This window comes from Aquimonas sp. (assembly GCF_044377145.1).
GTDB lineage: Bacteria > Pseudomonadota > Gammaproteobacteria > Xanthomonadales > Xanthomonadaceae > Aquimonas.
In genome coordinates, this window is record NZ_JBILJQ010000026.1 from 1 (window position 1) to 56,120 (window position 56,120).

General features: G+C 65.5%; 52 protein-coding genes and 1 pseudogene (1 of these 53 running past the window's edge). 32 read left to right on the plus strand and 21 right to left on the minus strand.

Annotated elements, in window-relative coordinates; all coding sequences use genetic code 11:
* Window positions 1–143 precede the first annotated feature (143 nt).
* The 3 genes from folC (at window position 144) to metK (ending at window position 3,672) form a co-directional block, all read left to right on the plus strand.
* Entirely contained in the window at window positions 144–1,400 is a 1,257-nt protein-coding gene (gene folC, locus ACIQ7H_RS09830; RefSeq protein ID WP_395790888.1) for a bifunctional tetrahydrofolate synthase/dihydrofolate synthase, read from the plus strand.
* On the plus strand, window positions 1,397–2,362 hold the full coding sequence (locus ACIQ7H_RS09835) for a magnesium and cobalt transport protein CorA (protein ID WP_395790890.1): 966 nt from the start codon (window positions 1,397–1,399) through the stop codon (window positions 2,360–2,362). Before folC ends, ACIQ7H_RS09835 begins: the two co-directional genes overlap by 4 nt.
* 116 nt (window positions 2,363–2,478) lie before the next feature.
* Window positions 2,479–3,672 carry a methionine adenosyltransferase gene (metK, locus tag ACIQ7H_RS09840; protein ID WP_395790892.1) on the plus strand — a complete coding sequence of 398 codons (1,194 nt, stop codon included), beginning with the start codon at window positions 2,479–2,481 and terminating at the stop codon, window positions 3,670–3,672.
* Window positions 3,673–3,889: 217 nt separating this feature from the next.
* On the opposite strand, the gene dnaG is transcribed toward metK, so the two are convergent.
* Window positions 3,890–5,629 (minus strand): DNA primase, encoded by a 1,740-nt coding sequence (gene dnaG, locus ACIQ7H_RS09845; RefSeq protein WP_395790894.1) that lies wholly within the window; start codon window positions 5,627–5,629, stop codon window positions 3,890–3,892.
* Window positions 5,630–5,698: 69 nt separating this feature from the next.
* Between dnaG and ACIQ7H_RS09850 the strand changes: the two genes are divergently transcribed.
* The 7 genes from ACIQ7H_RS09850 to ACIQ7H_RS09880 all read left to right on the plus strand — a co-directional run bounded on the left by ACIQ7H_RS09850 (window position 5,699) and on the right by ACIQ7H_RS09880 (window position 12,526).
* Window positions 5,699–6,766, plus strand: a complete 1,068-nt coding sequence (locus ACIQ7H_RS09850) for an SPOR domain-containing protein (protein WP_395790896.1) — start codon at window positions 5,699–5,701, stop codon at window positions 6,764–6,766.
* 17 nt (window positions 6,767–6,783) lie between these two features.
* Window positions 6,784–7,335 carry a CvpA family protein gene (locus ACIQ7H_RS09855; RefSeq protein ID WP_395790898.1) on the plus strand — a complete coding sequence of 184 codons (552 nt, stop codon included), beginning with the start codon at window positions 6,784–6,786 and terminating at the stop codon, window positions 7,333–7,335.
* Between the two features lie 53 nt (window positions 7,336–7,388).
* Window positions 7,389–8,858, plus strand: a complete 1,470-nt coding sequence (gene purF / locus ACIQ7H_RS09860) for an amidophosphoribosyltransferase (protein WP_395790900.1) — start codon at window positions 7,389–7,391, stop codon at window positions 8,856–8,858.
* 4 nt (window positions 8,859–8,862) lie between these two features.
* Entirely contained in the window at window positions 8,863–9,687 is an 825-nt protein-coding gene (locus ACIQ7H_RS09865; protein WP_395790902.1) for a ferritin-like domain-containing protein, read from the plus strand.
* Window positions 9,688–9,939: 252 nt separating this feature from the next.
* Window positions 9,940–10,785, plus strand: a complete 846-nt coding sequence (locus tag ACIQ7H_RS09870) for a hypothetical protein (RefSeq protein ID WP_395790904.1) — start codon at window positions 9,940–9,942, stop codon at window positions 10,783–10,785.
* A 16-nt stretch (window positions 10,786–10,801) separates the two neighbouring features.
* Window positions 10,802–11,221, plus strand: a complete 420-nt coding sequence (locus ACIQ7H_RS09875; RefSeq protein ID WP_395790906.1) for a hypothetical protein — start codon at window positions 10,802–10,804, stop codon at window positions 11,219–11,221.
* 36 nt (window positions 11,222–11,257) lie between these two features.
* A complete protein-coding gene (locus ACIQ7H_RS09880; RefSeq protein ID WP_395790908.1) occupies window positions 11,258–12,526 on the plus strand; it encodes a hypothetical protein in 1,269 nt (422 codons plus the stop codon).
* 578 nt (window positions 12,527–13,104) lie between these two features.
* Here ACIQ7H_RS09880 and ACIQ7H_RS09885 read toward each other — a convergent pair.
* From ACIQ7H_RS09885 to flgA, 5 genes are all read right to left on the minus strand, one after another.
* The gene (locus ACIQ7H_RS09885; protein WP_395790910.1) at window positions 13,105–13,680 is read right to left on the minus strand and encodes a response regulator; all 576 of its coding nucleotides are present in this window, start codon (window positions 13,678–13,680) and stop codon (window positions 13,105–13,107) included.
* Entirely contained in the window at window positions 13,677–14,948 is a 1,272-nt protein-coding gene (locus ACIQ7H_RS09890; RefSeq protein WP_395790991.1) for an ATP-binding protein, read from the minus strand. The genes ACIQ7H_RS09885 and ACIQ7H_RS09890 overlap by 4 nt, the downstream gene beginning before the upstream one ends.
* Before the next feature lie 138 nt (window positions 14,949–15,086).
* A complete protein-coding gene (locus tag ACIQ7H_RS09895) occupies window positions 15,087–15,434 on the minus strand; it encodes a hypothetical protein (protein WP_395790912.1) in 348 nt (115 codons plus the stop codon).
* Window positions 15,431–15,730: a flagellar biosynthesis anti-sigma factor FlgM gene (gene flgM / locus ACIQ7H_RS09900; RefSeq protein WP_395790914.1), complete on the minus strand. Its 300-nt coding sequence runs from the start codon at window positions 15,728–15,730 to the stop codon at window positions 15,431–15,433. The genes ACIQ7H_RS09895 and flgM overlap by 4 nt, the downstream gene beginning before the upstream one ends.
* A 97-nt stretch (window positions 15,731–15,827) precedes the next feature.
* Entirely contained in the window at window positions 15,828–16,571 is a 744-nt protein-coding gene (flgA, locus tag ACIQ7H_RS09905; protein ID WP_395790916.1) for a flagellar basal body P-ring formation chaperone FlgA, read from the minus strand.
* A gap of 114 nt (window positions 16,572–16,685) precedes the next feature.
* On the opposite strand from flgA, the gene ACIQ7H_RS09910 reads away from it, so the two are divergent.
* From ACIQ7H_RS09910 to flgL, 12 genes are all read left to right on the plus strand, one after another.
* Entirely contained in the window at window positions 16,686–17,624 is a 939-nt protein-coding gene (locus ACIQ7H_RS09910; RefSeq protein ID WP_395790918.1) for a chemotaxis protein, read from the plus strand.
* Between the two features lie 106 nt (window positions 17,625–17,730).
* Window positions 17,731–18,129 (plus strand): flagellar basal body rod protein FlgB, encoded by a 399-nt coding sequence (gene flgB / locus ACIQ7H_RS09915; RefSeq protein WP_395790920.1) that lies wholly within the window; start codon window positions 17,731–17,733, stop codon window positions 18,127–18,129.
* Window positions 18,130–18,131: 2 nt separating this feature from the next.
* Window positions 18,132–18,542, plus strand: coding sequence for a flagellar basal body rod protein FlgC (flgC, locus tag ACIQ7H_RS09920; RefSeq protein ID WP_395790922.1), 411 nt, complete (start codon window positions 18,132–18,134; stop codon window positions 18,540–18,542).
* Window positions 18,543–18,573: 31 nt separating this feature from the next.
* Window positions 18,574–19,233, plus strand: a complete 660-nt coding sequence (locus ACIQ7H_RS09925) for a flagellar hook assembly protein FlgD (protein WP_395790924.1) — start codon at window positions 18,574–18,576, stop codon at window positions 19,231–19,233.
* 21 nt (window positions 19,234–19,254) lie between these two features.
* Complete coding sequence (gene flgE, locus ACIQ7H_RS09930) at window positions 19,255–20,487, plus strand: flagellar hook protein FlgE (protein ID WP_395790926.1); 1,233 nt, start codon at window positions 19,255–19,257, stop codon at window positions 20,485–20,487.
* Between the two features lie 25 nt (window positions 20,488–20,512).
* Window positions 20,513–21,256, plus strand: a complete 744-nt coding sequence (locus ACIQ7H_RS09935) for a flagellar basal body rod protein FlgF (protein WP_395790928.1) — start codon at window positions 20,513–20,515, stop codon at window positions 21,254–21,256.
* Between the two features lie 56 nt (window positions 21,257–21,312).
* On the plus strand, window positions 21,313–22,098 hold the full coding sequence (gene flgG, locus ACIQ7H_RS09940) for a flagellar basal-body rod protein FlgG (protein ID WP_395790930.1): 786 nt from the start codon (window positions 21,313–21,315) through the stop codon (window positions 22,096–22,098).
* Window positions 22,099–22,106: 8 nt separating this feature from the next.
* Window positions 22,107–22,784, plus strand: a complete 678-nt coding sequence (gene flgH, locus ACIQ7H_RS09945) for a flagellar basal body L-ring protein FlgH (RefSeq protein ID WP_395790932.1) — start codon at window positions 22,107–22,109, stop codon at window positions 22,782–22,784.
* Window positions 22,785–22,792: 8 nt separating this feature from the next.
* Window positions 22,793–23,899: a flagellar basal body P-ring protein FlgI gene (locus tag ACIQ7H_RS09950; protein WP_395790934.1), complete on the plus strand. Its 1,107-nt coding sequence runs from the start codon at window positions 22,793–22,795 to the stop codon at window positions 23,897–23,899.
* Between the two features lie 11 nt (window positions 23,900–23,910).
* Complete coding sequence (gene flgJ, locus ACIQ7H_RS09955) at window positions 23,911–25,083, plus strand: flagellar assembly peptidoglycan hydrolase FlgJ (protein ID WP_395790936.1); 1,173 nt, start codon at window positions 23,911–23,913, stop codon at window positions 25,081–25,083.
* 72 nt (window positions 25,084–25,155) lie between these two features.
* Window positions 25,156–27,045: a flagellar hook-associated protein FlgK gene (gene flgK, locus ACIQ7H_RS09960; RefSeq protein WP_395790937.1), complete on the plus strand. Its 1,890-nt coding sequence runs from the start codon at window positions 25,156–25,158 to the stop codon at window positions 27,043–27,045.
* A 2-nt stretch (window positions 27,046–27,047) separates the two neighbouring features.
* The gene (flgL, locus tag ACIQ7H_RS09965; RefSeq protein WP_395790939.1) at window positions 27,048–28,244 is read left to right on the plus strand and encodes a flagellar hook-associated protein FlgL; all 1,197 of its coding nucleotides are present in this window, start codon (window positions 27,048–27,050) and stop codon (window positions 28,242–28,244) included.
* Between the two features lie 52 nt (window positions 28,245–28,296).
* On the opposite strand, the gene ACIQ7H_RS09970 is transcribed toward flgL, so the two are convergent.
* From ACIQ7H_RS09970 to ACIQ7H_RS09980, 3 genes are read right to left on the minus strand one after another with little or no spacing between them, the layout of a single operon-like run.
* On the minus strand, window positions 28,297–31,173 hold the full coding sequence (locus ACIQ7H_RS09970; RefSeq protein WP_395790941.1) for an EAL domain-containing protein: 2,877 nt from the start codon (window positions 31,171–31,173) through the stop codon (window positions 28,297–28,299).
* Window positions 31,170–31,613, minus strand: coding sequence for a response regulator (locus ACIQ7H_RS09975; protein ID WP_395790943.1), 444 nt, complete (start codon window positions 31,611–31,613; stop codon window positions 31,170–31,172). The genes ACIQ7H_RS09970 and ACIQ7H_RS09975 overlap by 4 nt, the downstream gene beginning before the upstream one ends.
* On the minus strand, window positions 31,613–36,928 hold the full coding sequence (locus ACIQ7H_RS09980; protein ID WP_395790945.1) for a PAS domain-containing protein: 5,316 nt from the start codon (window positions 36,926–36,928) through the stop codon (window positions 31,613–31,615). Before ACIQ7H_RS09980 ends, ACIQ7H_RS09975 begins: the two co-directional genes overlap by 1 nt.
* A gap of 276 nt (window positions 36,929–37,204) precedes the next feature.
* On the opposite strand from ACIQ7H_RS09980, the gene ACIQ7H_RS09985 reads away from it, so the two are divergent.
* Genes ACIQ7H_RS09985 through ACIQ7H_RS10000 form a run of 4 tightly spaced genes read left to right on the plus strand, consistent with a single transcriptional unit; the run spans window position 37,205 to window position 41,037 of the window.
* Entirely contained in the window at window positions 37,205–38,335 is a 1,131-nt protein-coding gene (locus ACIQ7H_RS09985) for an FIST N-terminal domain-containing protein (protein WP_395790947.1), read from the plus strand.
* A 5-nt stretch (window positions 38,336–38,340) separates the two neighbouring features.
* On the plus strand, window positions 38,341–39,534 hold the full coding sequence (locus ACIQ7H_RS09990) for a sensor histidine kinase (protein ID WP_395790949.1): 1,194 nt from the start codon (window positions 38,341–38,343) through the stop codon (window positions 39,532–39,534).
* Window positions 39,531–40,619, plus strand: a complete 1,089-nt coding sequence (locus ACIQ7H_RS09995; RefSeq protein ID WP_395790951.1) for an HDOD domain-containing protein — start codon at window positions 39,531–39,533, stop codon at window positions 40,617–40,619. The genes ACIQ7H_RS09990 and ACIQ7H_RS09995 overlap by 4 nt, the downstream gene beginning before the upstream one ends.
* Window positions 40,612–41,037 (plus strand): response regulator, encoded by a 426-nt coding sequence (locus tag ACIQ7H_RS10000; RefSeq protein WP_395790953.1) that lies wholly within the window; start codon window positions 40,612–40,614, stop codon window positions 41,035–41,037. The genes ACIQ7H_RS09995 and ACIQ7H_RS10000 overlap by 8 nt, the downstream gene beginning before the upstream one ends.
* A 24-nt stretch (window positions 41,038–41,061) precedes the next feature.
* Here ACIQ7H_RS10000 and ACIQ7H_RS10005 read toward each other — a convergent pair.
* The 11 genes and pseudogenes from ACIQ7H_RS10005 to ACIQ7H_RS10055 all read right to left on the minus strand — a co-directional run.
* A pseudogene (locus ACIQ7H_RS10005) lies at window positions 41,062–41,388 on the minus strand (DUF6869 domain-containing protein); the annotation flags it as partial.
* A gap of 404 nt (window positions 41,389–41,792) precedes the next feature.
* The gene (locus ACIQ7H_RS10010) at window positions 41,793–42,809 is read right to left on the minus strand and encodes an IS110 family transposase (protein ID WP_395790955.1); all 1,017 of its coding nucleotides are present in this window, start codon (window positions 42,807–42,809) and stop codon (window positions 41,793–41,795) included.
* A 348-nt stretch (window positions 42,810–43,157) separates the two neighbouring features.
* The gene (locus tag ACIQ7H_RS10015; RefSeq protein WP_395790957.1) at window positions 43,158–43,586 is read right to left on the minus strand and encodes a DUF4279 domain-containing protein; all 429 of its coding nucleotides are present in this window, start codon (window positions 43,584–43,586) and stop codon (window positions 43,158–43,160) included.
* Window positions 43,587–43,771: 185 nt separating this feature from the next.
* A complete protein-coding gene (locus tag ACIQ7H_RS10020; protein ID WP_395790959.1) occupies window positions 43,772–44,155 on the minus strand; it encodes a DUF6869 domain-containing protein in 384 nt (127 codons plus the stop codon).
* Window positions 44,156–44,433: 278 nt separating this feature from the next.
* Window positions 44,434–44,679: a hypothetical protein gene (locus tag ACIQ7H_RS10025; protein WP_395790961.1), complete on the minus strand. Its 246-nt coding sequence runs from the start codon at window positions 44,677–44,679 to the stop codon at window positions 44,434–44,436.
* A 579-nt stretch (window positions 44,680–45,258) separates the two neighbouring features.
* Window positions 45,259–45,597 (minus strand): hypothetical protein, encoded by a 339-nt coding sequence (locus ACIQ7H_RS10030; protein WP_395790963.1) that lies wholly within the window; start codon window positions 45,595–45,597, stop codon window positions 45,259–45,261.
* A gap of 259 nt (window positions 45,598–45,856) precedes the next feature.
* Window positions 45,857–46,240: a nuclear transport factor 2 family protein gene (locus tag ACIQ7H_RS10035; RefSeq protein WP_395790965.1), complete on the minus strand. Its 384-nt coding sequence runs from the start codon at window positions 46,238–46,240 to the stop codon at window positions 45,857–45,859.
* A 110-nt stretch (window positions 46,241–46,350) separates the two neighbouring features.
* A complete protein-coding gene (locus ACIQ7H_RS10040) occupies window positions 46,351–46,689 on the minus strand; it encodes an HIRAN domain-containing protein (protein WP_395790967.1) in 339 nt (112 codons plus the stop codon).
* Window positions 46,690–46,873: 184 nt separating this feature from the next.
* The gene (locus tag ACIQ7H_RS10045) at window positions 46,874–48,169 is read right to left on the minus strand and encodes a hypothetical protein (protein ID WP_395790969.1); all 1,296 of its coding nucleotides are present in this window, start codon (window positions 48,167–48,169) and stop codon (window positions 46,874–46,876) included.
* 115 nt (window positions 48,170–48,284) lie between these two features.
* The gene (locus ACIQ7H_RS10050) at window positions 48,285–48,599 is read right to left on the minus strand and encodes a hypothetical protein (protein WP_395790971.1); all 315 of its coding nucleotides are present in this window, start codon (window positions 48,597–48,599) and stop codon (window positions 48,285–48,287) included.
* Window positions 48,600–49,224: 625 nt separating this feature from the next.
* Complete coding sequence (locus ACIQ7H_RS10055; RefSeq protein ID WP_395790993.1) at window positions 49,225–49,431, minus strand: YdcH family protein; 207 nt, start codon at window positions 49,429–49,431, stop codon at window positions 49,225–49,227.
* Between the two features lie 161 nt (window positions 49,432–49,592).
* Here ACIQ7H_RS10055 and ttcA point away from each other — a divergent pair, with 161 nt between their 5' ends.
* From ttcA to ACIQ7H_RS10085, 6 genes are all read left to right on the plus strand, one after another.
* Entirely contained in the window at window positions 49,593–50,516 is a 924-nt protein-coding gene (gene ttcA / locus ACIQ7H_RS10060) for a tRNA 2-thiocytidine(32) synthetase TtcA (protein WP_395790973.1), read from the plus strand.
* Window positions 50,517–50,632: 116 nt separating this feature from the next.
* Window positions 50,633–51,544, plus strand: a complete 912-nt coding sequence (locus tag ACIQ7H_RS10065) for a recombination-associated protein RdgC (protein ID WP_395790975.1) — start codon at window positions 50,633–50,635, stop codon at window positions 51,542–51,544.
* A 209-nt stretch (window positions 51,545–51,753) separates the two neighbouring features.
* A complete protein-coding gene (locus tag ACIQ7H_RS10070; RefSeq protein WP_395790977.1) occupies window positions 51,754–52,575 on the plus strand; it encodes a M48 family metallopeptidase in 822 nt (273 codons plus the stop codon).
* A gap of 403 nt (window positions 52,576–52,978) precedes the next feature.
* Window positions 52,979–53,449, plus strand: a complete 471-nt coding sequence (locus tag ACIQ7H_RS10075; RefSeq protein WP_395790979.1) for a hypothetical protein — start codon at window positions 52,979–52,981, stop codon at window positions 53,447–53,449.
* A gap of 20 nt (window positions 53,450–53,469) precedes the next feature.
* Complete coding sequence (locus ACIQ7H_RS10080) at window positions 53,470–53,835, plus strand: cupin domain-containing protein (protein ID WP_395790981.1); 366 nt, start codon at window positions 53,470–53,472, stop codon at window positions 53,833–53,835.
* Between the two features lie 138 nt (window positions 53,836–53,973).
* Window positions 53,974–54,660, plus strand: a complete 687-nt coding sequence (locus ACIQ7H_RS10085; protein WP_395790983.1) for an alpha/beta fold hydrolase — start codon at window positions 53,974–53,976, stop codon at window positions 54,658–54,660.
* A gap of 283 nt (window positions 54,661–54,943) precedes the next feature.
* Here the strand turns inward: ACIQ7H_RS10085 and hutH are convergent, their stop codons facing one another.
* Window positions 54,944–56,120, minus strand: the 3' portion of a protein-coding gene (gene hutH / locus ACIQ7H_RS10090) for a histidine ammonia-lyase (RefSeq protein WP_395790985.1). 368 nt of this gene lie beyond the right edge of the window; the window shows 1,177 of its 1,545 coding nt (coding positions 369–1,545); its start codon lies off the right edge, out of view; it ends in the stop codon at window positions 54,944–54,946.

The window sequence follows — 56,120 nt, forward strand, 5'->3', positions numbered from 1 at the left end:
TCAACCACGAGACTCCGGTTCTGGCGCTCAAACGCTGGCAATCCACCCACCCGGAACTCTTCGTCAAGCAGGTACGCGATCGTCCGGGATCTGACAGCTATGCTCCGCGTTCATTTTCTGCCCGGTGCCCCTGCAGACCCCGCATGAACCTCGACGCCTGGCTTGAACATCAGCTGCAGCTGCATCCGAAATCGATCGAGCTTGGCCTGGACCGGGTGCGCCCAGTGGCCGAGCAGCTGGGCGTGCTGCGGCCGGCGACGCGGGTGGTCACGGTGGCCGGCACCAACGGCAAAGGCTCGACGGTTGCACTGCTGGAAGCGGCCGCGCTGGCGGTGGGCTGGAAGGTGGGCGCCTACACCTCACCGCACATCGAGCGCTACAACGAGCGCGTGCGTCTGCACGGCCTTGATGCCACGGATGCGCAACTCATCGCCGCATTCGAGGCGATCGAAGCGGCACGCGGCGACATCGCCCTGACCTATTTCGAGTTCGGCACGCTCGCCGCGCTGTGGCTGTTCACGCGCGCAAAGCTCGATCTGGCCATCCTCGAAGTCGGCCTCGGCGGCCGGCTGGATGCGGTCAATCTGGTCGATGCCGACATCGCCATCGTCACCACGATCGATCTGGACCACATGGAGTGGCTGGGCCCGACCCGCGAACACATCGGTCGCGAGAAGGCGGGTATCTTCCGCGCCGGTCGAGCGGCGATCCTCGGTGAGCTTGATCCGCCGGCCAGCGTGATCGAGACCGCCAACACCGTCGGCGCACGGCTGTATCGGCGCGGCCACGAGTTCGACATAGAAGTCGGCCGCGATGCGCTGAGATACCGCGACAGCGCCGGTGAACTCGCGCTGCCACGGCCGCAGCTGCAGGCGCCCGCGCAGCTCGACAACGCTGCTACAGCTGCCTGCGCGCTGCGGCTGCTCAGCGTGCCGGCTGCAGCGATTGCGACCGGCATTGCCAGCGCTGCCGCGCGCGCGCGCCTGCAGACGGTCGCAACCGCGCCGGAGATCGTGCTGGATGTCGGCCACAACCCGCAGGCAGCGCGTCAGCTGGCCGAGTTTCTCGCCACGCATCCCAAGCTGACCGTGGCGGTGTTTGCGGCGCTGGCCGACAAGGACGTCGAAAGCGTTGCGCAGCTGCTCGCTCCGCACATCAGCCGGTGGTGGCTGGCCGGACTGGACGCAGGCGCCCGCAGCCAGTCTGCGCAGAGGCTTGCGGCTCGGATGCAGGCGGCAGTACCGCAAGCCGAACTCGAAATCAGGGCCGATGTCGCCACCGCGTTGCACTCCGCGCTTGGCGCAGTGAGCGCTGATCAGCGCGTACTGGTTTTCGGCTCCTTCCACACCATTGCGGAAGCGCTGGCGGCGCTGCGCGCAGACGGTATCCTCCGCGCATGATCGTCAACTGCATCCACTACCACGCCGATGGCCGCCGCGAGGCGCTGGACTTTGAACACGTCTCCGACGTGCTGGCCTCGGGTGAGGGGTTTATCTGGGTCGGGTTGACCGCGCCCGATCCCGACCTGATGCTGAAACTGCAGGAGGAGTTCAGCCTGCACGAACTGGCGATCGAGGACTCGCACAAGGCCCACCAGCGGCCCAAGGTCGAGCTCTACGACAACGTCCTGTTCATCGCGGTGCATACCGTGCAGATGCTCGACGAGCAGGTGCGGTTCGGCGAAACCCATCTGTTTCTGGGCGAGCGCTTCCTGCTCACCGTCCGCCACGGCAGCTCGGTGTCCTATGCGCCGGCGCGGGCTCGCTGCGAGCGCGATCCGGAATACCTGGCGGCTGGTCCGAGCTTTGGCCTGTATGCGGTGCTCGACCAGATCGTCGACAACTATTTTCCGATCGTCGATGGTTTCCGCGAGGCCCTGGATGTTCTTGAACGCGACATTTTCGACCAGGCCTTCCGCCGCGGCACCATCGAGCGTCTGTATCAGCTGAAGCGCGAGCTGACCCGACTGCGGCTGGCGGTGGCGCCGCTGCAGGACGTACTGGCGCCGCTGGAGCGGCTGTATCCCAATCTGATCCATCCCGACACCCGGCTGTATTTCCGCGACGTGCTCGACCATGCGGTGCGCATCAACGAATCCACCGACACCCTGCGCGAGATGCTGACCGCCGCGATGTCGGTCAACCTCGCGCTGGTGACGGTCGCCCAAGGCGAGGTGGTCAAGCGACTCGCCGGCTGGGCCGCGCTGCTGGCGGTGCCGACGCTCGTCACCGGCTGGTACGGCATGAACTTCGAGCTGATGCCCGAGCTGAGCACGCGATTCGGCTATCCCGGCGTGCTGGTGCTGACGCTTGGCATCGTGCTGCTGCTGTACCGGAAACTGAAAAAAGTGCAGTGGCTGTAGCCCGCCGATCGCGCCTGAAGGCTTGACAACGGCCGCCATGCAATCTCCCGGAGCGGCGTGTATCATGCGCGGCCGCTTCAAGTATCCATCCATCCGTATACAAGGATAGAGCGCCGATGAGCAGCTACCTCTTCACCTCCGAGTCGGTCTCCGAAGGCCACCCGGACAAGCTGGCCGACCAGATTTCCGACGCCGTCCTCGACGCCATCCTGGCCCAGGACAAGCGCGCCCGCGTGGCCTGCGAAACCATGGTCAAGACCGGCGTGGCAATCGTCGCCGGCGAGATCACCACCGAGGCCTGGATCGACCTGGAGGCGCTGACCCGCAAGGTGATCGCCGACATCGGCTACGACAGCAGCGACGTCGGCTTCGATGGCGCCACCTGCGGCGTGCTCAACCTGATCGGCAAGCAGTCGCCCGACATCAACCAGGGCGTCGACCGCAAGAACCCCGAAGAACAGGGCGCGGGCGACCAGGGCCTGATGTTCGGCTACGCCACCAACGAAACCCGCGAGTACATGCCGGCGGCGATCCACTACTCGCACCGTCTGGTCGAGCAGCAGGCCAAGGTGCGCAAGAAGGGCAAGCTGTCGTGGCTGCGCCCGGATGCGAAGTCGCAGGTGACCCTGCGCTACGAGGGCGGCAAGGCCGTGGCGATTGACGCCGTGGTGCTGTCGACCCAGCACGATCCGGGCATCAAGCAGAAGGATCTGGTCGAGGCCGTGCGCGAGCTGATCATCAAGCCGGTGCTGCCCGAGAAGCTGCTGCACAAGGACACCAAGTTCCACATCAACCCGACCGGCAAGTTCGTGATCGGCGGCCCCGTGGGCGACTGCGGTCTGACCGGCCGCAAGATCATCGTCGACACCTATGGCGGCTGGGCCCGTCATGGCGGCGGCGCGTTCTCGGGCAAGGATCCGTCCAAGGTCGATCGTTCGGCCGCGTACGCAGCCCGCTACGTCGCCAAGAACGTCGTCGCGGCCGGTCTGGCTGACCGCTGCGAGGTGCAGGTGAGCTACGCCATCGGCGTAGCCGAACCGACCTCGATTTCGGTCACCACCTTCGGCACCGGCAAGATCGCCGACGACAAGATCGAGAAGCTGATCCGCAAGCACTTCGACCTGCGCCCCTACGGCATCATCCAGATGCTCGATCTGGTGCACCCGATGTATCAGGCCACTGCTGCCTATGGCCACTTCGGCCGCAAGCCGCAGCAGGTCACCTTGGCCAACGGCGAGAGCTACACCACGTTCTCGTGGGAGCTGACCGACCGCGCCGACGCGCTGCGGGCGGATTCAGGTTTGAAGTAGGCAAGTTCCGGGATGCAACGAGAAAGGCCGCCTTCGGGCGGCCTTTCTCGTTCGGGATTCGGGATTCGGGATTGAGCAGCGCTCCGCAGGCCGGCTGCTCGCGCTCCTCTCCATCGCTCACACCAACCTTGAGCAAAGAGCCCCGCTCGTAGCGTGGCGTTCAATCGCCGCCGCCAGCTGGCCGCGAAATCCCGAATCTCAGCTCCGGAATCCCCGCTCAGAACGGCAGCCGCCGCTCCGCCTTCAACTGCGGCAGCAGGCGCAGTTCGTCTTTCTCTTCGGGCGCCAGATTCTGCAGGCCGATCTCGCGAGCTCGCGCATGCAGTTCGCGTTCGCGTTGCTCAAGTGCCTGCAGTTCCAGGCCGCGCAGCGCGCCGTCGAAGTCCTCAGCCCAGCCTTCCGGCGGGGAAATGATCTCGGCCATCGCGAGCTTGGTCAGAGCCGCCACTTCGGGGCTGTCGGTGTAGCTTTCGAGCAGGGCGCCAGTGCTGATGTCCGGACGCGAGCGGCAGCGTCCCAGCAGATCCAGCAGCAGCGGTACACCGGGCTGGTCGAGATAGGCGAACACGAAGGGTGGTTCGATCCGCTGCGCCAGCGTTGGCTGCTGCAGCAGCAGTTCGATCGCGATCCGCACCATCGAGCGCCGCTGCGAGCGTGGGCGCGGCATCGCCGGTTCCGGGGCTCGCGTGATCTGTGTGCGTGCCGCCAGGCCGGTCAGTTCCGCCAGCTTCTGCCGCATCAGATCGCGGAACGCGCCGTCGGGCATTTGTTCGATCAGTGGCCGTGCGCGCTCGGCCAAGCGGGCGCGACCGTCCAGGCTGTCCATGCGGATATCGCGGCCCATTTCGTTGAAGAAGAACTCCGACAGCGGCATCGCCGCCTGCAGCCGGCGATCGAAGCCCTCGGCGCCTTCGCTGCGAACGATGGTGTCGGGGTCTTCGCCTTCCGGCAGAAACAAAAAGAACGCCTGACGACCGTCTCGCAGCCGAGGCAGGGTCGATTCCAGCGCCTTCCATGCGGCGCCACGGCCGGCGCGGTCGCCATCGAAGCAGAAATAGACGTCGCCGGAATTGCGGAACAGCAGCTCAGCGTGGTCGGGCGTGGTGGCGGTGCCCAAGGTCGCAACTGCTTGGGTCACGCCGAACTGGAACAGGCTGACCACATCCATATAGCCCTCGACCACGATCAGGCGCTGGATGCGTGAATGCGCCTGGCGCACCTGCCACAGGCCGTACAGCTCGCGGCCTTTGCGGAACAGCGGGGTCTCCGGTGAGTTCAGGTATTTCGGGCTGTCGTCGGCCGACAGCACGCGGCCGCCGAAACCGATCACGCGGCCGCGGCGGTCGTGGATCGGGAAGATCAGCCGGTCGCGGAACTTGTCATAGGTGCGGCCGGCATCGTTCTTCGACAGCAGGCCGACCTTGTCCAGCAGCACGCGCTGGGTCTCATCGCGACCCAGGGCCGACAGCAAGCCGTCCCAGCCAGCCGGCGCATAGCCGATCTCGAAGCGCGCCTGGGTGGCGGCATCGACGCCGCGCTTCTGCAGGTAGCTGCGCGCGCCGGCGGCGTCCTTCAGTTGGGCGCGGAAGAACGCGCTGGCCGCGCCGGTGGTGGCATACAGCGGACCGAAGTCGTCGCTATTGGCGCGGTCAGGCTTGTTATCACGCGGAACATCCATGCCGGCGCGCTTGGCCAGCTCGTCGACCGCGTCGAGAAACTCCAGCCGGTCGTACTCCATCAGGAACTTGATGGCGGTGCCGTGCGCCCCGCAGCCGAAGCAGTGATAGAACTGCTTGGTCGGGCTGACCGTGAACGATGGGCTGCGCTCGTCGTGGAAAGGGCAGCAGGCGGTGTACTCGCGACCGGCACGCTTGAGCTTCACACGTGCATCGATCAGCTCGACGATGTCCGTGCGCGCCAGCAGGCTGTCGATGAAGCTGTCGGGAATGCGGGACATGCGCGCAAGTGTAGCCGCCGGCCCGGCCGCTATACTGCCGCGTCTCCGCTCAAGCCCGTGAAGCCCGCCATGGATGCAGCCCTGAAGCAGCGCCTGATCGGTGCCACCGTGCTGGTGGCGCTGGCCGTGATCTTCCTGCCGATGCTGGTGGATGGCCCGGACTCGGAGCGCGAATCCGGCTCCGAGCAGTTGAGCCTGGACCTCCCGAACCGGCCGGACCGGCCGCTGGAAACCCGCGACATTCCCGTGTTGCCTGCGCCCGGGCTGCCAACACCGGCCGCGGTTGCGCCTGCGGATGGCGTGGAAGTGCTGCCGGTGGTCGAGACCGGCGCTGCCGAGCGCGTCGACGCGCTGAGCGGTCAGCCGACCGGGTCGGCAGGATCGTCTGCGTCTGCGACCAGCGCATCGGCGCAGAGCAGCGTGGCTTCCGCGGTAGTGACGTCCACGTCGGCTTCGACACCGCCAACCGCGGCACCCGCGCAGACTCAGTCGCCGACGACTTCGAGCGCTCCCGCAGCGGCATCGCCACCCGTGCCTGCACCTGCGCCCACGTCCCCGCCGACGCCTGCACAACGTCCGACACCCGCCCCAGCCGCCGCCCTGCCCACCGCGACCGCCGGCGGCAATTTCGCGGTCAATGTCGGCAGTTATGCCAACGTCACCAATGCCGAGAGCCTGCTGGCGCGGCTGAAAGGTGCCGGCATCGCTGCGTATGCCGAAAGCGTCAGCCTGGAGGGCCGCGCCGTGCGCCGTATCCGCCTGGGGCCGTTCGCCCAGCGCGGCGAGGCAGAACGCGCCCGCGCTGCGGCGCTGGCGATGCAGCGCGATCTGCCGACCAGCATCATCAGCCTGGATGCCAACTCAACCGCACCGGCGCCGGCCCCGGCGCGAACGCCAGCAGCGGCGGGCTTCGCCGTGCAGCTCGGCGCATTGCGCAGCGAGGCCGACGCCAACCTGCTGCGCGAGCGCGCCCGCGGTGCGGGCTTCCCCGCGTTCGTCGAACGCGTCAACACCGATGCCGGCACCCTGTGGCGGGTGCGGGTCGGTCCGGAGCTCGACCGTGCCAGCGCCGAGCGCCGCCGCGATGCCATCAAGGCGCGGCTGAGCATCGATGGCCTTGTGGTCGGCCATCCCTGAACACGGTGGACGCATCCATGTTGAGTTGGGCCGATATCGTCTTGCTGGCCATTGTCGGGCTGTCCGTCTTGGTCGGCTTCTGGCGCGGCTTCGTGGTCGAAGTGATGTCCCTGGCGGTGTGGGTGGCCTCGTTCTGGCTGGCCTTCACCTACGGCGATGCGGCGGCCCTGCTGTTTGAAGGCGTCGTCGAGGCACCCTCGGCGCGCCTGTTGCTCGGCTACGCGCTGCTGTTCGCGCTGGCGCTGGCCGTCGGCGGTCTGGCCACCTGGCTGATGGGCAAACTGGTCAAGTCGACCGGCCTGTCCGGTACGGATCGCCTGTTCGGGCTGGTGTTCGGCGCGGTGCGCGGTTACGCATTGGCCGCCGTGGTGGTGCTGCTGGCTGGATTCACAGCTCTGCCTGCCGATCCGTGGTGGGAGCAGTCGCGGGTATTGCCGGCGTTCCAGCGCGGCGCCGAGTGGTTGCGCACCCGCCTGCCGGAAGCGGTGGCTGACGAAGTGAACTTCGTTCCGGTCATCGAGCTGAAGCTGCCGGCCGATTCAGCCCAGCGAGCGCCCGACGCGCGATAATGCGCGCCCTCCGCGGCGGCGCCCGCGGGTTCAAGCCCCCAAGGATCTTTCCCATGTGCGGAATCATCGGCATCGTCGGCACCGGCCCGGTGTCCCCGGCCCTGTATGACGGGCTCACCGTGCTCCAGCATCGCGGCCAGGACGCGGCCGGTATCGCCACCGCTGACGGTATGCGCCTGCGGATTCACAAGGGCAATGGGCTGGTCAAGGATGTGTTCGACGAGCCGCAGATCCGCCTGCTCGGCGGGCGCATGGGCATCGGCCACTGTCGCTATCCAACAGCGGGTTCGGAAGGCTCGGATGAAGCCCAGCCCTTCTACGTCAACTCGCCCTATGGCATCGCCCTGGCGCACAACGGCAATCTGATCAATACCGAGGCCCTGCGTGGCCAGGTGTTCGCGGCGGATCGTCGACACGTCAATACCGAATCCGATTCCGAAGTGTTGCTCAATGTGTTCGCGCATGAGCTGGCCGAACAGGGCACCCTGTCGCCGGAAACCGTGATCAAAGCTGTCGCTGGCGTACACGCGCGCTGCCGCGGTGGCTATGCGGTGGTCAGCCTGGTGCTGGGCCTGGGCTTGGTCGCGTTCCGTGATCCGCATGGCATCCGGCCGCTGGTGCTGGGCCGCCGCGATACGCCGGAAGGCATCGAATACGCCGTGGCCTCGGAAAGCGTGGCCTTGGACATCCTCGGCTTCATCCGGGTGCGCGATATCAAACCCGGCGAGTGCGTGGTGGTGACGCCGCGCGGCGAGCTGTTTGCACAGGTGTGCGCACCGGCGGCTCAGCACGCGCCCTGCATTTTCGAGTTCGTCTATTTCGCCCGGCCCGACTCGATGATGGACGACGTCTCGGTGCACAAGGCGCGCATGCGCATGGGCGTGAAGCTCGGCGAGAAGATCCTGCGCCTGCGGCCCGATCACGACATCGACACCGTGATTCCGATTCCCGACACCTCGCGTACCTCGGCCCTGGAACTGGCCAATGTGCTGGGGGTGAAGTACCGCGAAGGCTTCATCAAGAACCGCTACATCGGCCGCACCTTCATCATGCCGGGGCAGGGTGAGCGGGTGAAATCGGTGCGCCGCAAGCTCAACCCGATTCCGCTGGAGTTCCGCGACCGGGTAGTGCTGCTGGTCGACGACTCGATCGTCCGCGGCACCACCAGCCGGCAGATCATCCAGATGGCGCGCGAGGCCGGCGCCCGCAAGGTGTATCTGGCCTCCGCCGCACCACCAGTGCGCTACCCCAACATCTACGGCATCGACATGCCGGCCGCCGAAGAGCTGGTGGCGCATGGCCGTAGCGAAGACGATATCCAGCATCAGCTCGGCTGCGATTGGCTGATCTATCAGGATCTCGATGACCTGAAACAGGCCGTTGGCGGCCCCAAGCAGCGCCTGACCCACTTCGACGCCTCCTGCTTTACCGGCGAGTACGTCACCGGCATCGACGACGACTACTTCGAGCGCATTCGCGCGCAGCGCTCGGACGACGCCAAGCGGCTGCGCCGACAGGCGTGAGCAGATGAGCAGTGATCTGCATGCCGCAGCTCTGCAGGTGTTGCAGGTCTGCGACCCGAGCGAGAAATGCGGACGGACCAGAGCCCTGTTTGAAGCGCTGCGCTCGGGCCAACTCAAGCCTGGAGAGTCCGCCCCAGCGATTGAACTGCCCGAGCCCGGGCGCCCAGCGCGTCCGCACCTGGTCAGCCCGCGTGCACTGCCGCAGCGTGGTCTCGGCACCGACGAGGGCAGGGCGGCCTTCCTGCACGCCATCGCCCACATCGAGTTCAACGCCATCAATCTGGCGCTCGACGCGGTCTACCGCTTTCGCGGCATGCCCGACTCCTTTTATATGGACTGGGCGCGAGTTGCCGACGACGAAGCGCGCCACTTCCAACTGCTGCAGCAACGCTTGCAGGCCCTGGGATTCGCCTATGGCGACTTCGATGCCCACAACGGCCTCTGGGACATGGCCTGCAAGACCGCCCACGACTGCCTGATCCGGATGGCCCTGGTGCCGCGCGTGCTGGAAGCACGTGGGCTGGATGTCACCCCGGGCATGATCGCGCGCCTGCATAACCTTGGCGATACGGCCTCCGTGGCCGTGCTCGAAGTGATTCTCGAAGAAGAAGTCAGCCATGTTGCCATCGGCACCCACTGGTATCAGTGGTGCTGCGCGCGCGCCGGGCTGGAGCCGGTCAGCACCTTTCAGCACCTGCTCGATACCCATGCGCCCGACAGCGTGAAGCCGCCCTTCAACAGTACCGCCCGCATGGCTGCAGGCTTCAGCGCCGACGAGATCGCCGGGCTGGAGCAGCGAGCGGGGCGGAAGGCGCTTTCGCAGGCGTGAAGGCTGCGCCAAGCGCGGACACCATCACGCTTCGAAAAAATTTCCGCGCAACGTGGCCTGAACCGCCGCGCGGCTGCGTATAAACACCCTGAGACTCCCCAGCCGGGGGGTCGAGGCTTCGAACGACCGCAAGCGCAAGCAGGAGTTCCCTGTTGCGTATTTCCTGTGCTAGCCTACGGCCGGCCTAGGGGGCTGTCGGACGAATACCGTCCAGATCAGTAGCTTGCAGCACATATCTCCAGAGAGGGTGAAATGAAAGCATTGACTCAGAGTGTTCTCGCCGCAGCGATGCTGCTGGCGCTCCCGTTTGCGGCCGTAGAGGCGTGCAACATCACCGCTTGGAACGGCAATACCGGTGCTGCGACGGGTTTGCTCGCCAGCGGCCCTGAGCTGCCGGTAGGCAACGCCAACCGGACCGCGCGATACAGCGAAAAGTGCGCGATTCGCGCCAATCCGGGGCAGTTCGTGACCGACGACACCCCCAATGCTGAGGCGGTCTACCAAGCGCGTTTTGCTTTCTACACCGGTGGCACCGGGAAAGTGTTCAGCGCCACGGCTTCTAACGGTGGTGCTGGCGCGGAAATCGTCGGCGTCAGCTTCAATGGCTCGGCGATCAGCTTCAGCGGTCCGACGGGTGTAGCCACCGTCCCGGCCGTTGCTAACAGGTGGTATCAAGTGCTCCTGCGCCACAACAGCGGCGGCGCATTCACAGCGTCGGTGAAGGGTAACGCTGCAGCTGCAGCCACCACCGTAACCGGAACTTCGGCCACGGGAACGGTCGGCTCAGCCTCGCTTGGGCTGATTGGGGCCGGCGGAACTGGCACAATCAACGCAGACGCTTTCGTTTCGGATCGGTCTGCGACCACGCCGATTCCTTTCCTGTGTCGCGGAAACGCCAACGGCATCGACACCATCATCAGCTTGGCTGACCGGATCACTATAGGAAACGAGATTTCAGGCGCAGTCACTGGAACTGGTGTTGCACCCGGTCAGCCGGACATGAACGAGGACGGGATTGTCTCGCTGGCGGACAGAACTCTGGTTGCTCAGGTCATCAGCCAGAATCTGGGTGGTACATTCTGCGGCGGCGCCAACTAAGGTAACGGAGAACATCATGAAAAAGTCACTCGTGTTGAGCGCCGCTATTGCGCTGGTGTCAATTGCTTCTTCCGCAAACGCCGAGCAGCTCTTGTTTACCCAGGGCTCTGCAAAGAGTGGGTCTTCGGTTGCGATCGACTATGTCAGTGATGGGCAGTCGGTCGGTGTTCAGCTGGAAATCCTGATTCCCGGCAAAGCCCAATTGGATCTTTCAGATTTCGCGAAAGAGTTGCCTAAAGGTTACGTGCTCGAGCAGAACGTAGTAGATGGAAAGCTGATCGCGACAATTGTGAATGATGACAGGCAGCCGATGCCTGCTGGCATCATTTCCTTCGGATCCATCAAGTCGGTGGGTGGAACAGGCAGTTTCGTGTTGGAGCGTCTGGAGTCAGTGGACGCGAACGGCCAGATCCTGTCAGTTGAAACCGTACAGTAAAGTGCCAAGTGCGTCAGCCCTGCTAAGGAAAAAACAATGAATTTCAACAAAAAGATCCTCGCGACCTTTTGCCTCGCTGCAATGGCCGGCGTCGCTGACGCCGGCACCATCTCGATCACCCCAGCTACTGCGACAGCTTTACAGGCTGGCGGTGCGACGAGTCCGACCCCCCACGCGGTGGTCTTCCAGCAGGCTGCGTCTGGAGAAACGACCAACAACTTCCAAGGTCGTCTGATTTACGACAGCACCCGGCTCACGGCCACGATCGCCTCGGGCGCCACTGCTTGCACAATCCCCACAGCCGGCACGGTGGTGGTAGTCACGCAGAACTTCGCCACCCCGGTGTTGGCAAATGGGACCGTCTGTGAGATCGCGTTCACGTCGGTAGCCGCTGCACCTCTCGGCGTTACCAACCTGGATTTCCAGTTCAACGCGGGGTTGGGCGATGGTTGCTTAGACGCTGCTGCAGCCACCGCGGCTTGCACGATCAACGACGCTACGGTGGAGATCATCAACGCGCCGCTGGTCCCGCTGACCCTCTCCTACGCCCCGGCTCCGGGCGCCTTGGGCGCGTTTGCTTCGGGTGTGATCGGTAGTACGGCCACCCAGAATATCGTTGCGACCGCAGCAGGTAACTCTGGTACGGCTTCGTTGGCCTGTACGGCGACTGCCGGCTTCACCGTGACTCCGTCGCTGAACTTTGCCGCCGCTGGCCCGCAGAACGTTGCCGTCGGTTGCACCTACGGTGCAGCGGCTGCCAACGGCAGCGTGACCTGCACCGAGATCGACGGTGATACCGCGACCCCGGGCGCAGCTCGTACCTGGACGGCGACTTGTCCGGCGGGTTCGGTGGCTCCGGTCAACCCGACCATCACCACCGTGACTCCGATCGGCGCGTTCGCAATGCCGACCGGCACGATCGGGCAGACGGTTACCCGCGCGATCGAGTTCACCGCTGCTGGTGGCGCTGGTAGCGGTTCGGCCACCATCGCTTGCACCGCTGCTGCGCCAGCCACTGTCTCGCCTGCGAACCAGACGATCACCGGCTCTGCACTGGCGCAGAACGTTGTTGTGTCACTGCCGCTGACGTCGGCCGCACAGGGTCCGTTCGCGGTTTCCTGCGCAGTCACTGGCGGCAACCCGGCCACCACGCGCACCGACACGTTCAACGTGACGGCCGCTGCGGGCTCCGCTTTCGTCGCTCCGTCGGTCGTGCCCGCCACGTCCACCTGGTCGATGTTTGCGCTGATCGCTCTGATGGTTGGCTTCGGTGTCGCCCTTGTTGGCTTCCGTCGCAATCACTAAGCGTTAGCTTGATGCAAGAAAGAAAGGGCGCCTACGGGCGCCCTTTCTTTTTGCGAGATGCTGAGGTTCAGAGCCTGGAAGCCTGTCGGACTTTGGTCGCTCGGGCCGTTAATCCGCCTACGCGATCCACAGCCCGCCCATTCTTGGGCGAGAGCCCATTCGGCCTGCGGATCGTAGACGAACTTTCCTCTCGCAGTCGACTATCGCATCGCCCTCCAAAGCCCGACAGGCTGCGGGTTGTGTTTCAGCTCCTGCGGCCGTCCGCCGATCCTGGCATTGGGGTGCCAAAGCGCCTTCGGGTCTATTGGCTTTCCAGGATCTTTGAGATCACACCCCGCGTCTTGTCACCGGTGCCCGAACTCTGCACTCGCTATGGTCTGCGGTTCTCCAAATTGCAGGCACGGTGTACCCCCGTTTTGGGAGCAGGCAGAAAGGCGGGCGGGCGCGATTTCTCAATGCATGGCCAAAGTTCTCGCGGTCATTGCATGACCCGCAGTGAATGCGCTACGGCGATCGCGCACTTGGTCCATGAGCCAGCCCCTTGGATTCGACACCCACTCAATGGCCGCAACCGGCCGCTACAGATCTTCGTCCAAGGACAGGATGATTCCGCCGTCCTCGGCTCGCTGAATCCGGGTGATGCCCGGGCACTCGGACTCCAGCTTGTCGAGCTCGCTGGCGACAGCGACGCGTCCGGGTGCTGCGCGCGATTCCGCGGCGCGCGCCAGGGCTTCGCGAATGATCCGGCCCTGAACTAGGGTGGTTGCGACAAGGTTGCGCAGCTCGCCGTGGTCCCAGGGCTTACACAGGAAGCGTGAGACCTGAGTTTCGTTGATCGAAGCCAGGATGGCATCGCGATCGGCATAGCCCGACAGGATCATCCGGGCCACCTGCGGCTGCAGTTGGATCGCTCGCGTCAGAAACTCGACCCCGCTCATTTCGGGCATGCGGTAGTCGCTGATGATCAGATCGAAGTCGTCTGACTCCAGTCGCGCGAGCGCTTGATCGGCCGAGCTGAAGGTCTCAACGCGGATGCCTTCACCACCGAGCATGTCGACGTTGATGAAGGACAGGCAGCGACGCAAGGCATTGAGAACATAGGGCTCATCATCGACCAGCAGCACCCGGTAGACAGTCGCGGCATTGGTGGTCATGGCTGATCGGCCTCATCCGTTGGCTGGGTGATCGGTAGCCGGATCAGGAACAGAGTTCCCTCGCCCGGCGTACTGGTCACGTCGATCGTGCCGTGATGCTTCTTGACCAGCCCGTACGAGATTGCAAGACCCAGACCAGTACCGGTGCCAACCGGTTTGGTGGTGAAGAACGGATCGAAAATGCGCGGCAGCACGTCCTCGGGAATGCCGTCACCATCGTCGCCGATCGCTATCACCACCTGGCCGGCGTCGACGCTGGTGCTGACCGTCACGATGCCACGCTCGGCGATGGCCTGGCCGGCGTTGAGCAAGATGTTCATGAACACCTGGTTGAGCTCGGACGGGATGCACTCGATCTGCGGAATCTCGCCGAAAGTCTTGACCACCTGAGCCTTGTACTTGAGGTCGTTCCAGATGATGTTGAGTGTGCTGTCCAGGCCTCGATGGAGATCGGCCAGCACGAATTTGTCGCGTGCGTCGCTGCGGGAAAAGTCCTTCAAGTCCTGAACGATCTTGCGAACGCGCTCGATGCCCTCGCGCGATTCTTCAATCAGCTGCGGCAGGTCGCCCTGCAGGAAGCTGAAGTCCAGCCGCTGGCGCAGATCATTGACCTCGACGCGGGCCCGGCTGCATCCGCTGTCCTCAACCAGGCGGTCGTAGGCTTCGATCAGGGTCAGCAGATGCTTGCTGTACTCCTGCAGCGTGGCGAGGTTGGAGTGCACATAGCCGATCGGGTTGTTGATCTCGTGCGCCACGCCGGCAGCGAGCTGTCCGATCGACGCCAGTTTTTCGGACTGCAGCAGCTGATCCTGCGCGCCTTTCAGGCGGCGATACGCGACCTCCAATTCCGCATTGCGCGACTGCAGTTCCGACTTGCGGGCGTACTCGAAGCTGATATCGCGCGCTGAAACGCCGTAGCACTCCAGCGTGCCGTCCGCGCCGCGGATCGCGAGGATCTGCAGCATCAGCACCAGGGGGCGCCGCTGGCCGATCGGCAGCGCGACTTCGCCGTTCCACTCGCCGGCACTTGCCGCCATCTCCAATGCGAACGAGGGCAGCAGATCAGGGTGCAGCTCGCTGACGCGGTGGCTGGAGGGCTGTCGACCCGTGCTTACGGCCAATTGCACCGTGATCGCGTGGGCGGCGCGGTTTGCATAGCGGATATGCAGATCGGGTTCGACCAGGAAGATCGGATTCTGGCTGTTGTCCACCACCACTCGGAGCAAGGGCAGCAGGGTGTCGGTGTCGTCGTTCTGGGGCGAAAGCATCGTCGGCGCCGGTGACTCGGATCCAGCACTCTGCGTATCCGCGCGCGTCACCGCAAGCGCATCAGGCCCCGCCTTGCCGTCCGGCGCATACATGTCGACGGTGGGGACGGTAGCCATGGGGTCCCGGCGGTCCCGGCGTCAGGCCTCAGCAAGGTGGCGATTCAGCGGCGTATCGCCGCGGCCACCCCGCGCGTTGTAGGCGGACTCCGGAGCGACCGCACCCAGCGCCTGCAGCAGCCAGGAGGTCTCCTGCCGGCGGCGCATGAGCAAATTGGCGTTGGCCAGATGGCGGTCGTAGAGATCGCGTAGGCGCGCTTCGGTGTCGCTGCTGTGGCCGCTACTGCGCAGCGCTTCGCCCACCGCATCCAGCGCGGCAAGCTTGGTCTCCCCCGTGCTGCGGATGCGCTCACCGTCAAACGCGATCAGGGCATCACGCTCCTCATCGACCGCGGTACGCAGCGCATCCAGGGCAGTGTCGAGGTTCATCGCAGGCTGCCTTCGATATCCATCAGCCGCGCGGCGACCGCCTGGGGATCGATCTTGTAGTCGCCTGATTCGATCGCTGCGCGCAGCTTCTCGACCCGGTTGGCATCCACGCTGGGCTCGGAGGGCTGGGACTGGCGCGCCGCGCGCAGCTCCACCGAGTCGTTGCCGAGCCGCAGTCCAATGGCGGGGGTAACGGCCGCCGTCACCTGTTCCTCGGGGCTGCCGGTACGCCGCGGCTGCGCATCGACGCGCATTGAGCCCGGGCCATTGCCAATTCCATCGATTTTGCTGTTCATATCACGCTCCGGAAACCGCCTGTCGGAGGGTATATCGGCAAGCCTGCAGAGAACTTTAGGCCTGCACGTGGGAAAAGTCTGTCGGGCATCGCCTGATTCACAGCAGCACCTCGACCTCGCCCTGCGGGTTGACCCGGCCGCGGATCTGCCGGCGCGAGCCGAGGTTTTCCACATTCACTTGCTCACTGATTCCGGCATCGCCGAGGGCACGGCCCTGGCTGCGAACTTCCAGCCCGGAGCGACGTGCTACCAGTGTCACCAGGTCACCGCGCCGCACCAGGCGGGGCGGGCGCAAATCGGTTTGCGCCAGCACCGTGCCGGCCATCAGCGCGCGCGCCGCAACCTGGCCGCTGGCCTGGCTGGGTGCGCTCAGGCTGCCGGCCGACAGATTGCCGGTGTTGCGGGTTTCCACCCGCAGCATGTCGTCGCTCAGCGCTTGGCCTGCCGCGACCGGGCGGGTCAGCACCAGGACAGATTCGAGCCGGGTCACGCGCACCGGCACGAACAGCTTCCACGCCATCGGGCCGGCGCAGCTGACCTCGGCCACGCCGCGGTTGCCCACATGTGCGCTGAGGCCGCCACTGCATTCCGGCATGCGCAGACCGCTGTCGATCGCCGCCTCGGCGCTGACATTCGTTTGGCTGGCGGCGTCTGGCGCGACCGCGGCGATCGCCGCGGCGGCGATGCGTTCGACCGGCTCAAAGCCGCTGGCTGAGGCGTAGCCGGCTGCCGCGAGCAGAACGACTGCCGCGACGCGCAAGAGCCATTCCGGCGCGTACCGGCGAGCGGGAAGTTTGATGCTGCGCAGGGCGGCCATGCGATCCACCGGAGCTGTGTTCATGAGCGGATTGCGTGCAAGCCGCATGCCGTGGCCTACAGGATTGCCGACGCCATCGGCGGCTTGAACCTTGCAGCGGGCTCGATGCATACACCCACAAGGGCGAGCTCGCGGCTCATGACTACCGATCTGCTGGACCGGATCGAACAGCGCACCCGGCTGGCGGGACACAACCGCCTGGCCCTGCTGCTGTTCCGGCTGGGCGGACGCCAGCTTTTTGGCGTCAATGTTTTCAAGGTGCAGGAAGTGCTCAAGCGGCCGGAGCTGCAGGCCTTGCCGCAGTCGGTGCCGCCGCTGTTGGGCATTGCCGACATCCGCAAGCGCTCGGTGCCGGTGCTGGACCTCGGCGCGGCGATCCACCATCCCGAATCCAGCCTGGCCGCCTCGAACTATCTGGTGGTCACCGAGTTCAACCGATCAGTTCAGGGCTTTCTGGTCAGCGCGGTCGAGCGCATTGTCAACATCGCGGTCGAGAACGTGAAGCCGCCGCCGGACAGCAGCGGTGGCTCCTACCTGACCGCGGTGACGCGCTTCAACGACGATCTGATCCAGATCATCGATGTCGAGAAAGTGCTGGCCGAGGTGATCGGCGGCGCGCCGGTCCTGTCCGAGGAGATGCGCCTGCAGGCGATTGCGGGCGCGACCATCCGCGTGCTGATCGTCGATGACTCGCGTGTCGCACAGCACCAGATCCAGGGCGTAGTTGAAACCCTGGGAGCCACCTGCGTGCTGATGCCCGACGGGCGCAAGGCGCTGAACCATCTCAAAGACCTGGCCAAGCGCGGGATCCGGCCGTCCGAGCACTATGCGATGGTGATCTCGGACATCGAAATGCCCGACATGGACGGCTACACCCTGACCACCGAGATCCGCCGCGATCCGCAGCTGGTGGATCTGTGGGTGATGCTGCACACCTCGCTGTCGGGCATCTTCAACACCGCAATGGTCGAGCACGTTGGCGCCAATGCGTTCGTGGCGAAGTTCAGCCCGGACGATCTCGCCGAGGGTGTGCTCGATCGATTCGAAGCCTTGGGCCTGACCGACGACGGGTACTGACGGAAAAATGCCGCCAATTTGGTGACAGATTCCCGCCGATTCGCGTGGCACGAGACTTGCCGTGATCTCTCCGAACCTGATTCCAGGTGGTCCGGAGGTCCGGAAGATGAGCGAATCCAATCCATCCATGTTCGGCATCCACGGCGCGGCGCTCAGCCTGCGCCAGGAGCGCCTGAAGCTGCTGGCCTCGAACATCGCCAATGCCGACACGCCGAACTACAAGGCGCGCGACATCGATTTCGAGGCGCGCCTGCGCGAGGCGATGGGCGAAGTGCCGCCTGGCACCGCCACGAAAACGCACCCGGAGCACCTCGACGCAAGCGCAAATGCGGCGCCTGACGGCATGGTCTATCGCCTGCCGCTGCAGCCCAGCCTGGACGGCAACACGGTCGACGGTGAGTACGAGAAGGCCGCCTTCGCGCGCGCCGCGATCGAGTACCGCGCCAGCCTGTCGTTTGTCGAAGGCCGGGTCCGCAAGCTGATGACCGCGATCACCGGGAACTAGCCATGTCGACCTTGAAAATTTTCGACATCGCCGGCAGCGCCATGGCCGCCCAGTCGGTACGGCTGAACACGGTGGCGAGCAACCTGGCCAATGCCGGCAACGTCACCGGCGATCCGAACACCGTCTACAAGCCGGTCGAGCCGGTGTTCCAGACCCAGATGCTGGACGCCTCGCAGCCAGGGATCGGCGGCGTTCGCGTCACCCGCATCGAGCAGAGCGATGCCGAGCCACTGAAGCGCTACGAGCCCGGCAATCCGTTGGCCGATGCGCAGGGCTACGTGTACGCACCGGACATCGATCCGATCGCGCAGATGGTCAACATGATTTCGGCGGCGCGCGCCTATCAGGCCGATATCGAGATGCTGAACACCTCAAAAGAGCTCGCGCTCGCCACCCTCAACGTGGGTCGCTGACCCCCGCCCTGCACCAACCGAGGCCGCCACCATGAGCGTCAACGCAAGCGACATGTACAACCAGCTGGGCATCCGGCAGCAGGGCTCGATCGGGCCGCAGCGACGGACCGAGATGGGTCAGGAGGACTTCCTCCGCCTGATGACCGAACAGCTGAAAAACCAGGACCCGCTGAAGCCGATGGACAATGCCGAGTTCATCGGTCAGATGGCGCAGTTCTCCACCGTCAAAGGCATCGAGCAGATGAACGGAGGGCTGCAGAACCTCGGCTTGATGATGGGCGAGTCACAGGCCCTGCAGGCCGCCTCCATGGTGGGTCGTACTGCCTATGTCGGCACCGATGTGGCAACACTTGAGGGCGAATCCGGCGTGCGTGGCAGCGTCACCGCCGCAGGCCCCGGCCCGGTCAACATCGAGATCCGCACGCCCGGCGGCCAGCTGGTGCGCAGCTTCGTGGTCGAGGCCGGCGCTGCCGGTTCGGTCGACTTCCAGTGGGACGGCATGAACGCCAATGGCCAGCCGGCCGCACCGGGCGAGTACCGCATCAAGGCCACCCAGGGCAGCAAGCCCGCAACCGCATTCGTGGCCACCCGTATCGACAGCGTTTCCTACACCTCGCAAGGGGTGGTTCTGAACCTGGTCGGGGTCGGTCCGACCACCTTTGACCGCATCACCCGCATCGGACAGGCCTGACGGCCGCTAGAGGATTCCGCCATGAGCTTTCGCATCGCATTGAGCGGCCTGAACGCCGCTACCGCTGGCCTGAACACCACGGCCAACAACATCGCCAACGTCAACACGGTCGGCTTCAAGCGCTCGCGCGCCGAGTTCGGCGACCTGTTTGCCAACTCGGGCTACGGCCTGCAGCGCAACGCGGTCGGCGCTGGCGTGCGCGTCACCAACATCGCGCAGCAGCATTCGCAGGGCACCATCAACTTCACCGACAACGCGCTCGACATGGCGATCTCGGGCAATGGCTTTTTCACCCTGAATCGCGGCGGCGAGACCGTGTACGGCCGCGCCGGCAACTTCGGTGTCGATCGGGAGGGCTATGTGGTCAATCCGATCGGCGATCGTTTGCAGGCCTTTCCGCCGACCATCTCGGCTACGGGCCAGGTGACGGGTTTCAACAACGGCCAGTTGAGCGATCTGCGACTCTCCCTCGGCGAAGCGCCGCCGCTGGCAACCTCGACGATCGAGATCGGGGTCAACCTGCCGGCCGATGCCGTGCCGCCGCTGCTGGCGCCGTTCGACCCCGCCGATGCGCAGACCTACAACCGCGCCACCACGGTGACCGTGTACGACTCGCTGGGCGTGTCGCACAACACGACCTTCTACTACGTCAAGACAGCCACACCCGGCGAGTGGCAGCTGTACACCCAGATCGACGGCACCGCGGTCAGCGGTCCGGACGTACTGGAGTACGGGCCGACCGGCGAGTTGGTCACCCCCGCCACGGGCAACTTCACCCTGCCGCCCTACACGCCGACCACTGGCGCGAATCCGATCACCCTGACCCTGCAGGTCGGCGAGTCCACCCAGTACGGCAGCAGCTTCTCGGTCAATCGACTGGTGCAGGACGGCTACCCGACCGGCCGGCTCTCGAACCTGGATATCTCCGAGGACGGCGTGGTCTCGGCGCGTTACACCAATGGCCAGGCGATTCCGCTGGGCCAGATCGCGCTGACCAACTTCTCCAACGTGCAGGGTCTGCAGAAGCTCGGCGACACCACCTGGGCCGAGACCTCCGAATCCGGCGCCGCGCAGCGCGGTGCACCCGGCAGCGCCAACCTGGGCCTGCTGCAGGCCGGCGCGCTGGAGGCCTCGAATGTCGACATCACTGAGCAGCTGGTCGAGATGATCAATGCCCAGCGCAACTTCCAGGCCAACGCCCAGATGATCTCGACCGCCGATCAGATCACCCAGACCGTCATCAACATCCGCTGATCCGTAGACCGCTGGAGTTTCCGCCATGGACAAGTCCCTCTACGTCTCGATGACCGGCGCCTCCGCCACCCTGCGTGCGCAGGGGGCGGTGTCGCAGAACCTCGCCAACCTCAGCACGCCCGGATTCCGGGCGCTGCTGAGCCACACCGAGACCTTCAAGATCGAGGGCCATGGCTTGAAGTCGCGCTTCGATGCCACCCGCGCCGACGGCGGTTTCGACGACCGCATGGGGCCGCTGCTGTCGACCGGCCGCGACACCGATGTGGCCCTGCGCGAAGGCCTGTGGATGGCGGTGGCGGACGGCGAGGGCAATGAGGCCTACACCCGCGCCGGCGAGCTCAGCGTCAATCAGAACGGGCTGCTGACGACCGCGTCGGGGCGCCAGGTGCTGGGCGAGAACGGTCCGATCGCGCTGCCACCGTACTCGAAGCTTGAGATCGCCGGTGACGGCAGTATCTCGATCGTGCCGTTGGGCCAAGGCGCGGAAACCCAGGCGATCGTCGCGCGTATCAAGGTGGTTCAAGCGCCGGGCGCCGAGCTCAACCGCGGCGAGGACGGCCTGTTCCGTCGCGCTGACGGTGAACCGGCCGCACAGGTCGGCGGCGCGGTGCTGATGACCGGAGTGATCGAGAGCAGCAACGTCAACGCCGCCGACAACCTGGTGAAGATGATCGAACTCGCGCGCAGCTTCGAAATGCAGGTGCGCTCCATCAAGACCGCCGACGAGAACGCGCGCGCGTCCAACAGTCTGCTGCGCCTGAGCGGCTAGGGCACCGGCTTCCGCCTGCGCTTTCGCCCCGCACCAACCGCTTCCGGAGAATCACCATGTTCCAGTCCCTGTGGGTTGCCAAGACCGGCCTCGATGCGCAGCAGACGCGCATGGCCGTGACATCGAACAACCTCGCCAACGTCAACACCACCGGCTTCAAGCGCGGTCGCGCCAGCTTCGAAGACCTTCTGTACCAGAACGTCCGCCAGCCCGGCGGCGCCAGCTCGCAGCAGACCGAACTGCCGTCGGGCCTGACCACCGGCACCGGTGTGCGGGTGGTGTCGACCCAGAAGAACTTCATGCAGGGCAACCTGCTGCAGACCGGCAATGCGCTGGACCTCGCCATCAACGGCCGCGGCTTCTTCGAGGTGCTGATGCCCGATGGCAGCACCGCCTACACCCGCGACGGCAGCTTCCAGATCAACTCGCAGGGGCAGATGGTCACCGCCTCCGGTTACACCCTGCAGCCGGGCATCCAGATTCCCGAGGGCGCGCAGAGCGTGACCATCGGCAACGACGGCACGGTGTCGGTGCAGCTGGCCGGCCAGGCCCAGCCGATCCAGATCGGCAATGTCAGCCTGACCGACTTCGTCAACCCGGCCGGGCTGCAGGCCAAGGGTGAGAACCTGTTCACCGCGACCGGCTCCAGCGGCCCGGCCCAGCAGTCCACGCCGGGCTTGAACGGGCTGGGTCTGCTGCAGCAGGGCTCGCTGGAAAGCTCCAACGTCAATGTGGTCGAGGAGCTGGTCAGCATGATCGAGACCCAGCGCGCCTACGAGATGAACGCCAAGGCGATCTCGACCACCGACGGCATGCTCGGCTTCCTGAACAACAATCTGTGAGCACGGCCATGAACCTGCGCATCGCAAGTCTCCTCGCCAGCCTGCTGCTGACCGCCTGTGCGGCCAGCGGCCCTACCCAGGCACCGACCGGTTTCGAACCCACGCTGTCGCCACGCCCGACCGAAGCGCAGCCGACGCCCGGTGCGATCTACCGCGGCAGCGGCACCGGCGGACTGTCGCTGTTCGCCGATCAGAAGGCGCGCAATGTCGGCGATATCCTGACCATCCAGCTGGTCGAGCGCACCCAGGCCAGCACCAATTCGAGCACCAGTGCGACCAAGGAGTCGAACGCCGCAGTGCCGGCACCCAGCCTGTTCGGCGCTCCGGTCACGGTGGGCGGCCGCACGCTCGACAGCCAGCTCGGCGCCAGCAGCGAGTTCTCCGGCGCCGGCGATTCCAGCCAGAGCAATCGCCTCGACGGCAGCGTGACCGTGACTGTGGCCGAGCGTCTGCCCAACGGCTATCTGGTGGTGCGCGGACAGAAGTGGATCCGCATCAACCAGGGCAACGAGCACATCCAGGTCCAGGGCATCGTGCGGCCGGCCGACATCGGCCCCGACAACACCATTTCCTCCAGCCGCGTCGCCGACGCGCAGATCGCTTACCGCGGTCGTGGCAGCTTGGCCCAGGCGAATGCCCAGGGCTGGCTGACCCGGTTCTTCCAGTCCGCTGCATTCCCGATGTGAGGTGCGCCATGCGCCGCGTGACCGCTCTACTCCTGACCGTCCTGCTGCTGGGCGCAGGCCCCGCCGATGCCGAGCGGATCAAAGACCTCGCCCGAGTCAACGGCGTGCGCAGCAACCCGCTGATCGGCTATGGCCTGGTGGTGGGCCTAAATGGCACCGGCGACCAGACCAGCCAGGCGCCGTTTACCGTGCAGAGCCTGAAGACGATGCTGGCCGAATTGGGCGTCACCATCCCGCCGGGGGTGAACCCGCAGCTGAAGAACGTTGCCGCGGTCGCCATCCACGCCGAGCTGCCGCCGTTCGCGAAGGCCGGCCAGACCATCGACATCACCGTGTCCTCGATCGGCAACTCCGGCAGCCTGCGCGGTGGTGCACTCCTGATGGCGCCGCTGAAAGGCGTCGACGGCGAGGTCTATGCGATCGCCCAGGGCAATCTGGTGGTCGGCGGCTTCGGCGCTTCGGGCGCGGACGGCTCGCGGATTTCGGTCAACGTGCCCAGCGCCGGCCGAATTCCCAATGGCGCGATCGTCGAGCGCGCGGTGCCCGACGGCATGGCCAGCAATGGCGAGGAGCTGGTGCTCGATCTGCATCGCGCCGATTTCACCACCGTGCAGCGCCTGGTCGAGGCGGTCAACAGCATCTACGGGCCGGAGACCGCGCGCGCGGTCGATGGCGGCAGCGTGGCGGTGCGCGCGCCCTTCGATGTGTCCGCGCGGATCGGCTTCATGTCCCAGCTCGAAAACATCGAACTGAGCCCGGGCGATGCCCCGGCCAAGGTGGTGGTGAACGCGCGCACCGGCACCATCGTGATCGGCGCCAATGTGCGGGTGATGCCGGCCGCGGTTTCGCACGGCTCGCTCACCGTCAGTATTTCCGAGAAGGTCGAAGTCAGTCAGCCCAATGCCCTCGCGGGCGGTGAGACGGTTGCCGCGCCGGAATCGAACATCCAGGTCCAGCAGACCGAAAGCCGCATGTTCGTACTGGAGGGCGGCACCTCGCTCGAAGAGATCGTGCGCGCAGTAAACGATGTCGGCGCCGCCCCCGGCGACCTGATCGCGATTCTTGAAGCGCTCAAGCAGGTCGGCGCACTGCGCGCCGAGCTTGAGATCATCTAGGCGCTGCCCGCATGAACTTCTCGACCCCCGATCTCGCGTTGATGAACCGGCTCGCCGTCAGCGCGCCCGCCGCGGCGGCGCCGAAGACGGGCGCGGCGGCTGGCGATGTCACCGCCGACACCGCGCGCAAGTTCGAGGCCCTGTTCGTCGAGCAGATGCTGAAAACCATGCGCGAATCGGCCGGAGGCGAGGCGCTGTTTCCGGGCCAGTCCGGGCTGTTCCGCGAGATGCACGATCGCGAAGTGGTGCAGTCGATCAGCAACGGCGCCGGCTTCGGCTTGGCCAGCCAGATCGAGCGTTCGCTGCGTCAGCAGCAGGCGGCACTGGAAGGCGGCGTCAGCAGTGATGCAGGCGCGGTGCGGGCGCCGACCGGCGTGGCCTATCCGCTCGACGGCTACGCGCGGTTGTTGCCGGCGCAGCGGTTCGAACGCGCCACGGCCAGCGGCGGCAGCGTGGGTTCGACGCCACTGCCGGTGCCGCGCCTGCCCGAGCCCGCCGGTGCCTCGCGCCCCGCGGCGGCCGATCTGCCGGTGAGCGCACCGAGCGGCATCAAACCGGTGGATCGTTCCGCTCCGCCGGTGCCATCCGCACGTCTGGTGAGCGCCGCCGATTCACTGACGCAAACCCCGGAGCAGTTCGTCGAACGGGTCTGGCCACACGCGCAGAAGGCCGCCGCCGAGCTGGGCGTCGACCCGCGCGTGCTGGTCGCCCAAGCCGCGCTGGAGACCGGCTGGGGCCGGCATGTGCCGCGCGCCAGCGATGGCAGCGCCGGCCACAACCTGTTTGGCATCAAGGCCGGCCGCAGCTGGGAGGGCGAGCGCGCCAGCCACGCGACGCAGGAGTTCACCAATGGCCGGATGCAGGCCGAGCGCGCCGACTTCCGCACCTATGACAGCGTCGAGCAGAGCTTCAACGACTACGTCGCCCTGGTGCGCGGCAATCCGCGCTATGCGCCGGCACTCGCGGTCGCCGGCAACAGCGGCGCCTATGCAAGCGCCCTGCAGCGCGCGGGTTACGCCACTGACCCGCAGTACGCACAGAAGCTCACCGCGATCGCCCACGGCCCGCGTCTGAATCGTGCGCTGGCGGCACTGGCGCCGGCAGAATCTGATCCGCAGGCGCCGCGCACCTTGCTGGCCCAGAACCTGCAGCAGCCCGGCGCTACCGCGGCGGCTCGCGGCTAGATCGCCCCGGCCCGATCCGCCGCGCCCTCAAGTTTTGCCGCCGGTGGCCGCTAGTACCGGACGAGGTGACCCATGTCCGATCCATTCTCCATAGGCACATCCGCCATGCTGGCCTTCCAGCGGGCCATGGCTGCCGCCAGCAACAATGTCGCCAATGCCAGTACGCCGGGCTACTCCCGTCAGCGGGTGGAGTTCTCCTCCCGGGTCGGCCAGGGCGCGGGTTTCGGTTCTCTCGGCGCGGGCGTGCAGGTCAGCGGGGTCAACCGGCTGATCAACAATTTCCTGACCTCGCGTCTGGACGCCAGCGCCTCCGAAATGGGCCGCCTGCAGGTGCTTTCAGGCTTGGCCGCCCGGGTCGATCGCGTGATCAGCGAATCCGGCTCCTCGCTGGCCCGACCGATGTCGGACTTCTTCGACTCCACCCAGGGCGTGGTCGCCGAGCCGACCTCGATCGCCGCACGCCAGTCGATGCTCGACGGCGGCCAGAACACGGTCGATCGCTTCCAAACCCAGGCCAATCAGCTCAACCAGCTTGATCTGGAAACCGGCCAGCGCATCGGCAACACGGTCGGTGAGGTCAATCGTCTCAGCGCGCAGATCGCGCGTCTGAACCAAGAGATCGTGCGCGCCCGTGGCCAGTTCAACCAGCCGCCGAATGACCTGCTGGATCAGCGCGACCAGGCCGTGCGCGAACTCTCCGGCAAGATCGGCGTGACCACGTTTGAGCAGGACGATGGCTCGCTGAACGTGCAGACCGGATCGGGCGCCAGCCTGGTGCTCGGTCCCAAGGCGCAGACGCTGGAAGTCACCCGCGATCCATTCCGGCTCGATCGCCAGCAGCTGTCGGTGACCAGCCCCCTCGGGCCGCTGCGGCTGTCGACGCAAGGCCTCGGCGGCGAACTGGCCGGCCTGTACAACTTCCGCAATGACGTCATCGACCCGGCCATGGCGCAATTGGGTCGGCTGGCCATCGGCACGGTTGAATCCTTCAATGCCCAGCATCGCGCGGGCGTCGACTTGAACGGCGTGGCCGGCGCGGATTTCTTCCGGCCGATCGCGCCGACCTCACTGCCGTCCACCAACAATGCCGGCACCGCCAATTTCACCACCGGCATTGACGACGTCGGCGCGATGTCGGGGCGCGACATCATCCTGCGGTTTGACGGCGCCACCTGGCAGGCGCGTCTGGCTTCGACCGGCGCCAGCCTGCCGATGACCGGCACCGGTACCGGCGCCGACCCGTTCATCGTCGAGGGCATCAGCCTGGAGGTGACCGGCGCTGCCGTGGCCGGCGACGACATCATGGTGCGCACCGGCTCGGACGCCGCCCGCCAGATGGCGATGGCGATCGCCGACCCGAACCGCATCGCCGCCGCCCTGCCGGTACGCGCCAGCGCGCCACTGAGCAACAGCGGCAGCGGCATACTCGGCCCGATCAGCATCGCCGATGCCAGCAATCCCAATCTGCAGTCGCCGGTCACCATCGAGTTCACCGGTCCCGGCGTGTATTCGATCAATGGTGCCGGCGCCTTCCCCTACACCCCCGGCGACACCATCGCGGTCAACGGCTGGGAGGTCACGCTCGACGGCACTCCCGACCCGGGCGATGAGTTCGTGTTCGGCCCGATGGGTGCGCGCTCCGGCGACAACGGCAATGCGCGCCTGCTGGCCGAGGTCGGGCGGCAGGGCCTGTTCGACGGTGGCAACCAGTCGATCACCTCAGCGATCAGCGAAATGACTTCGCGCATGGGCGGCGCCGCGCGCCAGGCCGAATACACCTTGTCCGGCCAGCAGGCGATCAATACCCAGTTGACCAACGAGCGCGACGCCGTGTCTGGCGTCAACCTGGACGAGGAAGCGGCCAATCTGCTGCGCTTCCAGCAGTCCTACCAGGCCGCGGCCCAGATCATCAGCATCGCCAATCAGGCCTTCGATTCCCTGTTGGCCGCAGTGAGGGGCTAAGCATGCGCATCTCCACCAACCAGCAGTTCACCCAAGGCCTGAACGCGCTGCTGGCGCGACAGTCCGAAGCGCTCAAAACCCAGCTGCAGCTGTCCAATGGCCGCAAGATCAACAACGCCGCCGAAGACCCGGTGGGCGCGGGCGTGGCGGTGATGCTCGATCGCGCGCGCGCCGAACTCGAACGCTTCTCGTCCAATTCGAACATCGTCGCCAATCGGCTCAACCTCGCCGAAGTCGCGCTGACCGCGACCGGCGATTCGCTGCTGCGTATCCGCGAGCTGGCGGTGCAGGGCTTCAACGGCACGCAGACGCCGGAGTCGCGCTCGGCCATCGCCGATGAACTGGTCCAGCAGTTGGAAAGCCTGTACGGCCAGGCCAATGCCAGCGACGGCAGTGGCCGCTATCTGTTCGCCGGCAGTCAGGGCGCAGCGGTGCCGTTCACGCCCGGCGCTGGCGGTGTGGTCTACGCCGGCGACCAGGTGCAGCGGCGGATCGACATCTCACCCTCGCTGGCGGTGGCCGATGTCGAGCCCGGCAGCGAGATCTTCCTGCGTATCCCCACCGGCAACGGCAGCTTCGCCGCGCGCGCCGATGCCGCCAACGGCGGCACCCTGGTGCTGCAGAGTGCCGGCCTGTCCGGCAGCACGCCGTGGCTGCCGGACAACTACCGCATCGTGTTCGATGGCGCCGGTGGCTACAACGTGGAAGACGGCAGCGCGACGGTGATTGCAACCGGTGTCTACACGCCGGGCGATGCGATCAGCTTCGGCGGCGCACAGCTGCGCTTTTCGGGTGTGCCTGCGGCGGGTGACAGTTTCAACGTGGACCCTTCGCCGCGGCAGGACATGTTCGCCACCGTGCAGGGGATTATCGATGCGCTGCAGCTGCCCTCGGCCACGCCCGAGCAGCGCGCGGTACAGCAGAACGCGTTCTTCGCCGGGCTGGAAGATCTCGACCTCAGCCAGCAGCAGATCATCGATGCCCGCAGCAAGGTCGGTGCGCGGCTGAGTACGCTCGATCGCACCGCGGAAGAACGGGGCGCGCAGACCCTGAGCCTGTCGACCACGCTGTCGGAGATCCGCGATCTCAACTACGCCGAGGCAGCCAGCCGGCTTTCACAGCAGTTGCTGATGCTGGAGGCCGCGCAGGCGAGTTTCACCAAGGTCCAGAGCAACTCGCTGTTCGACTACTTCCGCTGATCCGGACGTCAAACGATCGGCCGACCCGTTGCCGGGCGAACACCGCTCAGCCTCAGAAGTTGGATTCGCGCGGGGCGCGTTCGTCAAACTGACGGAACGCGTCCTGCACCTGCTTGCGCAGGTCTTCATCGTCCCAGGGCTTGGTCAGGAACTTGTAGATCGCACCGCGGTTGATCGCGTCGGTCAGGGTCGCGAGATCGGTATAGCCCGACAGCACGATGCGCATGGTGTCCGGGTACATGTCCTTGACCCGCGACAGGAACTGGGTGCCGCTGATACCGGGCATGCGCTGGTCGGAGACGATCACCTGCACGCGGTTCTTGGCCAGCAGCTCGAAGCCCTGTTCGGCATTGGTGGCGGTGTGGATCACATAGCCATCGCGGCGCAGCACGCGCACCAGCGCGCGCAGCACGTTCTCTTCGTCGTCGACCAGCAGCAGGCCGCGCTCGGGCCGCGCCAGGGTCATCACCAAGGGCGCCACATAGCGCTTGGCCAGCAGGGCGGTGGCCTCGGCCACCGGCACCGGCGGGCTGAACAGAAAGCCCTGGAACTCGTCGCAGTGGTTGCGTAGCAGGTAGCCGAACTGGGCCTCGGTTTCCACGCCTTCGGCGATCACCTTCATGTGCAGCTCGTGGCCCATCGCGGTGATCGCACGCGCGATCGCGGCCTCGGTGCCGGCGCTGGCGACGTTGCGCACGAAGCTCTGGTCGATCTTGATGCGGTCGATCGGAAACCGCTTGAGCTGGCTCAGGCAGCTGAAGCCGACGCCGAAATCGTCCAGCGCCAGCTGCACGCCGAGCTCCTTCAGCGCGTTCAGGATCTCCAGCGCGCGGCCCAGGTTCTCGACAATCGCCGACTCGGTGATCTCGATCTCCAGCACATGTGGCGGCAAGCCAGAACTGGCCAGCGCCTCGCGGACCTCACCGACAAAGCTGATCCGATGCAGCTGCAGCGGGCTGATATTCACGCCCACCCGCAGCTCGGTGTGGCCGGCGTCATACCAGCGCCGCGCCTGCAGGCAGCTTTCGCGCAGCACCCAGCGGCCGAGGTCGAGGATGCTGCCGAGTTCCTCGGCGACCTGGATGAAGCGGCCAGGCGGGATCAGGCCACGGTCTGTGGTCTGCCAGCGCACCAGTGCTTCCATGCCGGTGATGCGGCCATCGCTGCCGCTGACCTGGGGCTGGAAGTGCAGCACGAACTCGTTGTTGTGGATCGCGCTCTTCAATCGGCTGCCCAGGGCCAAGCGCTCGCGCAGCTCTTCGGCGTGTGAGGCGGTTGAGGCCAGCACCGAATTGCGCCCGCTGCGCTTTGAGCGGTACATCGCCGACTCCGCACACTGGAACAGCTCGACCGGATCGCGCGCGTTGTCCGGAAAACCGGCCAGGCCAATGGTTCCGGACAGGAACAGCTGCGAGCCGGATACCGGCACCGGCACCTCCAGCGTTTCGCGGATCTGCTCGGCGATGCGCAGCGGGTCGGATTCGCCCGGGCGATAGCGCAGCGCCAGCACGAACTCGTCGCTGGTCAGGCGCCACAGCTTGCCGGAGGCGCCGGTGATGTAACGGATGCGCGAGGCCAGCAGGCGGAGCACCTCATCGCCGCCGCGATAGCCGACGCTCTCATTGACCGACTGGAAGCGGTCGATGTCGATGCACCACACCGTCACCCGTTCGCCCGCGCTGGCGGCCTCTTCGATCATCGGCCGCAGGGCTTCGTCGGGGTCGATGAAGCGCGGCAGCCCGGTGACCTGATCATGCCGGGCCAGGTAGGCCAGTTCGGCCTCGTGGCGACGGCGGTCGGTCAGGTCGGTCGACACCCCGATGTAGTGGGTGATTCGGCCATCGCTGTCGCGCACCGGGGCCAAAGTCAGCTGGTTCCAGAACAGGGTGCCGTCGCGCCGGTAGTTGCGCAGCACGACCTCGCACTCGCCCTGTCGGGCCAGGGTGTCGCGGATGGTGCGCAGGGCTTCCTGGTCGCGGTCTTCGCCGTGCATGAAGCGGCAGTTGCGGCCGAGGATCTCGGCTTCGGTATAGCCGCTCATGCGCACGAAGGCCGGATTGACGTACACGGTGCGCAGGTCGCCGCTCAGCGCGTCGGCAATCAGCATGCCGCTCTTGCTGGATTCGAATGCGCGCGCCAGCAAACGTGCCTCCGACTCCGCCGCCAGCCGCAGGGTGACGTCGTTGATCAGGATCAGCCGCGCTTGGCGTCCTTCGAACTCGATCTCATGGCCGGTAACCTCGACCATGATGCTCGCGCCGTCCTTGCGGCGGTGGCGCGTCGGGCCGCGGCGGTAGATGCCGGGCGGCGCGGTACGCACCTGGCGAAGAAACTCGGCGACGTCCTCTGGCGGCCGCAGGTCGGTCGAATCCATGCGCGCGAATTCATCGCGACTGTAGCCGTAGTGATTGACCGTGGCCTCATTGACCGCGAGAAAGCGCAGAGTCTCGTTGTCGCAGACCCACATCGGCATCGGATTCCGCTCGAACAGCAGGCGGTAGCGGGCTTCGCTTGCTTCGATCTGGCGGAAGTCGGCGGCGCGGTCGAGCGCGTAGCGCACGCTGCGGCCAAGTCGTTCGGCATCGAGCCCGCCCTTGACCAGATAGTCGGCGGCGCCGGCCTCCATCGCGCGGACGTCGACCTCACGGCTGCCCTGGCCGGTCAGCAGGATCACCGGCACATTGTGGCCGCGCGCGGCGACGCCTTCGATGAAGGCGATGCCGCTGTCCGGGCCGATCCGGTAGTCGACAAGGCAGATGTCGAAGGTCTCGCTGGCCAGACGCTCGAACCCGCGTTCGATGCTGTTGGCCGAGGTGACCATGGCGCGGAAGTCCTCGACTTCGCCGAACAGCGCGCGGGTCAGTACGACATCGTCTTCGTCATCGTCGATCAGCAGCACGCGGACCGCAGTGCCAGTGCGCAATTTCATGCGTTGCTCGGCGTTGCGGAAAGGCTTGGCGCCAGCCAGCGCCTTGATATCACGCCGACCAGATCGACCAGGGCGCCGAACTCGACCGGTTTGACGAAGTAGGCGTCACAGCCTGCGCGGCGGCTGCGGCTGGCATCGTCCTCGGCCGCTGAGGTCGACATCACCACCACCGGCACCCGGGCGAAGCGCGGATCAGCGCGCAGCTGGTTCAGGGTTTCGCGCCCATCCAAGCGCGGCATGTTGAGGTCGAGCAGCACCAGTTGCGGGGTCTGGTCCGCGGTGACGTCGCGCAGCGCTTCGAGCAGACGCACGCCATCCGGGAAGAACTCGACCGCACAATCGACGCCACAGAGCCGGAAAGCGTCCGCGAGCAGGCGACAGTCGTCGCTATCGTCTTCGGCGACCAGAACGCGACAAAGGTGGGAGGAGGGCGCTGGCATCAGCGCGAATCCTCGCAGACCGCGGCGGCTCTGGAAAGAGCATCAGTTCGCATCGGCAGTTCGACCATGAAGAGCGCGCCACGACCCGGCCGACCGTCGGCGTTGATCTGGCCGCCATGACGCTCGACGATCTTTCGCACGATCGCCAGGCCGATGCCGGAGCCCTCGTACTCGCTGCGGCCATGCAGGCGCTGGAACGGCGCGAAGATCCGGTCCAGGTAGCGGTTGTCGAAGCCGATGCCGTTGTCCTGCACAGACAGATGCAGCACTTGCGCCCCCGGGCTGCGCGGGTCGGGTGTGACCTCGGCCAACACTTCCACCACCGGCGGACGTTCGGGGTGGGTGAACTTCAGTGCGTTGCCGATCAGGTTCTGCAGCAGCTGGCGCATCTGGGTCGGGTCGGCCATCAGCACTGGCAGCGGGTCCGCCAGCACCTTGGCGTGGCTGGCCTCGATCCGGCTTTCGAGATCGGACAGCACTTCCTGCAGGATCTGCGACAGATCGACCCGCTGCGGCTGATGGGCGTTGCGCGACACCCGCGAGTAGGCGAGCAGATCGTTGATGAGAGTCTGCATGCGCGCTGCAGCACCGCGCATGCGCTGGATGTAGTCGGCGCTGTCGGCGTCGAGGCGATCGGCCAGATGCAGCCGCAGCCGGTCGCCGAAGGCCTGCACCTTGCGCAGCGGTTCCTGCAGATCGTGCGAGGCGACGAAGGCGAAGTCCTGCAGCTCCTGGTTGCGCGCCTGCACGTCGGCGAGCGCCGCCTGCAGGGCCGCCTGTGCTTCACGCTGGGCGGTCACGTCGCTGTCGATCAGGAACACGCCGACGGTGGCGCCGTCAACCACGATCGGCAGGGTGGTGGTGATGACATCGGCACGGCTGCCGTCGTCACTGATCCCGCTGCGCTCGAAGCGCTGGGTGCCGCCGAGCGCCGCCAGCTCGACGTTCTCGCGCATGGCGGCGCGAGCCTCATGTGGAACGATCGCGCTGATGTTGCGGCCGATCAGTTCGCTGCGGCCGCGCCCGCTGCGGGCCGCGGCGGCGGCATTGCAGTCCTCGATCTGGCCCTGCGGATCGAGCGCGAACACCGCGTCCGGCACCAGGGTGAACAGCGAGCGCAGGCGTTGCTGGCTCTCCTCGATGCGGCGACGGGCGTTGGCGGTCTTCATCGCGATCGCCGCCAGCGAAACGCCGGCATCGATCGCCGCCATCAGCTCGGGCTGCGGCCGGCCGGGCTCGGTGCCATAGACGCTCAACACGCCGATCAGGGTGTCGCTGCCGCCGAAGATCGGCGTTGCGCACACCGAGCGCACGCCTGCAGCGCTGCATACCGCATGGATGCTGGTGAACTCTGCCCGCGCCAGCACATCCTCTTCGATCACCTGGATGCCGCGCTCGCCGGCGATGCGGCTCGGCGCCACCCCGCTGACCCGACTGAGTTCGATCGCCTTGCGAATGAACTCGAGCGGCAACGAGGGCGCTTCGAACGCGCTGACGCCGAGGCGCGGATCGAAGCCGTAGGCGATCGCCACCCGGACCGAGAAACTGTTCTCCAGGCTTGCGATCAGCGCCGTCAGGGTTTCAACCAGCGGCTTGGCATTGGCGATGCCGCGCAGGATCTCCGCGTACTCGCGATCGCGCTCCTGCTCGAGGCGCGCGCGGGTGACGTCGCGCATGGTCCCCAGCAGATGCTGCGGCCGGCCGGCGCTGTCGCGGGTCAGCTCGGCCTGAATGTGGATCCAGCGGGTGGTGCCCGATGCGCACAGGACCCGGTACTCGGCATCGATCGACTGGCTGCCGGCAAACAGGCTGAGGAACAGCTCGCGAATGGTTGGTCGGTCTTCGGGATACAGCAGCTGACGGGTCTGTTCGAGGTCCGGGCGCGGCGTGTGGATTTCCAGGATCTGCTGCACCTGCTCGGAGATCTCCAGGCCGTTCGGGCGCGACTCGTTGAAGCGCAGCTGCCAGGTGCCGAGCCCGGCCACACGCTCGGCACCGGCGAGCAGGGCGCGGTTGCGCGAGAGCTCGTCGATCTGCTCCAGCAGGTCGCGCTGCGCCCGCTGCAGCGCATCGATCAGGCGTGCCCAATCCAGGGTGATGGTGATGATCTGGGCGAACTGGGTCAGCACGTCGAGGTCGTCGCGCTGGAACTCGCCCAGGTTCGGCCGCGAAACCTGCAGATACCCCAGCACGCTGCCCTTCGGGTCCTGCAGTGGCACCGACAGCAGGCCGGCCAGGGGCAGGGCGAGCACCTCGGGGCTCAGCTCCGAATACGCTGTCTCGGCCAACAGTTCGGCGGCGCCCAGGGCGATCGGGCCGCTGGCGCCGAGATGGCGCAACAGATCGCAGGCCGGGCCGTCGAAGGCTGCGTCGCCTTCGGGTTCGACGCTGGAGACGATGATGGCGGATGGCAACGAGCCCGCCGATCCGGTCTGGAAACGCGGGCTGTCGGCGCCCGCCGACAGCAGCAGGGCCAGCCGGGTGCCCAGCGCGATCCGGATCTCCGCCAGCAGCGCCGGCACCAGGTCGGGATCGCCCAGCTTGCGACTCGCCAGCAAGGAGACCCGATTCAGCGCCTGCAGCTGCTGCGCCTGACGTTCGCTGCGCTCCAGCGCCGCGCCAAGCGCCGCCGCCTGCTGACGCTGTGCGCTGATGTCCTGCAGGGTGCCGGAGACCGCGAGCAGATTGCCCAGCGGGTCGTACTCGGCCTGGGCCAGGCTGAGCGCCGGCACGCGCTGGCCTTTGACATGCAGCACGTGGTGCTCCTGCTGCAGCGCGCGGCCTTCGCTCAGCAGGGCGTCGAATGCACGCTGCAGCTGCTGACGCTCATCGCTGGGCACGTGCTGCAGCAGCAGCTCCTGCGAGGGCGGCAGCTGGCCGGGGCTGTAGCCGAGAATGCGGAACAGCTCGTCGCTCCAGAACCAGTCGCCGCTGTGCAGGTCGAGCCGCCAGCTGCCGACCCGCGCCAGCCGCTGCGCGCCGCGCAGCGCCGATTCGCTGACCGCCAGTCGCTGCGCGCGCTCGTGCTGTTCGCTGACATCCTGCAGCAGCAGGGCGATGCCTTCCGGGTGCGGGTAGACGCGCACGTCAAGCCATCGCTGGTCGGCTTCCATCCGTGATTCAAACCGCGCCGCCTCGCGTTGGCTCATTGCCTCGCGCAGTTCGCGCAGGCGGCCGCTGCTGGCCAGCCCCGGCCAGAGTTCGAGTAGGCTGGCGCCGATGTGCAGATGCTCGGCTTGGCCCAGCAGGGCAGCGGCGCGGGCGTTGGCGAACGAGACCCGCAAGTCGCGATCGACGAACAGGAAGCCGTCGGTGATGCTCGACAGAATCAGCCCGATCTCGTCGAGCGAGCGGTCGAGCGCCGATTCAGTCGCCTCGCGCGCGGCGACCTCGCGCTCCATGCCGCGGGCGATGCGTTCGGCCTGCTGGGCGCGCTGGCGTGCCAGCACCGCCAGCCGCAGCGCGGCGGCCAGGGTGCCGCCCAGCAGCAGGCCGGTGACCAGCAGGATGGTGGGCAAACGGCTGCCCATCACCTGCAGGGTGCGCGGCAGCGGTGTGGCGGTCATCGACCAGCCGGCGCCCAGCCCCTTCAGCGCATGCTCGGAGCCGCCGCTGCGCGTGGGCAGATCCGCACGCTGCCGGCTCAGGATCAGGCTGTCGCCCTGGCGCAGTTCGATCGCATAGCCACCGCTGTAGTCACCGAGGACCGAATCCGCCAGCGCTCCCGCATCCACCAGCAGGCGGATGCGTTGGCCCGGCTCGGCACCGGCGATCGACACCAGCAGCCACGGCGGGCGCTCGGCGCCGAGCAGGGCGCTGGCCTCGATACGCTCGTGTTCGCTCAAGCCCATCGACAGCGCCTGCAGCCGGCTCTGCCAGCGCTGCAGGCCGTCAATCAAGCCGGTCTGGCGCGGTTTCCAGCCGGTGCCATCGGGCTCGGCAACCGCCAGTACCGAAGGCTCCAGCCGGAACAGGGTCTGGCGCGATACCGAGCCACCCTCGGCATAGGCGAAGGCGATCTGGCTGAACTGCTGCAGGCGCTGCTCGATACGTGCGCCGAGCTGTTGAGCGGTCTCCTGTGCCGCACGTTCGATCCGCACGGCCTCTTCCGGCAGCAAGGCACGCCAGCCCAGCAGGCCAAGCACCACGGTCAGCCCGCCCACGCTGGCGGGCAACAGCAGGGCGAGCGGATGGCGCGCCTCACTGCTTGAATCAGCGAGCAGCAGCAGCAGCAGGCCAAGCGCCAGTTGCCCGAGGGCACCCACCGGACCCAGGCTGGCATTGACCGCGAGCGGACTGAGCTGATCCGTGTCGAGCAGATGTCCGAGCAGTGCGAGCGCTGCGATCAGCATCACGATCAGGCCCGCAGCCCAGGCCAGGGCCCGCCACAGCGCGCGGCGCTTGCGAATCGCCGAAGCCTGCAGACCCGCGCAGGCGACCGCCAGCGCCAGCGCCACGGTCAGCGGCGGCAGCCCGCTCGCCAACTCACTCAGCCCATGCAGCGGCGACCCCAGCAGGCTCGCGGCGAGCACCAGCAGTGCAACGACGACGACCGCGAAGCTGAAAACAGCCGCAGAGCGACGGTAGCCGGCCAGGGCGAGTACGAACGCGGCGCAGGTGAGGGCCTGCGCCAACAGGCTGGAGGGTTCGGACAACAGCGGCGAGCGCGCAGGCGCGACGCTGCCGGCTGCGTTGTCCAGGAGCCACAGCATCGCGTCCGCGCAGGCCGCCGCCACCGCCAGGGCGGCGGCAAGGTGGACCCCTTTGCGCAGTGACACGTCATGCAGCAGGGTGCTGCGCACGATTGAACTGCCGAGGATGATGCCGCTCGCACTCAGTACGCTGACGAAGGCCAGGCTGAAGGCACGCGGGCGTCCTTCGCCGACGCTGAATGCACCCAGTTCGGCCAGACCGCTCAGCACCAGCAGCAGGCCGGCCGCGAGTTGCAGAAAGCCGGGCAGCTGCGGCGAGCGGATCCGGCTCAGGCCCAGCCCCACCGCCAGCGCATTGACCGCAAAGGTCAGCGCTTCTGCGGTCCCCGCAGGCGGCGCCGGCAGGCCAAGCACCAGGTCCAGCGCGGCGAAACCGAGAATCGGCAGGCCGGCAGCCATGGCCTGCAGCGACAGAAAGGCGCGCAGGCGGATGGTGGTCTGCGGCCACATCAGGGCTCGGCCAGCCAGCAGAGCCCAGACCACCACCGCCGCCGCGGACCACAAGCCCAAGCTGTCGGTGCTGAGCACGAACAGCGCTGCCAGCCCGCCGGTCAGCGCCGCGGGCAGTTGCTGTTGCAGGCTTGAACGCAGCTCAGGGCCCATCCGCTGTTGGCGCACCGTGGATGATTGGAGTCGCGATGGTCAGGCATTGCGCGCGCGAAGCCAATGGCGGCGCGCAGGTCTGCCGCGCCGTTCAGGGATGCGGCGCGGCACGCGGCATGCAGGTTGCCTCGCCGGGAGGCCAGTCTTGGCCAATCCGGAGAATCTCGAAATGTGTGTGCATGGCGCTGGCCAGCAAATCGGAGAGCGCGGCGAGCCCGCCTGCGACGGCTTTCCGGCGCCCGTGATCGTTTCCCTGCTGCTTTCTGGCGGCGTCGGGTGGGGTCTGTGATCCAGGTCGAGATGGTCTGGTCGGCTTGCCCGGATCCAGCCGATGCGGTGGCCGAACTGCGCCAACGGCTTGCCGAGCGCATGCCCGGCCAAACCCCGGTTGCGGCGATCTTCTACTGTGATGGGGCGTATCCGCTGCAGTCTCTGGCCGAGAATCTCGCCGAGACGTTTCCCTGCCCGCTGATGGGTTGCACCAGCGGCAGTCAGATCGGACCGCGCGGCTTCAGCCCCGGCGGCATTTCCCTGCTGGCCTGTTATGGCGAGGCCCTGCGGCTCAAGCCCTACCTGATCGAGCCTTTGTCGGACGCGCAGCGTGATGTCGCGGCGATTGCCGGCGATCTGCTCAGCAAAGGCTGCGCGCCCGGTGCCCGCCATTTCGGCCTGCTGCTGGTCGATGGCCTGCATCAAGGCGAGGAACAGGTGGCACACGCGCTGTATCACGGCCTGGGCGACGTGCCCTTCGTCGGCGGCTCGGCCTCTGACGACATGCGCTTCGAGCACACACCGGTGTACTTCGACGGCCGCTTCCGCAGCAACGCGGCGGTGTTCGGCGTGTTTGAAACCCCGCACGAGTTCATGGCCTTCCGGGTGCAGAACTTCACCCCGCGCCCGCAGCGGCTGGTGATTACCGAGGCCGATCCGGAGCGCCGGCTGCTGATCCAGATCAACGGCCTGCCCGCCGCCGAGGTCTACGCCGAAGTGCTGGGCGTGGCCGAGCGTGATCTCGACAGCCGCCTGACCGAGGCGCACCCGCTACTGGTGCGCCTGGGTGAACAGTACGTGGTGCGCGCGATCAGCCGGGTGACCCGCAATCGCGCCCTGCTGTGCATGTCCGCGGTCGAGGCCGGCGTGCTGGTGGCGGTCGGCGACGCGCAGTCGCCGCTGGCGGCGCTTGAGCGCGGTTTCGCCGAAGTGCGTGCCCGACTGGGCGAGACAGCTCTGGTGCTCGGCTGCGATTGCACCCTGCGCCGACGCCAGGCCGAGCGCGCCAACCTGGTCGGCCCCCTCGGCGATTTTCTGGCTGCACAGCACGTGTTCGGATTCTCGACCCACGGTGAGCAGTTCAACGGGCTGCACATCAATCAGACCTTCACCGCCATCGCGCTGGCAGCGCGCTGAACGCCATGTCCAAGTCTCTCGACCCACCACCTCCGGAACAGCCCCGCCCAGGCCCGCTTGCCACGCCACGCGAGGCCGGCCTGCGCGGGCTTGATCCCGAGGCCGAGGGCGACGAGACCAGCGCTGAATCCGACGCGGCCCTCAAACGCATGCTGGCCGCGCGTGATCGCACCATCGACGTGCTGATCAAACGGCTGGAGGAACGCAGCAATGGCGACCCCTCCGCGTTCGCCCTGCTGGAGCAGAACATCGCCCTGGAGGCGGTGGTCTCGCGCAAGACCCGCGAGCTCGACCGCGAGCGCCATCAGCTGCACAGCGCACTGGCCGAGCTGCACAGCACCCAGGCGCGCCTGCTGCAGTCGCAGAAGATGGAGGCCATCGGCCAGCTCGCGGCCGGCGTCGCGCACGAGATCAACACGCCGATCCAGTACGTGTCCGACAACGTCAGCTTTCTGCGCAGCGGTTTCGACACCCTGCTTGCGGTGGTCGACCAATACCTCGGCCTGCTGGCGGATGCGCGCCAGGCGCCGCTGTCGTCGGACCGGCTCGATGCGGCCGAGGCGGCGCTGAAAGCCGCACGGCTCGACTACCTGCGCCGCAACGTGCCGGATGCCTTCGATGAATCGCAGGAGGGCTTGAACCGCGTGTCCGGCATCGTGATGGCGATGAAGCGTTTCTCCCATCCCTCCGGTGAGGACATGGAGCCGGTCGAGCTGTCCGAGCTGATCAACACCACCGCGATGGTGGCGCGCAACGAGTGGAAATACGTGGCGGATCTTGAGACCGCATTCGACGCCAACCTGCCGCCGGTACCCTGTTTCCGCGACGAAATCAGCCAGGTGGTGCTGAATCTGATCGTGAACGCCTCCCACGCGATCGCCGACGTGGTGCTGGAGGCGCCCGGCACCAAGGGCCGCATCCTCATTTCGACGCGCCGCGTGGACGAGTTCGCCGAAATCCGCATCGCCGACACCGGCGGCGGCATCCCCGAGGCGATCCAGCGCTCGGTGTTCGATCCCTTCTTCACCACCAAGCCGGTCGGCAAGGGCACCGGCCAGGGCCTGTCGATGGCGTATTCCACGGTGGTCAACAAACACAAGGGTCGGCTGTTCTTCGAGACCGATCCCGGCCACGGCACCAGTTTCTGCATCCACCTGCCGCTGCAGGCGGCCGCTGCGGACGAGGAGGGCGCGGCATGAAGGTGCTGTTCGTCGACGACGAGCGCCGCGTGCTGGTCGGCATCGAACGCATGCTGTTCGGGCTCAACCGCGATTGGGAAATCCTGCTTGCCACCAGCGGTGCCGAAGCCTTGGCCGTGCTCGAACAGGGCTCGATCGACGTGGTGGTGACCGACATGCGCATGCCCGGCATGGACGGCGCCGAGCTGCTGCGCCAGGTCCGCCAGCGCTCGCCGGCAACCATGCGCATGCTGCTGTCGGGCCACACCGAAACCCAGGCGGCGATGCGTGCGCTGGACGTCGCCCAGCAGTTTCTGTCCAAACCCTGCGACCCGCAGGTACTGGTCGACACCATCGAGGGCGCGGTCGCACTGCGCAACCTGCTGGCCGACCCGGAAATCGGCAACACCGTCGGCCGCATGGCCACGCTGCCGGCGGCGCCGCACGTATTCGCCAAACTCAACCAGGCCCTGCAGGACCCGAACTGCGATGCCCGCCAGATCGGCGCCATCCTCGCCGAAGACCCGGCGATGACCGCCAAGGTGCTGCACATGGCCAACTCAGCCTTCTTCCCATCGGCCGGCCGTGCGGTCACCGACCTGAAGGCCGCGGTGCAGCGCATCGGCTCGACCATGATCCGCAACCTGGTGCTGGCAGCCGAAGTGTTCTCGCAGGACGCCTCCCGGCCCGATGTGGCCGAACTGCAGAAACAGGCGCTGCTGACCTCGGTACTGGCGACGCGGCTGGCCGGCGGCCGCACCGATGCCGACATGATCGGCATCGCCGCCCTGCTGGCCAATGTCGGCCGCCTGCTGCCGCAACCCGAAGGCGCGCTCGCCGAGCGCTTCGGCTATGCCGAAGTCGGTGCGTATCTGCTGGGCGTGTGGGGGCTGCCGATGGCGATCGTCGAGGCGGTGGCCCATCACACCCATCCGCAGCGCGGCTCGCCGCGCGAGTTCGGCATGGCCGGCGTCGTGCATGTGGCGGTCGCCCTGATCGCCGGCGAGCAGCCCGATCACGACTACCTGAAACGCATGCAGGTCGCCGACCGCCTGGACGATTGGCAGGCCAAGGCCGATGCCATCAAGGAGAACGACAATGTCTGAGGCCCTGCCGCGCGTGCTGTGCGTCGACGACGAGCCCAACATCCTGCGCGCGCTCACCCGCAGCCTGCACGGCCGCTTCGAACTGGTCACCGCGGTCGGCCCGCACGCGGGGCTGGAAGCGCTGGAGCGCGAAGGCCCGTTCACCGTCGTGCTGTCGGACATGCGCATGCCGGGCATGGACGGCGTCGAATTCCTCACAAAGGTCAGCCAGCGCTGGCCACAAACCGTCCGCATGCTGCTGACCGGCATGGGCGACACCGACGCCGCCGACCGCGCCACCCGCGAAGGCGTGATCTACCGCACCCTGGCCAAACCCTGCCCGGTCGACGACCTGCGCGACGCACTGAGCGTGGCGGTGGCGTTCGCGCGGATGCCTGGGAGGCCGGGAATGGGGAGTCGGGAATCGGGGGTGGTTTGAGAGGTGAAGTCCATACACCAAGTGTTAGGCCCCAGCCGGTATGCCATCCCAGCCGCGCCTGTCCCAGACCTGCTGAACTCTATGCCAGATCTCATCCGTCATCTGGAATTGCCAGACCCCACCCAGAAGCGACGCAAACTTTGGGTTTTGGCGAGCTAGCGCTTCAACGCGGTCAATGAATGCCGCACCATGGAAAGAAAGCAAATCCTCCAATGGGCCGGCGGCGAGAACGCCAAAATGCGCGGAGCATTGAGGGCTGTCGAGTGCAAAGAGAATGCACTGCCATGCTCTTTCGGGGTCGTCCCGGGCACCGTCGCCAAGCTCCGCGTATGTCCAGTCGTACTCTGCCTTCTCAACGGGGTCACCATTGCGCCGCCCGTGTCAACAGGGCTGACAAAACTACTCCCGTGATCCGGGCTTCTCTTTTTTCCTGCTGACCCGCTCTTGGCTTGACCGTCCCCGCCTGTGTTCTCGGTAAGGCTGCGGCCCTCGGCCGCACCAGTCACCATTTTGGTTGAGGCGGTGTCCCGCCCTCGGCATCGCTGCCCCAAACACTCATCGGTTCTGCCCTGGCGTCCATGTGGCCGGCATCGGCTGCACAGGTAACGTGGTTCGCGCGGTGCGCGTCCAACCCTTGATTGGCTCGCCGGGCAGGCGGCCCCTGCCTTTGAATCGGGTCCGACGACGCCTGGATCATTCAGATCTGGTGGTTGCAAGCCAACCCCATGTTCCGACCTCAGACGCCGCCGGTGTGCTTATCCGAAGGCCCGCTTCACATCGAAGTGGCCTCCGTCCTTGATCAGGTGGTAGCCGGCGCGGGCCAGCTTGTGGGCCACGGATTTGATCGCAACCGGGCGCGGCTTCTTACTCGCCTTGCGATCGAACCAACGGCGGATCTCAGGGCTATAGCGGATCGCGAAGTTCGCGGCTTCGATCCAAGCCCAGCTCAGGTAGCGGTTGCCGCACTTGGCGTTGCCGCTGCCCTTCTTCTTGCCGTTCGACAGGCGCGTGCTTTCGACCATGCGGCAGTACGAGGCGTAGTCGCCGACGCTGTCGAAGCGTGTGATCTCGCCGGTCTCTAGGAGGATCGTGCTGCCGAGAATGACTCCAATCCCGGGCGTGCTGCGCAGCGCTTGAAGTTCTGGCGTGGAACGGATCGACTCCAGCACCCAGCGCTCCATCTGGTCGACTTGTGTGTGCAGGCACTGCAGCAGCTTCAGCTCCGACAGCACCGCCAGGCGCTCATGCACATCGACGAACGTGGTCTCAATCGCCTCAGCGGTCAGCAGCCTCAGATCGTTGGTGCGTATGCCATGCCCCGTGCGTCGCGACCACGCGCTCTGCAGCGAGTTGGTCAGCGTCACGCTCTGGCGGACCAGCAGGAAGCGTCGTCGCAGCAGGTCGCGCACCGCGCGCTGTTCGCGCGGATAGATGTAGCCCTCAGGCAGCAGGTTCAGCCGCAAGAGATGTGCGAGATGTCGCGCATCCGTGTGGTCGTTGCCATGTTTCAGGCCCGCGTACTGCGGTATCGCCGCAGTGTTCACCAGCCGAACATCCACGCCAGCATCCAACAGCCCGTCGACCAACCAATACCAGTTGTAGGTCGACTCCACCGCCAGCGCCTTCAGAGCTGCGAGGAAGGGTGCAAGCGCTTGCAGCACCTGCTCCAGGCTGTTCGGCAAACGTCGCTCGAACACCACATGGTCCTGCTCGTCGATGACGGACAGCACCCCGTTGTTGGAATGAAGATCGATCGCTGCGTAAAGTGTCATCGCCGCCTCCTACTGCTGCTGGACATGAGCCAGCTAGGTTCCGCACCTTGGACTGTCCTGTCAGCAGTCGGGGGCGGCGCGATGAGTCTTCAGATGACCATCCGCGAGCCCAGCACTCCATAAGATACTCGATGGGGCGGCCAAGCTCTTTGTAGCGGTGGTAGGAATTCATGAGGTCTAATTCTTGAGTTAAGCCGAGCCGCGTAGAGGCATCGGCTTGAATGATCGAGTGGGGCCGCCTGAGTCACCCATCGCTAACGATGTCCCCGAGTCGCACTTCTTGGCCGTCGCGGTAATTCATCAAATGCTACCTATCGCCGCGGGACGCGGCAGCGACACGATGAAACATCAGGATTCACGGTTGTCTCTCTCTGCTGCCCGCTTGACCCCGCGGTATGTGTCGACATCGATGGATGCTCCGACAGAAGCAAGAAACCGAATGGACTCCCGGCTAAAGCCGATGGCCGGAGTGGGTAGACGATCATCGGGCGACACGGTGAGCACGACCTGGAGTGTTGCTTCGAGGTTGTGTTCGGCAGCAACCGATCGAATTGCATCTGCTGATTCAGCGAGCTTGTCAATCAAAGATTCGCCCATTTTGTAAACGTCGATGATCTCGGCTGAGATCTTCCCTGTCGAAAGCTCCCAAGATGAACGCTTGGGGATATAGTGAGCCTTTCGATTCACTCGGGATGGCTCGATTCCCAGCGCCGCTGTGACCACGGCAGGGTCGAATGCGTCACCCCGGAGTACAAAGTAAACCTCTCCTACGTTCACGACAGGATCTCCGAGCAAGATAGCGTTTGAGATGAGAGGCGTGAGTCGGTTTCCCGTGGCGCGTCCTTTCGAATGAAGGGTTGGGCGTCGGCGCCGTAGATCCACCGATTTCTTGAGCATCCGCTGAGCCAGACGGAGGAACTTCGCCTTTGCTGACTGAGGGTTCATACCTGCAGATTGAACTTTCACCATCGCAGACCACCCCGCGCCTTCTCAATACGAGACCAGACGATATCGCTGCCGCTCCTCCAGACCCCGCCGAGAAGCGTCCGAAAAGCTGGACTCCTTCGCGCCTCTAGCTCAATACGATCTACGAACTGATCCCCAACGCATTTCACGAGATCCTCAAGCGGTCCTGCGGCCAGATTTCCAAGCACGATGTCTGACGGAGTGCGGTCCAGCACCGCCAGAATAACCTGCCAAATCTCCTCGGGATCAAGGCTATCGCAAAACCCGGGCATCATGCGGTAGATGTACGGCCAATGCGGATCTTCGGGTGATTGAGGACTAGGTAGCTCCGCAGCCGCAGCGTATGCGGCTGCCCAAGCATCGATTTCGGTCGGATTCATCATCTGAAAGCTAACGCCTTTTAAGCCGAGCTGCTAAGTTGCGTCGAGCCGCGTGACGCATTGCCTTGGGTCGAAGACATCTTGAAGCGCCTCAATGTCTGCATTCACCCATGAAACGTCGACACCCATCTGCTGTGCTCCGGGTCAAAAAGTTAAGTCGAATCAGCAAATGCGTCCCGCTTGGATGATCGAACGGACTCCGCTGGCGCGATCTAACGCTTTGACTTAAGTCGCGCCCAAGGCGTCGGCATCAATGAATGGCTGGGCATGGCGTGCACCTAGTCCGCATTGCCGGTCTGCTGATCAAAGCTAGAGCTATGTGGTTCTGGCGGATCTGCGATTGCAGCCTTGGCCACAGCAATGACAACGATGGATCCGACAAGCGGCAGTGCTAGTGCAAACAGGACCTGCAACGCGCGTTGCGAGCTAGTGTAGCCAGGGACACTGAAGGTTGAGATTGCTGCCATGGCAACAAGGGCAAGGTGAAAAAATGTCGCAGCGATGAGAAACAGTGTTGAAGACATGACGCCTAACTCCTGAATTTGGCCGCCACGCATTGCGGCTGCGATGAGACAACACGTTCCGTCTAAATTCTCCCGCCACGAAATGAGCTCTTCGCCGAAATCCTCAAGAAGTGTGTTGCGATTCGTAGATGAATCCACAACTTAAATTGTCAGGGCTAGCTAGCAAGCCAGCATTCCGGCAGTGACGATGTCAGTCTCTAGAAGCGCGAAAGATAGGTCTTGGCCAACGCAAATCTCTTGACCATCTCGCTCTATATGTATGTCGACCAAAAAATAGCCATCTGGATCTCTTGGAGAGTGATAGCGAAAGTACTTCGGTGGGTCATTCCTTTTCACTTGGATGCCAGTTGTCTTGAAGAGGCTATCTAGCAGGGCGCCCAGTGTAGATCCAGCTAGTTCGATTCCAGCGGGTCGGGTGAGTTTTAGCCCTTGCTGCACAGACCAAGCGTTGAGGCCTGGGACCGGGCGTGGAAAGTCGCTGGAGTAGAATACTGGCATGCTGACATCCGATGTTTTTGTTGCAAGGCGTGAAGCTCGAACTAGGCGGGGGCGTAAAGCGGCTTCAGCTTGAATGATCTGCTAGCCATCAGCGAGTTCACAGCGAGCCTTGGTGAACGACAGTTCCCAAAACCCAGCTTGTCCAGGTAGCAAGCCGATTGTCCCACTAATCCGCCCGGAGAGCTCGATCGAGTAGGTGAAAGCACTCACCTCCAAGGAAGAGAGGTCCTTGGGCGAAAGGGAGCCACTTATTCTGATGTTTATGGTCTCTGCGTCGGTGATTCGGAGGACCTGCATGTCATAAGAATCATTGGCTTCGTTGTACGGAGTGACCGTAAGAGAAACGCCGCCCTCCCCGACACGGATCTCCGATACGGGGAGGTCGTGCCACTCAATGGAAGAGAGGGAATTCTCGGACATGATGCCTATCGCCTAAGTTAAGCCGCTCCGCGAAGCGACGTCGGCTTGAATGATCGAATGGACTCGCCAACAACCATGTTGGTCCACGGTGTTCGATTGAACTAATGGCCCTGCACCGTGGATTGCATCATGTCTAGAGCCGCTGAGCTCGACAAAGCAATACACGAGTGCATCCGCCTGCAAAGGCGCGGGAAGGGCGGGTCAGCAGGAAGAGATAACGCCTATTTCGTTGCCAGTCGACGGGGGCATACTTGAATTGTTAGGCCCCAGGCCCGGATGATGGAAGTGGACAGACTTCCATGGCTTGTATCAAGCCATCATTGAAGGTAAAGCGATGACCAACGTGCTCGTCGGCGAGCACAGAGCCAGCCAAGTTGCGCACGACTTGATGCACGTCGACCAGAATCTGCGAAGCATCTTGGTGATAAAGGGCAATCGGCTCAACGTGTGGATCGATCTCACTCCACTGTTCGGTCCAGTAGGCGCGGATTTGGTCATGTCCATGGGCAAAACCGCCTTTAAACGCCTTCGGCCAAGTCACGTCGGCAGTCATGAGGGTGAGAGCAGCACCAATGTCACGCGCGTTAAAGGCCACATACGCTGCGCGTAGCATCTGGATCTCTTGGGCAGATTGATCTGTCATGAGCGGTTCCTGAGAAATGAGGGAATGGACCTAACGCCGTGCGAACCGGCCTGGGGGCCGAGATGGATTGGTTTCAACGTAAATGTCCCCGAAGGCCCGGTTGAGCACAGTTAGTGATCAGGCCACTCCAAGCGCAGGCTGACGCGCGGGTGATCCTTGCCACTTGGAGCATAGAAGCTCTTTACGTAACCGGTGACTTTGGTGCCAGCGTCAATTTTCGCCGCAAGTCCTTCGGCCGCGGCGGCCTTTATGTAGCCTATCTGGACTAGCGATTGTCCAAGTAGTCCGAGCAACTTTGGAACAGAAATAAGTACAGCAATGGCGTTTGAATCATGCGGGTTGCTAGGGTCGCGTCGAAGCTGAACGGGCATGCCGTCCTTGCAGTGCTTTCGGATGGCGTCTGCGCGACCTTCAAATCCTGTGCCAGCGACAATTGCGTCCTTACCCATGCGGGTACTCCTGATGTTTTACGCCGCGTTAAGCGGCCGCGGGCCGAAAGAGCATCAGGAAACACCATGGCCTGTCCCCGCGATCCGCTTGAACGCATATTTCCATAAGAAAGGTCGAAGTCCGCCACTGGGCCTGTTCAACCAACGGCTCAGATCGCGGCTGCGCGCGATCTATCCATTTACGTTATGCCCCAGCTGCGTTGGCGCGGTAATGGTTAACTAGCCACCCACGCGGCGTGATCTGAATTGTCTTTCGTCGTCGGTCTCCTTCGTCTTTGGTGCTGACCACGAGGCCGGCATCCTCCAGATCCTTGACGTGCGGACGAAACGCTTGGGAACTGTTGAAACGGAAGTGCTCGAAGTCGCTTGGGGCAAACAAACCATCGACGCTCACAGCGTCCGCGAAGACTTCCCAAGCGCGCCCGCCCACGACAGGCTTGGCAGAGTCGTAAGCGGCACGACACTTCTGCTCCAGCCAGTTTCTAAAGAGGTCCGCCTTGTCAGCTTCGGAGTCCGGGTGCAGATCTTGCTCGCTCACAAATTGGCAGAACTCGTCCGTGTGCCCAAGAAGCGCGCGTATGTTGCCAAGCAGGATTCCGTAGAGCCGGACGAAGTCGCCTTGTAGAAGTGGCAAATATGGGCTCTCTGAAGCAGCGAATGCTTCAACACGCGATGTATAGATCTCCCCCACGCATTCGTCAGGAATTTTCTTCACGTCGATCGGGTCAAACATCATTCCATCGAGCCGCGGCGAACTTGTGACACCTCTAACAATCCCAAGGGCGCCGCAGAGTACCCAGCGAAGGCCTTGCACATTAAACAGCTCGTCGCGGAGCGCTTCCAGCAGATCACGGGCAGCCTCGGAGGTTTGGAGCAACTCGAGATTGTCGATGACGCAGATGATTCCGCCAGACCCTTCGGCAGGAAAAACGCACGAGAGGATGTTCTTCACCGTGCTCGGGAAGCCAGATTGCGTGTAGCCTTCGCCGGTATTGGTTTCCACCGACCTACCGCCTCCAAGGGGACCCAATGTCCCTTGGATGCTCCGCATTTGGGGTGCGTTGATCCAGTCCCTCAGTCCGGTCGCTTCTACCACGCTTCGGAGGCGATCACCTTCGATCTGGCTGCTGTACTCGATGAGAGTTTGCGCAACTTCGAGGAGTACTTCCATGACGAAAGAGTCGCGGCTGGAAGTAGGCGTGAACTGGAAGATCTTCCTGCAAGGAATGTAGAGAGGCTTGCCCGGGTCCGCGGCGAAAGCGTTGAAACAAGAGAAGCCAGCGACGTTGACAATGCTGCTTTTCCCAACGCCATTCATCCCCTCGAGCGTGGGTAGCTTCGGCGGATTGTTGATTCTCCGCGTCAATGTGGCGAGCTCAGTCGACCGCCCTACCAAGAGTTCAGCGCCGGTTTGGTCGGGCGGTAGGGAACGAACGTTGAACGGATTACCGCGGAACCCCCAAGCTACATACGTTTCCACCTGTCTGGATCTCCTTGAGATTCGGTCTGCGGCATAACGCCCTGGTAAGCGGCCTGCGGCCGACAGTGATTGGTTCACTCGAAGCATCTCCGCGCAGGTCCGCTTGGCTACGCAGCTAGAGCGCGAAGCGGCCGACATGGGCGGGTGGGTGAACTACTTGGTACCGCTCAGACTTGCCATAAAACTTAGCAATCACTGCTTCGCCAAGAGCACCGTGCAACTTTAGGAATGCCTTGATGCGAGCCAGCACGGCCGACCATGGCCCGCGCACGTGGATGAAGATGTTGAACTTCCCTTCGCCGATGTCGTGACCGTCCACGTACCCATCTCTGCACTGCGAGAACGCCTGAAAGAGTGATTCCTCTATGAGGAAGAGGCGATCGACGTCGCTTGTCGAATCCATCCTAAGTTGTACGATCACCTTGTCCATGACAAGAGCGCTCTAACTCAATGTAGACGTCAGATTGACGTCTAATCTGTCGTATCGTTCGGGCGCCTGAGCGTCCGTGCCAAGAAACATCGGAGCCAAATCAGAGCTTTATGCCACGTCGTTGCACTCGGGCTGTCATCCAATCTGACTGTCCCCGCCCAAGCCACCCCAATCCCGTCGCAACCTACAGCAAGCCGCGTCTCGCTTCAATTCCTGCTCCCGCAAACGCCGCATCAGGTCGACCGGACGAGGAGATGTCGGCCGCGTCGCCTCCACGCCCACTCGATCGGGTCCGCGGTCCGCTGCGCCGAGTCGGTGGTGCTGAACAAACCGATCAGGTCCTGGCGTGCCGACTGCCAACTCAGGAGCGCTTGTCCGTTATCACCGACAGCATCACAAGGGTCTCTCCAGACGCTCAGAGGCGCGATGCAGGCCTTGAGGTCGAGCTGCCCCCGCCACCCGAACGTCGCACGCGGTGGCCTTTCAGCGCTGCCGAGTTGCCGTGACCGCTAATCTCAATCTGCGCAGCTGACGCACGGAGAACATAGCGCGCGGCAGCGCCGGGCCCATCGCCTCACCGGCTCTGCTCAACGATTCCCGAATCCCCAATCCCGATTCCCAGCCCTCAAGCATCCAAATCCGGTATCAGCCCACTCTCCAACCTTGCGATCTGGTCCTTGATCCTGAGCTTGCGCTTCTTCAGCCGCCGCATCTGCAGCTCGTCGGTGCCGGGGGTTTGCGACAGGCGTTCGATCGCCAGATCGAGGTCGCGGTGTTCGAGTCTGAGTTCGGCCAATTGGTGGACCAGGTCGCTCGTATCGCTCGAAAGCATCGCGTCGTCCACAGCACGTCGGGGCGGGGAGCGCCGAGCTTAACCCGCCGCCCTCGGCGTCGAACAGCGGCCGCTTCGGCCTGATGTCGCAGGCCCGGGGCGGCGCGGGACGGGCTGCTAAACTTCGCGGCCACCACGCCCCTCTCCGGCAGCCGCGCCCCATGTCCACCGCCCGCAAACAGCAGTTCGAGCAGCACAAGCTGGCCAAGCGCCTGCGCCACCAGGTCGGCCAGGCGATCGCCGATTTCGGCATGATCGAAGAGGGCGACAAGGTGATGGTCTGCCTGTCCGGCGGCAAGGACAGCTACACCTTGCTGGACGTGCTGATGCAGCTGCAGGCCAAGGCGCCGGTGCGCTTCGAGCTGGTGGCGGTGAACCTCGACCAGAAGCAGCCCGATTTCCCCGAGCACATCCTGCCGGCCTACCTGGGCGAGGTCGGGGTGCCGTTCAAGATCATCGAGCAGGACACCTACTCGGTGGTGAAACGCGTGGTGCCCGAGGGCAAGACGCTGTGTTCGCTGTGCTCGCGGCTGCGCCGCGGCGCGCTGTACAGCTACGCCGCCGAGCACGGCTTCACCAAGATCGCGCTGGGCCATCACCGCGATGACCTGCTGGCGACCTTCTTCATGAACCTGTTCTTCCACGCCAAGCTGTCGGGCATGCCGCCCAAGCTGCGCTCCGACGACGGCCGCCACACGGTGATCCGCCCGCTGGCCTACGTCGCCGAGGCCGATATCGAGGTCTACGCCGAGGCCAAGGGTTTTCCGATCATTCCGTGCAACCTGTGCGGCTCGCAGGAGAACCTGCAGCGCAAGCAGGTGCGGCGGATGATGGACGACTGGGAGCGGCAGTGGCCGGGCCGGCTTGAGACCATGGCCCGCGCGCTCGGCGATATCCGCCCCTCGCAGCTGTCCGACCGCAACCTGTTCGACTTCCTCGCCTTGGGCCGCAGTGGCGATGCGCCCTTGCCCGATGCGCACGCCTGGCTGGCCGGTGAGCCCGCGGCCCGCGGCGCCGATGGCAGCCGCGATGACGACGCTACCGCGCCGCGCCCACTGGACATCCCGATTCGCCTGCACGCATGACGCCTTAACTTCGAGCTGCGCTGCTGCCGCCGTCATGGCGGGTCACGGGTCTGCTGGCCCGCCGCCCACGCAGCAGCCCTGCGCTCGCCCTCCCGCCCTTCTCAGATGGATCGCCCATGTTCTTTCGCAACCTGACCCTGTTCCGCTACCCGACCTCGATCAACGACAGCTTCGAGAACCTCGAAGAAGCGCTGGCCCCGCATGTGCTGAAGCCGGTCGGCTCGCTGGAGCTGTCCTCGCGCGGCTTCGTGTCGCCGTTCGGGCGCGGCGACACTGTGCTGTCGCATCGCATCGGCGATGCCGTGCTGTTGACGCTCGGCGGTGAGGACAAGCTGCTGCCGGGTTCGGTGGTCAACGATGCGCTGTCGGCCAAGCTCGACCACATCCGCGAAACCGAGGGCCGCAACCCCGGCGGGCGCGAGCGCAAGCGGATCAAGGACGAAGTGCTGACCGACCTGCTGCCGCGTGCTTTCGCGCGTTCCTCGCGCTGTTCGGCCTACCTCGATCTGCAGCTGGGCTGGGCCATCGTCGACAGCAGTAGCCGCAAGAACGCCGAGAACTTCGTCAGCGCCGTGCGCGAGGCGCTGGGCAGCTTTCCGGCGGTGCCGGTGAATGCCGAGTCCAGCCCGCGCGCGCTGATGACCGCGTGGATCGCCGGCGAGCCGCTGCCGGACGGTTTCGTGCTCGGCGATGAATGCGAGCTGCGCGACCCGGTCGACTCCGGCGCGATCGTCAAATGCCGCCGCCAGGAGCTCGAAGCCGACGAGGTGCGCGAGCATCTGAAGTGCGGCAAGCAGGCCTTCCAGCTGGCGTTGATCTTCGAGGAGCGCCTGAGCTTCGTGCTCGGCGAGGACCTCGTCATCCGCAAGCTGAAGTTTCTGGAAACCGTCACCGAATCGCTGGAGCAGGGCGAGCGCGACAGCCAGCGTGACGAGGTCGATGCGGTGTTCGTGCTGATGAGCGGCGAGCTGCGCATCCTGCTGAAGCGGCTGGAGGAGATCTTCAGCTTCAGTCGCGCCGAGGCCTAGATGGGCGTAGGCCGCGCGAACTGGGGCCGAGTGGGCGCAGGTCGCTCACGCCTGAGCCGAGCGGCTGCGGGCCGCTCAGGCAAGGGCCGCATTGGCGTCGGCGGCTCCTTTGCGGTTCGAGCTGAAGCAGGTCGAATGCTCAGCGCTGCGGCTCGAAGGGCCAGGGACATGGCAACGCCGCCCGCCCGCACCCGGCGCGCGTTCTAGCCGTGGCCCGTCTACTGCGCAGCGAGCGGCGCCTGCGCCTGCCGGACGGCAGCGAGGCGGTGCTGCAAGAAGTCCGTGATGCGCGCGCGCGGCGGCTGAAGCTGATGGTCAGCGAGCGCGGGCCGCGGCTGACGGTGCCGCGTGGCGTCGGCGAGGGCGATATCAGCCGCTTTCTCGAACAGCACCGCGGCTGGCTGCAGCAGCAGCTGCGTTCGATGCAGGTGCAGACCGGCCTGGGCGGCGTGCAGCAGGCGCCGCCGGAGCCGCATCCGCTGCAGGCACTGCTGGCCGCGGCCGGCGGTGTCGACCCGGCCTCCGCACCGCTGGACCGTCTGCTGCTGCGCGGCCAGCACCTGCCGATCCTGCGCACTGAATCGCAGCGGCTGGCCGCGCAGGCGCACCCCGATCATCTGCAGCTGCACCTGCCGCCGCGCTTCAGCCCCAAGCAGCTGCAGCGTGTGCTGGCAGATTTCCTGCTGGCCGAGGCGCGGCGCGATATCGGCCACTGGCTGCCGCGGTATCTGCCAACCCTGCCGACCGCCCCGCGCAGCATCCGCCTGCGCCCGCTGTCGAGCCTGTGGGGTTCGTTGAATGCCGCGGGTGCCGTCTCGCTCGACCTCGCCCTGGTGCAGGCGCCGCCGCGGGTGTTCGAGTACGTGCTGGTGCACGAACTCTGCCATCTGCTGCAGCGCAATCACTCGCCTGCCTACTGGGCCGAAGTTTCCGCACGCATGCCCGACCACCTGCAGCAGCGGGCCTGGTTGAAGGCGCATGGTTTGCCGCTGAAAGCGGGGCTTCGGAGGTTGCTGGCGCTGGCGGGGTAGGGGTAGTTCGGTGTTCGGGATTCGGGATTCGGGATTCGGGATTCGGGATTCGAAGCCGGCGGTGTGTCGCGGATGGTTTTGGCTTGGGTTTGGCCAAGTGCACATGGAGGGGTGGGCACGGCCATGAAAACAATCGATGGCTTTCGAGATCATCGGGCTCGCACCGCGGCAGCAGCTGCGAGGTGTGTTGCGCCAGCGTGCCAATGCGCCAGTGCACGAGTGCTCCATGAAGCGTCCGCCGCTCCGGCAACTCGATGGGATCGCCACGCAGACGTGCCCCGCGCGCCTTGGCGCAAGTTGTAGCCTTGTGTTCAGATACCGCACGATTCGAGCGGCCGCCTTGGACCACACCGACCCAGTGCTGCTGCTCCGCACCGCGAGCGTCGCCCCTCTGGAGACTGCCATGTTCTTTCGCCGATGCCTGGTCGCGTTGTTCGCGCTCATCGCTGTGCTGCCCGCTGTGGCCTCCGAGCCCGAGGAGTTGAAGATGTACACGCAAGCCGACCTCGCGAAACTGGAATTCCTGCAAGGACGTTGGCAGGGCGAGGCGCCGGATGGCAGCCCATTCTTCGAGGAGTACGCGTTCGCAAATCCCGGTGAGCTGCGCTCAACGCGATTCACCGATGCCCGCTTTGTCGAGGCGGCCGATGGCAGCACGGTGCGGCTGGAGGATGGTCAGCTGATTTCGCGCTGGAACGAATTCAGCAGGCGCGCATCCTCGCTGAGCGAGGGCGAGGTGTGCTTCGAGCCAGTGCAGGCGCCCAGCAGTTTCTGCTGGGAGCGCGTCAGCGCCGACGAGGTACGCGTCACCCAACGCTGGACCGATGCCGAGGGTGCGGCGCAGCAGTACGCGCTGTCGCTGCGGCGGATCTGAACGCTACCGGCGGACGCGTGATGCCCTACCAGCCGATCAAGCTCGACGAGAAACTCGCGCGCTTCAGCCAGCACTGGTCACCGCGTGTGGTTGCGGAGATGAACGACTACCAATTCAAGCTCGTCAAGCTGGCGGGCGAGTTCGTCTGGCACGCCCACGCCGACACCGATGAAGAGTTCATCGTGCTGCAGGGCGCGATGCGCATCGAGTTCCGCGATGGCGAAGTGGCGCTGCGCGCCGGCGAGATGTTCGTGGTGCCCAAGGGCGTCGAACACCGTCCGTGCGCGGAAGAAGAGTGCAGCGTGATGCTGGTCGAGCCGCGCGGGGTGATCAACACCGGCGAAGCCGGCGGTGCCTACACCGCGGCCAACGATGTCTGGGTGTAGGCGCGCGAGGGTACGGGCACGGTTGCGCCGAGACTGCCTGCGTGGACCCGCATCGCGTGTAGAGGTCGGGATGCGCAGTCGCTTGGCGATCGGGCACGAGGCCGACGCCGATCTGGGTTCGTTTCAACGGCGAGAGCAATGACAGCCATCGTCGTGCTGCCGGGGCTGGATGGCACCGGCGAGCTGCTGGAGCCCTTCCAACGTGCCCTCGCTCAGGCGGGCAACTCGGTCGAAATCATCAGCTACCCGCCGGATCGCCCGCTGGGCTACGCCGAGCTTGAGACCCTGGTCCGTACGCTTCTACCGCAGCAGCCCTTCGTGCTGATGGGCGAGTCGTTTTCCGGGCCGCTGGCCGTGGGTATCGCCGCCAATCCGCCGCCGCATCTGCGCGGCTTGATCCTGTCGACCACGTTTGCCGTTTCGCCGGTACCGGCGCTGCGCGCCTTCGCGGATCTGATCCGGTTTGCCCCGGCACGACCGCCGATGCCGGTGTTGTCGTGGTGGCTGCTGGGGCGGTGGTCGACGCCGGAGCTGCGTGATGCACTGGGCGCAGCCTTGCGCGCGGTCGCGCCCGAGGTGCTGCGCACACGTGCAGCCGCGGCCCTGCGGATCGATGTGCGGCCGCTGCTTCAGCAGGTTCGCGTGCCCGTGCTGTGCCTGCAGGCGACCCACGACCGCCTGGTCTCGCCGTCGGTGCAGGCGCGCTTGGCGAAGGGTTTGCGGAACAGCCAGATTGCCACCATCACCGGCCCGCATTTGCTGCTGCAGACAGCGGTGGATGAATCCGCCGCGCGCGTGTCGCGCTTCGTCGCGGCGCGGGGCTGAGCGTTCAGCCCGATTTGTGGACTCGTTGCCGGCATCGGCCGTCGCGGTGTCGGGCCTCGACTTCTAACTCAGCCCAACCGTTCCAGCTTCTCGAATCCCGAACCCCGGCTTCACCGTAGGTTGGCGCTGAGCGCAGCGAAGCCCAACGGCGCGGCCTGTCCACTCGTCCAGCACGAGCCCGTTCGCGGCGCCACCAACGACAACGGCGTGGCGCGCGATGGCGATCGCGAACGGTGTAGCCAGCACGATCAGCGTGAGCGGTCGTGCACGGGTGGTCGCCGACCTACGCCGGCACCCACAGCGCCGGCAGGCCTGGCAGGGAGCGCAGCAGCGGGATCAGCTCGCCGCGCTTGACCAGGTCGGTGGCGCGTTCGATGTCCGGGGCGAGGTAGCGGTCGACCTCGACGCTCGGGCACCGCGCGCGCAGCAGAGCGTGCGCGGTTTCCAGCGGCTGCGAGCTGCGCAGCGGGCGCAGGAACTCGATGCCCTGGGCGGCGGCCAGCAGTTCGACGCCCAGAATGCAGGCGACGTTGTCGATCATCGGCTGCAGGCGGCGGGCAGCGAAGGTCGCCATCGACACATGGTCTTCCTGGTTGGCGCTGGTCGGCAGACTGTCGACCGAGGCCGGGTGCGCCAGCGACTTGTTCTCGCTGGCGAGTGCAGCGGCGGTGACATGGGCGATCATGAAACCGCTGTTCAAACCGGCGTCTGCAGTGAGGAAGGGCGGCAGCTTGGACACCCCGGCATCGATCAGCATGGCGATCCGGCGCTCGGCGATCGCGCCGACTTCGGCGATGGCCGTGGCCATTGAATCGGCGGCCAGGGCGACCGGTTCGGCGTGAAAGTTGCCGCCGGACACCATCACGCCTTCGTCGGCGAACACCAGCGGATTGTCGGTGACGGCATTGGCCTCGCGCAGCAGCACGCGCGCGGCATAGCGCAGTTGATCGAGACAGGCGCCGACGACCTGCGGCTGGCAGCGCAGGCAGTATGGATCCTGCACGCGGTCGTCGCCCTCGGCATGCGAGGCGCGGATCGCACTGCCGGCAAGCAGGGCGCGATAGTACTGGGCCACATCAATCTGGCCGGGCTGGCCGCGCACCGCATGGATGCGTGGATCGAACGGGCCATCACTGCCACGGGCGGCATCGACGGTGAGCGCGCCGATCACCAGGGCCGACTCCAGCACCGGCTCGAACGCGAACAGCGCATGCAGGGCGAGCGCGGTCGAGGTCTGGGTGCCGTTGATCAGGGCCAGGCCTTCCTTGGCCTCCAGCACCAGCGGCTGCAGACCGTGATTGGCCAACACTTCGCTGGCCGGACGGCGTTCGCCGTGGACCAGGAATTCGCCTTCGCCGATCAGTGCGAGGCTCATATGTGACAGCGGAGCGAGATCGCCCGAGGCACCGACCGAGCCCTGCGCCGGCACGTAGGGCACCAGGCCTTCGTTGTAGACGTCG

Bases quoted from the DNA above. Each gene is read 5' to 3' on its own strand.
- ACIQ7H_RS09970 (WP_395790941.1), bottom strand. From the start codon at position 31,173: ATGAAATTGCGCACTGGCACTGCGGTCCGCGTGCTGCTGATCGACGAT.
- ACIQ7H_RS10065 (WP_395790975.1), top strand. From the start codon at position 50,633: ATGTTCTTTCGCAACCTGACCCTGTTCCGCTACCCGACCTCGATCAAC.
- ACIQ7H_RS09895 (WP_395790912.1), bottom strand. From the start codon at position 15,434: ATGAACCTCGACACTGCCCTGGATGCGCTGCGTACCGCGGTCGATGAG.
- ACIQ7H_RS09995 (WP_395790951.1), top strand. From the start codon at position 39,531: ATGAAGGTGCTGTTCGTCGACGACGAGCGCCGCGTGCTGGTCGGCATC.
- ACIQ7H_RS09975 (WP_395790943.1), bottom strand. From the start codon at position 31,613: ATGCCAGCGCCCTCCTCCCACCTTTGTCGCGTTCTGGTCGCCGAAGAC.
- ACIQ7H_RS09950 (WP_395790934.1), top strand. From the start codon at position 22,793: ATGCGCCGCGTGACCGCTCTACTCCTGACCGTCCTGCTGCTGGGCGCA.
- flgK (WP_395790937.1), top strand. From the start codon at position 25,156: ATGTCCGATCCATTCTCCATAGGCACATCCGCCATGCTGGCCTTCCAG.
- metK (WP_395790892.1), top strand. From the start codon at position 2,479: ATGAGCAGCTACCTCTTCACCTCCGAGTCGGTCTCCGAAGGCCACCCG.
- ACIQ7H_RS10055 (WP_395790993.1), bottom strand. From the start codon at position 49,431: ATGCTTTCGAGCGATACGAGCGACCTGGTCCACCAATTGGCCGAACTC.
- ACIQ7H_RS10075 (WP_395790979.1), top strand. From the start codon at position 52,979: ATGTTCTTTCGCCGATGCCTGGTCGCGTTGTTCGCGCTCATCGCTGTG.
- flgG (WP_395790930.1), top strand. From the start codon at position 21,313: ATGTTCCAGTCCCTGTGGGTTGCCAAGACCGGCCTCGATGCGCAGCAG.
- ACIQ7H_RS09870 (WP_395790904.1), top strand. From the start codon at position 9,940: ATGAAAGCATTGACTCAGAGTGTTCTCGCCGCAGCGATGCTGCTGGCG.
- ACIQ7H_RS09875 (WP_395790906.1), top strand. From the start codon at position 10,802: ATGAAAAAGTCACTCGTGTTGAGCGCCGCTATTGCGCTGGTGTCAATT.
- ACIQ7H_RS10000 (WP_395790953.1), top strand. From the start codon at position 40,612: ATGTCTGAGGCCCTGCCGCGCGTGCTGTGCGTCGACGACGAGCCCAAC.
- ACIQ7H_RS09890 (WP_395790991.1), bottom strand. From the start codon at position 14,948: ATGCTTTCGCCCCAGAACGACGACACCGACACCCTGCTGCCCTTGCTC.
- ACIQ7H_RS10040 (WP_395790967.1), bottom strand. From the start codon at position 46,689: ATGGGTAAGGACGCAATTGTCGCTGGCACAGGATTTGAAGGTCGCGCA.
- folC (WP_395790888.1), top strand. From the start codon at position 144: ATGAACCTCGACGCCTGGCTTGAACATCAGCTGCAGCTGCATCCGAAA.
- dnaG (WP_395790894.1), bottom strand. From the start codon at position 5,629: ATGTCCCGCATTCCCGACAGCTTCATCGACAGCCTGCTGGCGCGCACG.
- flgA (WP_395790916.1), bottom strand. From the start codon at position 16,571: ATGAACACAGCTCCGGTGGATCGCATGGCCGCCCTGCGCAGCATCAAA.
- flgJ (WP_395790936.1), top strand. From the start codon at position 23,911: ATGAACTTCTCGACCCCCGATCTCGCGTTGATGAACCGGCTCGCCGTC.
- flgH (WP_395790932.1), top strand. From the start codon at position 22,107: ATGAACCTGCGCATCGCAAGTCTCCTCGCCAGCCTGCTGCTGACCGCC.
- ACIQ7H_RS10035 (WP_395790965.1), bottom strand. From the start codon at position 46,240: ATGACAGATCAATCTGCCCAAGAGATCCAGATGCTACGCGCAGCGTAT.
- flgM (WP_395790914.1), bottom strand. From the start codon at position 15,730: ATGAACAGCAAAATCGATGGAATTGGCAATGGCCCGGGCTCAATGCGC.
- flgL (WP_395790939.1), top strand. From the start codon at position 27,048: ATGCGCATCTCCACCAACCAGCAGTTCACCCAAGGCCTGAACGCGCTG.
- purF (WP_395790900.1), top strand. From the start codon at position 7,389: ATGTGCGGAATCATCGGCATCGTCGGCACCGGCCCGGTGTCCCCGGCC.
- ttcA (WP_395790973.1), top strand. From the start codon at position 49,593: ATGTCCACCGCCCGCAAACAGCAGTTCGAGCAGCACAAGCTGGCCAAG.
- ACIQ7H_RS09835 (WP_395790890.1), top strand. From the start codon at position 1,397: ATGATCGTCAACTGCATCCACTACCACGCCGATGGCCGCCGCGAGGCG.
- ACIQ7H_RS09935 (WP_395790928.1), top strand. From the start codon at position 20,513: ATGGACAAGTCCCTCTACGTCTCGATGACCGGCGCCTCCGCCACCCTG.
- ACIQ7H_RS10025 (WP_395790961.1), bottom strand. From the start codon at position 44,679: ATGTCTTCAACACTGTTTCTCATCGCTGCGACATTTTTTCACCTTGCC.
- ACIQ7H_RS10050 (WP_395790971.1), bottom strand. From the start codon at position 48,599: ATGGACAAGGTGATCGTACAACTTAGGATGGATTCGACAAGCGACGTC.
- ACIQ7H_RS09855 (WP_395790898.1), top strand. From the start codon at position 6,784: ATGTTGAGTTGGGCCGATATCGTCTTGCTGGCCATTGTCGGGCTGTCC.
- ACIQ7H_RS10020 (WP_395790959.1), bottom strand. From the start codon at position 44,155: ATGAATCCGACCGAAATCGATGCTTGGGCAGCCGCATACGCTGCGGCT.
- flgB (WP_395790920.1), top strand. From the start codon at position 17,731: ATGAGCGAATCCAATCCATCCATGTTCGGCATCCACGGCGCGGCGCTC.
- ACIQ7H_RS09885 (WP_395790910.1), bottom strand. From the start codon at position 13,680: ATGACCACCAATGCCGCGACTGTCTACCGGGTGCTGCTGGTCGATGAT.
- ACIQ7H_RS09865 (WP_395790902.1), top strand. From the start codon at position 8,863: ATGAGCAGTGATCTGCATGCCGCAGCTCTGCAGGTGTTGCAGGTCTGC.
- flgE (WP_395790926.1), top strand. From the start codon at position 19,255: ATGAGCTTTCGCATCGCATTGAGCGGCCTGAACGCCGCTACCGCTGGC.
- ACIQ7H_RS09880 (WP_395790908.1), top strand. From the start codon at position 11,258: ATGAATTTCAACAAAAAGATCCTCGCGACCTTTTGCCTCGCTGCAATG.
- flgC (WP_395790922.1), top strand. From the start codon at position 18,132: ATGTCGACCTTGAAAATTTTCGACATCGCCGGCAGCGCCATGGCCGCC.
- ACIQ7H_RS09990 (WP_395790949.1), top strand. From the start codon at position 38,341: ATGTCCAAGTCTCTCGACCCACCACCTCCGGAACAGCCCCGCCCAGGC.
- ACIQ7H_RS10080 (WP_395790981.1), top strand. From the start codon at position 53,470: ATGCCCTACCAGCCGATCAAGCTCGACGAGAAACTCGCGCGCTTCAGC.
- ACIQ7H_RS10085 (WP_395790983.1), top strand. From the start codon at position 53,974: ATGACAGCCATCGTCGTGCTGCCGGGGCTGGATGGCACCGGCGAGCTG.
- ACIQ7H_RS09925 (WP_395790924.1), top strand. From the start codon at position 18,574: ATGAGCGTCAACGCAAGCGACATGTACAACCAGCTGGGCATCCGGCAG.
- ACIQ7H_RS10030 (WP_395790963.1), bottom strand. From the start codon at position 45,597: ATGTCCGAGAATTCCCTCTCTTCCATTGAGTGGCACGACCTCCCCGTA.
- ACIQ7H_RS09910 (WP_395790918.1), top strand. From the start codon at position 16,686: ATGACTACCGATCTGCTGGACCGGATCGAACAGCGCACCCGGCTGGCG.
- ACIQ7H_RS10010 (WP_395790955.1), bottom strand. From the start codon at position 42,809: ATGACACTTTACGCAGCGATCGATCTTCATTCCAACAACGGGGTGCTG.
- ACIQ7H_RS09980 (WP_395790945.1), bottom strand. From the start codon at position 36,928: ATGGGCCCTGAGCTGCGTTCAAGCCTGCAACAGCAACTGCCCGCGGCG.
- ACIQ7H_RS09850 (WP_395790896.1), top strand. From the start codon at position 5,699: ATGGATGCAGCCCTGAAGCAGCGCCTGATCGGTGCCACCGTGCTGGTG.